The 56101-nt window shown below is 74.3% G+C and carries 51 protein-coding genes (2 of these 51 only partly in view); 30 read left to right on the top strand and 21 right to left on the bottom strand.

Annotated features, from left to right (window positions below; translation table 11 throughout):
- The 8 genes from RM446_RS01220 to RM446_RS01255 form a co-directional block, all read left to right on the top strand.
- Nucleotides 1-1211 carry the 3' portion of an AbfB domain-containing protein gene (locus tag RM446_RS01220; protein ID WP_311543155.1) on the top strand. The gene continues 1138 nt to the left of window position 1, outside the view, so 1211 of the gene's 2349 nt are visible here — the last part of the coding sequence; its start codon lies off the left edge, out of view; the stop codon is at nt 1209-1211.
- Between the two features lie 261 nt (nt 1212-1472).
- The gene (locus tag RM446_RS01225) at nt 1473-2582 is read left to right on the top strand and encodes an ABC transporter substrate-binding protein (RefSeq protein ID WP_311543156.1); all 1110 of its coding nucleotides are present in this window, start codon (nt 1473-1475) and stop codon (nt 2580-2582) included.
- A gap of 66 nt (nt 2583-2648) precedes the next feature.
- A complete protein-coding gene (locus RM446_RS01230; RefSeq protein ID WP_311543157.1) occupies nt 2649-4358 on the top strand; it encodes a sugar ABC transporter ATP-binding protein in 1710 nt (569 codons plus the stop codon).
- Nucleotides 4355-5317, top strand: a complete 963-nt coding sequence (locus tag RM446_RS01235; protein ID WP_311543158.1) for an ABC transporter permease — start codon at nt 4355-4357, stop codon at nt 5315-5317. Before RM446_RS01230 ends, RM446_RS01235 begins: the two co-directional genes overlap by 4 nt.
- On the top strand, nt 5314-6360 hold the full coding sequence (locus tag RM446_RS01240; protein ID WP_311543159.1) for an ABC transporter permease: 1047 nt from the start codon (nt 5314-5316) through the stop codon (nt 6358-6360). The genes RM446_RS01235 and RM446_RS01240 overlap by 4 nt, the downstream gene beginning before the upstream one ends.
- A 235-nt stretch (nt 6361-6595) precedes the next feature.
- Nucleotides 6596-7264 (top strand): C39 family peptidase, encoded by a 669-nt coding sequence (locus RM446_RS01245; protein WP_311543160.1) that lies wholly within the window; start codon nt 6596-6598, stop codon nt 7262-7264.
- Between the two features lie 571 nt (nt 7265-7835).
- Nucleotides 7836-8420 carry a hypothetical protein gene (locus RM446_RS01250; protein WP_311543161.1) on the top strand — a complete coding sequence of 195 codons (585 nt, stop codon included), beginning with the start codon at nt 7836-7838 and terminating at the stop codon, nt 8418-8420.
- 50 nt (nt 8421-8470) lie between these two features.
- Complete coding sequence (locus RM446_RS01255) at nt 8471-9310, top strand: hypothetical protein (protein WP_311543162.1); 840 nt, start codon at nt 8471-8473, stop codon at nt 9308-9310.
- Nucleotides 9311-9402: 92 nt separating this feature from the next.
- Here RM446_RS01255 and RM446_RS01260 read toward each other — a convergent pair whose 3' ends face one another.
- Nucleotides 9403-10257, bottom strand: a complete 855-nt coding sequence (locus RM446_RS01260) for an NAD(P)H-dependent oxidoreductase (protein WP_311543163.1) — start codon at nt 10255-10257, stop codon at nt 9403-9405.
- Nucleotides 10258-10908: 651 nt separating this feature from the next.
- Between RM446_RS01260 and RM446_RS01265 the strand changes: the two genes are divergently transcribed.
- From RM446_RS01265 to RM446_RS01285, 5 genes are all read left to right on the top strand, one after another.
- Nucleotides 10909-13026 (top strand): NHL repeat-containing protein, encoded by a 2118-nt coding sequence (locus RM446_RS01265; protein ID WP_311543164.1) that lies wholly within the window; start codon nt 10909-10911, stop codon nt 13024-13026.
- Between the two features lie 296 nt (nt 13027-13322).
- Nucleotides 13323-14291 carry an AAA family ATPase gene (locus RM446_RS01270; protein WP_398694273.1) on the top strand — a complete coding sequence of 323 codons (969 nt, stop codon included), beginning with the start codon at nt 13323-13325 and terminating at the stop codon, nt 14289-14291.
- A 43-nt stretch (nt 14292-14334) separates the two neighbouring features.
- Nucleotides 14335-15480: a DUF58 domain-containing protein gene (locus RM446_RS01275; RefSeq protein WP_311543166.1), complete on the top strand. Its 1146-nt coding sequence runs from the start codon at nt 14335-14337 to the stop codon at nt 15478-15480.
- On the top strand, nt 15468-17717 hold the full coding sequence (locus RM446_RS01280) for a DUF3488 and transglutaminase-like domain-containing protein (RefSeq protein WP_311543167.1): 2250 nt from the start codon (nt 15468-15470) through the stop codon (nt 17715-17717). The genes RM446_RS01275 and RM446_RS01280 overlap by 13 nt, the downstream gene beginning before the upstream one ends.
- Before the next feature lie 78 nt (nt 17718-17795).
- On the top strand, nt 17796-19994 hold the full coding sequence (locus RM446_RS01285; RefSeq protein WP_311543168.1) for a protein kinase domain-containing protein: 2199 nt from the start codon (nt 17796-17798) through the stop codon (nt 19992-19994).
- 61 nt (nt 19995-20055) lie between these two features.
- Here the strand turns inward: RM446_RS01285 and RM446_RS01290 are convergent, their stop codons facing one another.
- Complete coding sequence (locus RM446_RS01290; RefSeq protein WP_311543169.1) at nt 20056-20595, bottom strand: hypothetical protein; 540 nt, start codon at nt 20593-20595, stop codon at nt 20056-20058.
- A gap of 293 nt (nt 20596-20888) precedes the next feature.
- On the opposite strand from RM446_RS01290, the gene RM446_RS01295 reads away from it, so the two are divergent.
- Together RM446_RS01295 and RM446_RS01300 are read left to right on the top strand one after the other, a co-directional pair.
- Nucleotides 20889-21413, top strand: coding sequence for an acyl-CoA thioesterase (locus RM446_RS01295; RefSeq protein ID WP_311543170.1), 525 nt, complete (start codon nt 20889-20891; stop codon nt 21411-21413).
- Between the two features lie 116 nt (nt 21414-21529).
- Nucleotides 21530-22675, top strand: a complete 1146-nt coding sequence (locus tag RM446_RS01300) for a zinc-binding dehydrogenase (RefSeq protein WP_311543171.1) — start codon at nt 21530-21532, stop codon at nt 22673-22675.
- Between the two features lie 246 nt (nt 22676-22921).
- Here the strand turns inward: RM446_RS01300 and RM446_RS01305 are convergent, their stop codons facing one another.
- On the bottom strand, nt 22922-23977 hold the full coding sequence (locus RM446_RS01305) for a hypothetical protein (RefSeq protein ID WP_311543172.1): 1056 nt from the start codon (nt 23975-23977) through the stop codon (nt 22922-22924).
- 463 nt (nt 23978-24440) lie between these two features.
- On the opposite strand from RM446_RS01305, the gene RM446_RS01310 reads away from it, so the two are divergent.
- On the top strand, nt 24441-25058 hold the full coding sequence (locus tag RM446_RS01310; protein WP_311543173.1) for a TetR/AcrR family transcriptional regulator: 618 nt from the start codon (nt 24441-24443) through the stop codon (nt 25056-25058).
- Here the strand turns inward: RM446_RS01310 and RM446_RS01315 are convergent.
- The 7 genes from RM446_RS01315 to RM446_RS01345 all read right to left on the bottom strand — a co-directional run bounded on the left by RM446_RS01315 (nt 25055) and on the right by RM446_RS01345 (nt 32766).
- Entirely contained in the window at nt 25055-25708 is a 654-nt protein-coding gene (locus RM446_RS01315; RefSeq protein WP_311543174.1) for a hypothetical protein, read from the bottom strand. The two genes, RM446_RS01310 and RM446_RS01315, sit on opposite strands and share 4 nt — an antisense overlap.
- Before the next feature lie 59 nt (nt 25709-25767).
- The gene (locus tag RM446_RS01320) at nt 25768-26532 is read right to left on the bottom strand and encodes an SDR family NAD(P)-dependent oxidoreductase (protein ID WP_311543175.1); all 765 of its coding nucleotides are present in this window, start codon (nt 26530-26532) and stop codon (nt 25768-25770) included.
- A 190-nt stretch (nt 26533-26722) separates the two neighbouring features.
- A complete protein-coding gene (locus tag RM446_RS01325; protein ID WP_311543176.1) occupies nt 26723-28201 on the bottom strand; it encodes a mannitol dehydrogenase family protein in 1479 nt (492 codons plus the stop codon).
- 87 nt (nt 28202-28288) lie between these two features.
- Entirely contained in the window at nt 28289-29674 is a 1386-nt protein-coding gene (locus RM446_RS01330; RefSeq protein ID WP_311543177.1) for an MFS transporter, read from the bottom strand.
- Between the two features lie 123 nt (nt 29675-29797).
- Nucleotides 29798-30952, bottom strand: a complete 1155-nt coding sequence (locus RM446_RS01335) for an Ldh family oxidoreductase (protein ID WP_311543178.1) — start codon at nt 30950-30952, stop codon at nt 29798-29800.
- A 257-nt stretch (nt 30953-31209) separates the two neighbouring features.
- Entirely contained in the window at nt 31210-31962 is a 753-nt protein-coding gene (locus RM446_RS01340) for an IclR family transcriptional regulator (protein WP_311543179.1), read from the bottom strand.
- Nucleotides 31963-32040: 78 nt separating this feature from the next.
- The gene (locus RM446_RS01345; protein ID WP_311543180.1) at nt 32041-32766 is read right to left on the bottom strand and encodes a response regulator transcription factor; all 726 of its coding nucleotides are present in this window, start codon (nt 32764-32766) and stop codon (nt 32041-32043) included.
- Between the two features lie 251 nt (nt 32767-33017).
- Between RM446_RS01345 and RM446_RS01350 the strand changes: the two genes are divergently transcribed.
- Genes RM446_RS01350 through RM446_RS01360 form a run of 3 tightly spaced genes read left to right on the top strand, consistent with a single transcriptional unit; the run spans nt 33018 to nt 35232 of the window.
- On the top strand, nt 33018-34025 hold the full coding sequence (locus RM446_RS01350; protein WP_311543181.1) for a ring-cleaving dioxygenase: 1008 nt from the start codon (nt 33018-33020) through the stop codon (nt 34023-34025).
- Complete coding sequence (locus RM446_RS01355) at nt 34022-34717, top strand: alpha/beta hydrolase (RefSeq protein WP_311543182.1); 696 nt, start codon at nt 34022-34024, stop codon at nt 34715-34717. Before RM446_RS01350 ends, RM446_RS01355 begins: the two co-directional genes overlap by 4 nt.
- 26 nt (nt 34718-34743) lie before the next feature.
- The gene (locus tag RM446_RS01360) at nt 34744-35232 is read left to right on the top strand and encodes a MarR family winged helix-turn-helix transcriptional regulator (protein WP_311543183.1); all 489 of its coding nucleotides are present in this window, start codon (nt 34744-34746) and stop codon (nt 35230-35232) included.
- 95 nt (nt 35233-35327) lie between these two features.
- On the opposite strand, the gene RM446_RS01365 is transcribed toward RM446_RS01360, so the two are convergent.
- The 4 genes from RM446_RS01365 to RM446_RS01380 all read right to left on the bottom strand — a co-directional run bounded on the left by RM446_RS01365 (nt 35328) and on the right by RM446_RS01380 (nt 38154).
- The gene (locus tag RM446_RS01365) at nt 35328-35924 is read right to left on the bottom strand and encodes a TIGR03086 family metal-binding protein (protein WP_311543184.1); all 597 of its coding nucleotides are present in this window, start codon (nt 35922-35924) and stop codon (nt 35328-35330) included.
- On the bottom strand, nt 35836-36774 hold the full coding sequence (locus RM446_RS01370; protein WP_311543185.1) for a helix-turn-helix domain-containing protein: 939 nt from the start codon (nt 36772-36774) through the stop codon (nt 35836-35838). Before RM446_RS01370 ends, RM446_RS01365 begins: the two co-directional genes overlap by 89 nt.
- 356 nt (nt 36775-37130) lie before the next feature.
- Nucleotides 37131-37568, bottom strand: coding sequence for a VOC family protein (locus tag RM446_RS01375; RefSeq protein ID WP_311543186.1), 438 nt, complete (start codon nt 37566-37568; stop codon nt 37131-37133).
- 1 nt (nt 37569) lies between these two features.
- The gene (locus tag RM446_RS01380) at nt 37570-38154 is read right to left on the bottom strand and encodes a DinB family protein (RefSeq protein ID WP_311543187.1); all 585 of its coding nucleotides are present in this window, start codon (nt 38152-38154) and stop codon (nt 37570-37572) included.
- A 61-nt stretch (nt 38155-38215) separates the two neighbouring features.
- Here RM446_RS01380 and RM446_RS01385 point away from each other — a divergent pair, with 61 nt between their 5' ends.
- The 3 genes from RM446_RS01385 to RM446_RS01395 all read left to right on the top strand — a co-directional run bounded on the left by RM446_RS01385 (nt 38216) and on the right by RM446_RS01395 (nt 41552).
- A complete protein-coding gene (locus RM446_RS01385) occupies nt 38216-39178 on the top strand; it encodes a helix-turn-helix transcriptional regulator (RefSeq protein WP_311543188.1) in 963 nt (320 codons plus the stop codon).
- A 93-nt stretch (nt 39179-39271) separates the two neighbouring features.
- Nucleotides 39272-40201 carry a metallophosphoesterase family protein gene (locus RM446_RS01390; protein WP_311543189.1) on the top strand — a complete coding sequence of 310 codons (930 nt, stop codon included), beginning with the start codon at nt 39272-39274 and terminating at the stop codon, nt 40199-40201.
- Nucleotides 40202-40442: 241 nt separating this feature from the next.
- Nucleotides 40443-41552 carry an Rv2578c family radical SAM protein gene (locus tag RM446_RS01395; RefSeq protein ID WP_311543190.1) on the top strand — a complete coding sequence of 370 codons (1110 nt, stop codon included), beginning with the start codon at nt 40443-40445 and terminating at the stop codon, nt 41550-41552.
- A 94-nt stretch (nt 41553-41646) separates the two neighbouring features.
- On the opposite strand, the gene RM446_RS01400 is transcribed toward RM446_RS01395, so the two are convergent.
- A complete protein-coding gene (locus RM446_RS01400; protein WP_311543191.1) occupies nt 41647-42546 on the bottom strand; it encodes an endo alpha-1,4 polygalactosaminidase in 900 nt (299 codons plus the stop codon).
- A gap of 228 nt (nt 42547-42774) precedes the next feature.
- On the opposite strand from RM446_RS01400, the gene RM446_RS01405 reads away from it, so the two are divergent.
- Nucleotides 42775-43350 (top strand): DUF4232 domain-containing protein, encoded by a 576-nt coding sequence (locus RM446_RS01405; RefSeq protein ID WP_311543192.1) that lies wholly within the window; start codon nt 42775-42777, stop codon nt 43348-43350.
- A 271-nt stretch (nt 43351-43621) separates the two neighbouring features.
- A complete protein-coding gene (locus tag RM446_RS01410) occupies nt 43622-44794 on the top strand; it encodes an elongation factor Tu (RefSeq protein ID WP_311543193.1) in 1173 nt (390 codons plus the stop codon).
- A gap of 79 nt (nt 44795-44873) precedes the next feature.
- Here RM446_RS01410 and RM446_RS01415 read toward each other — a convergent pair whose 3' ends face one another.
- Entirely contained in the window at nt 44874-45374 is a 501-nt protein-coding gene (locus RM446_RS01415; RefSeq protein WP_311543194.1) for a DUF2000 domain-containing protein, read from the bottom strand.
- Nucleotides 45375-45538: 164 nt separating this feature from the next.
- On the opposite strand from RM446_RS01415, the gene RM446_RS01420 reads away from it, so the two are divergent.
- From RM446_RS01420 to RM446_RS01430, 3 genes are all read left to right on the top strand, one after another.
- Nucleotides 45539-46018 (top strand): Lrp/AsnC family transcriptional regulator, encoded by a 480-nt coding sequence (locus tag RM446_RS01420; RefSeq protein ID WP_311543195.1) that lies wholly within the window; start codon nt 45539-45541, stop codon nt 46016-46018.
- A gap of 140 nt (nt 46019-46158) precedes the next feature.
- The gene (sigJ, locus tag RM446_RS01425) at nt 46159-47139 is read left to right on the top strand and encodes an RNA polymerase sigma factor SigJ (protein ID WP_311543196.1); all 981 of its coding nucleotides are present in this window, start codon (nt 46159-46161) and stop codon (nt 47137-47139) included.
- A gap of 215 nt (nt 47140-47354) precedes the next feature.
- The gene (locus RM446_RS01430) at nt 47355-48692 is read left to right on the top strand and encodes an NAD(P)/FAD-dependent oxidoreductase (RefSeq protein ID WP_311543197.1); all 1338 of its coding nucleotides are present in this window, start codon (nt 47355-47357) and stop codon (nt 48690-48692) included.
- 178 nt (nt 48693-48870) lie between these two features.
- Here the strand turns inward: RM446_RS01430 and RM446_RS01435 are convergent, their stop codons facing one another.
- Nucleotides 48871-49242, bottom strand: a complete 372-nt coding sequence (locus tag RM446_RS01435) for a hypothetical protein (protein ID WP_311543198.1) — start codon at nt 49240-49242, stop codon at nt 48871-48873.
- Between the two features lie 308 nt (nt 49243-49550).
- Between RM446_RS01435 and RM446_RS01440 the strand changes: the two genes are divergently transcribed.
- Nucleotides 49551-50015 (top strand): SRPBCC family protein, encoded by a 465-nt coding sequence (locus RM446_RS01440; protein ID WP_311543199.1) that lies wholly within the window; start codon nt 49551-49553, stop codon nt 50013-50015.
- A gap of 109 nt (nt 50016-50124) precedes the next feature.
- On the opposite strand, the gene RM446_RS01445 is transcribed toward RM446_RS01440, so the two are convergent.
- On the bottom strand, nt 50125-50868 hold the full coding sequence (locus tag RM446_RS01445; RefSeq protein WP_311543200.1) for a YqeB family protein: 744 nt from the start codon (nt 50866-50868) through the stop codon (nt 50125-50127).
- Between the two features lie 110 nt (nt 50869-50978).
- On the bottom strand, nt 50979-51209 hold the full coding sequence (locus tag RM446_RS01450; protein WP_311543201.1) for a hypothetical protein: 231 nt from the start codon (nt 51207-51209) through the stop codon (nt 50979-50981).
- A gap of 178 nt (nt 51210-51387) precedes the next feature.
- On the opposite strand from RM446_RS01450, the gene RM446_RS01455 reads away from it, so the two are divergent.
- Nucleotides 51388-52749, top strand: coding sequence for a sensor histidine kinase (locus RM446_RS01455; protein ID WP_311543202.1), 1362 nt, complete (start codon nt 51388-51390; stop codon nt 52747-52749).
- Between the two features lie 48 nt (nt 52750-52797).
- Here RM446_RS01455 and RM446_RS01460 read toward each other — a convergent pair whose 3' ends face one another.
- Entirely contained in the window at nt 52798-53403 is a 606-nt protein-coding gene (locus RM446_RS01460; RefSeq protein WP_311543203.1) for a histidine phosphatase family protein, read from the bottom strand.
- Between the two features lie 94 nt (nt 53404-53497).
- Nucleotides 53498-55183: a glucose-6-phosphate isomerase gene (gene pgi, locus RM446_RS01465; protein ID WP_311543204.1), complete on the bottom strand. Its 1686-nt coding sequence runs from the start codon at nt 55181-55183 to the stop codon at nt 53498-53500.
- 341 nt (nt 55184-55524) lie between these two features.
- Between pgi and RM446_RS01470 the strand changes: the two genes are divergently transcribed.
- Nucleotides 55525-56101 carry the 5' end (the start) of a dihydrolipoyl dehydrogenase family protein gene (locus RM446_RS01470; protein WP_311543205.1) on the top strand. Its footprint extends 776 nt past the window's final position, so 577 of the gene's 1353 nt are visible here — the first part of the coding sequence; the start codon lies at nt 55525-55527; its stop codon lies off the right edge, out of view.

The following is a 56101-nucleotide window of genomic DNA, read 5'->3' on the forward strand; positions in this document are numbered from 1 at the left end:
ACGAGGCCCTGAAGTTCGACATCGAGGCGGCCAAGGACCTCGGGTTCAACACCATCCGCAAGCACGTCAAGGTCGAGCCCGACCGCTGGTACTACTGGGCCGACCGGCTGGGCATGCTGGTCTGGCAGGACATGCCCTCCATGGCCCACGGCCCCGATGCCGCGGCCCAGGACCGCTACGAGCACGAACTGCGGGAGATGGTCGACCAGCACCGCAGCTTCCCCTCGATCACCCAGTGGATCCCCTTCAACGAGGGCTGGGGGCAGTACGACGGTGCCCGCATCGCCGACGAGGTCAAGCAGATGGACCCGTCGCGGCTGGTCACCGGCGCCTCCGGCTGGTACGACACCGGAAACGGCGACGTCGTCGACTCCCACATCTACGTCGGTCCCGGCGATCCCTCGCCGGCCACCGCGTCCCGCGCCTCGGTGCTGGGCGAGTACGGCGGCCTGGGCCTGCGGACCGAGGGCCACGAGTGGAGCCCCGGCGACGGGTTCGGCTACGAGATGGTCTCCGACAGCGAGTCGCTGACCTCGCGCTACGTCGGCCTGACAGCGGGACTCCAGCGGCTGGAGCGCACCAACGGCATCTCCGCGGCGATCTACACCGAGATCACCGACGTGGAGAACGAGCTCAACGGCCTGTGGACCTACGACCGGCAGCGGATCAAGGTCGACGAGGAGCGGATACGCGCCGCGCACGAGGACCTCATCGCCGGCCGCCCGGTCATCGAGCCGGCCGAGCTGCCGACCGGTGAGCACTCGCTGCGCGTCACCACACCCGGCTACGACAACCGCTACATCCGCCACCAGGACGCGCTCGCGTTCACCGAGGTGGTCGAGGAGTCCAGCTCCGATCTGCTCAAGCGGGACGCGACCTGGCGGATCGTGCCCGGCCTGGCCGACGACGCGTGCTATTCCTTCGAGTCCGCGAACTACCCGGACGAGTACCTGCGCCACCGCGCCTCGCGGGTGCGCCGCGAGGCGTCCGACGGCTCCGAGCTCTTCCGCCAGGACGCCACCTGGTGCGCCGAACCGGGGCTCTCCGGCTCGGGAGTCTCGCTGCGCTCCTACAACTTCCCCGACCAGTACCTGCGCCACTACGACTCCGAGCTCTGGCTCGCCGGTGTCGGCGGCCCCGAGCCCTACGAGACGGCGCAGCTCTTCGACGAGGACGCCACCTGGGCCATCGAGGAGCCCTGGGCGAGCTGACCCGGCACCGCGCGACGGCGCGGTCGAAGGCGGGCCGGGCCTGCCGTTCGACCGCGCCGCCGCCGGCCTCTGCGATCCGCACGGCCCTGCGACCGCTGCAGGCCCGCTAGAGGCACCGGCACCCTCCCGCTGCCGATCCCGACCCCGCCGACCGGCTCGCACCGGGCCCGTCTTCGATCCCATCCATCCGCGACCGCTCGGCGAACGCGCGCACGACGCGACCGACCGGCCCGCACATCCCTTCACTGGTGGAGGCTGGAAATGGCAACCGACCCCTCCGACCGCGCCGGGCGCTCCCCGCGCCGCACGGCTACGGTCTTCGCCGCGGTCAGCTGCACAGCGCTGACGCTGCTGGCCGCGTCCTGCGCCCGCGGCGAGGACGAGGCCGCGGGCGAGCAGGACGGCGGCGACACGGCCGCCCAGGCCCAGGTGCTCGACGAGGCCGCGGGCAGCGACGAGACCTGCTCCGCCGAGCAGGCCGGCATCGAGGAGTTCGACCTGAAGGACGCGAAGGTCGGGTTCTCCCAGTCCGAGGCGGAGTCGAACCCGTTCCGCATCACCGAGACCGCCTCCATCGAGAAGGAGGCCGGGAAGCGCGGCGTCGAACTGATCACCGCCAACGCCCAGTCCGACTTCGCCCAGCAGATCAGCGACGTGCAGGACCTCATGTCGCAGGGAGCCGAGGCACTGATCATCGCCCCGCTCAACTCCGACGGCTGGGAGCCGGTGCTGGCCGAGGCCGAGCGCAAGCAGGTGCCCATCGTCACCATCGACCGCCAGATCAACGGCGACGCCTGCGACGACTACGTCACCTTCATCGGGTCGGACTTCGTGGAGCAGGGCCGGCGCGCGGCCGACCAGATGATCGAGGCGCTGGGCGGCAAGGGCGAGGTGGCCGTCCTGCTGGGGGCCGCCGGCAACAACGTCACCACCGAGCGCACCAAGGGCTTCAAGGAGCGAGTCGAGGAGAACGCGCCGGACATCGAGATCGTCTTCGAGCAGACCGGCGAGTTCACGCGCGAGGGCGGCCAGTCGGTCACCGAGCAGCTCATCCAATCCAACCCCGACATCGACGGGATCTACGCCGAGAACGACGAGATGGGCATCGGCGCGGTGACGGCCCTGCGCGGCGCCGGAAAGCAGCCCGGCGACGTCGAGATCGTCACCGTCGACGGCACCGAGGAGGCCGTGCAGCTCATCATCGACGGCTGGATCCACGGCGTCGTCGAGTCCAACCCGCGCTTCGGCCCGCTGGCCTTCGACGCCCACGAGTCCTTCGGCAAGGGCGAGGAGGTCCCGGTCGAGCTGATCATCTCCGACCGGGAGTACGACGCCGACAACGCCGAGGAAGAGCTGCCCAATGCGTATTAGTCCCGGTCCGGGGGCTGCGGCGCCGCAGGCCCCGGCGGCGGAGCACAGGAGGAGGAGACGGTGGCGATGACCGCTACCGCAGAGCAGGGCGGGGCCGGCGCCGCCGGTCCCGCCCTGCGGACCCGCGGACTCACCAAGCGGTTCCCCGGGGTGCTGGCCCTCGACGACGTCGACTTCGACCTCTCCCACGGCGAGGTGCACGCCCTGGTCGGCGAGAACGGGGCGGGCAAGTCCACCCTGATCAAGGTCCTCTCCGGGGTCTTCGCCCCCGACGGCGGGGAGGTGCGCTACCTCGGGGAGGCGGCCCGGTTCGACACGCCGCTGCGCGCGCAGCAGGCCGGGATCTCCACCATCTACCAGGAGGTGAACCTGATCCCGCTGCTCAGCGTGGCGCGCAACCTGTTCCTGGGGCGCGAGCCGCGGCGCTTCGGGCTGATCGACTTCGCGCGCATGCACCGCGAGGCGGCCGGCATCCTGCGCGACTACGGGGTCGAGGTGGACGTGACCGGGCCCCTGCAGGGCCTGTCCATGGGCGCGCGCCAGATGGTCGCGCTCGCCCGCGCGGTGGTCGCCGACGCCCGCGTGGTGATCATGGACGAGCCGACCTCCTCGCTGGAGCCGCGCGAGGTCGAGACTCTGTTCACGGTGATCGGCGGGCTGCGCGAGCGCGGCATCACCGTGGTCTACGTCAGCCACCGGCTGGACGAGCTGTACCGGATCTGCGACCGCGTCACCGTGCTTCGCGACGGCCGGGTGGTCCACACCGGCGCGCTCGCGGGCCTGGAGCGGCTGCGCCTCATCTCGCTCATGCTCGGGCGGGAGGCCGAGCAGGTCGAACGGCAGGGCGCCACCACCTTCGGCGGTCCGCACGAGCGGCGCGCGGAGGAACCGGTCCTGGTCGCCGAGGAACTGGACGACCGGCAGCGGCTGCACGGCGTCTCACTGTCGATCCGCCCCGGCGAGGTGCTGGGGCTGGGCGGACTCCTGGGCTCGGGCCGCACCGAGACCGCCCGAGCGATCGCCGGGGCGGCGGCGCTGCGGTCGGGGCGGATCACCGTGGCGGGCGTCCCGCTGCGCCGCCGGTCGACGGGCGCGGCGATCGCCGCCGGTATCAGCATGCTGCCCGAGGACCGCAAGAGCGAGGGAATCATCCCCGACCTATCGGTACGGGAGAACATCGCACTGGCGGCCATGCCCCGGCTGTCCCGGTTCGGACTGGTCTCCGAGCGGCGGATCGACCGGGTGGTGGACGTGTTCGTCGAGCGGCTCCGCATCAAGTCCGCCGGCACCCGGCAGAAGGTCGCCGAGCTGTCCGGCGGCAACCAGCAGAAGGTTCTGCTGGCGCGCTGGCTCGCGCTCAACCCCCGGGTGCTGCTGCTCGACGAGCCGACGCGCGGCATCGACGTCGGCGCGAAGGCGGAGGTCCAGCGCCTCGTCGACGAGCTCGCGGCCGAAGGGCTCGGCGTCCTGCTGATCTCCTCGGACTTGGAGGAGCTGATCGAGGGCGCCGACCGGGTGGTGGTGCTCAAGGACGGGTCCGTCGTGGGCGAGCTGAGCGGCGACGATGTCCGGGAGGGCGCGCTGATGCGGGCCATCGCCGACGCAGACGCCGACGCGGCCGCGGACCCCGGCTGCACGACCCCCGGCGGGCCCGCGGCCGAAGGCGCCGGGCGGCCCGGCGGTCCACAGGAGCACGACGGCGGCGCCGGCCCGGCGGACCCGAGGGCCGGCGCGTCGGCGGGTGAGGGAACACCGGGAAGGAGGGGCGCCCGGTGACCGCGATCGGCATGCCCGCTGTCCGCATCGACCGGACGCGGGTCGTCCCGTGGCTGCAGGAGTACGGCGTCTACATCGGCGTGGCGGCGCTGCTGGTGTTCAACGTCGCCTTCACCCCGCACTTCCTGTCGCTGGAGAACTTCCGCACCCAGGCGGTGCAGGTCACCCCGGTGCTCATCCTCTCCTTGGGGATGGCACTGGTGATCGCCACCGGCGGAATCGACCTGTCGGTGGGTTCGGTGATGGCGCTGGCGGCGGCGATGATCTCGCTGTACCTGGGCTACGGCCCCGTGGTCGCCGTGCTGGTGGCCCTGGTCGCGGGCGCCGCGGCGGGCGCGGTCAACGGAGCGCTGGTGGCCTTCGCAGGAGTGCAGGCCATCGTCGCCACGCTGGCGATGATGATCGGCGGCCGCGGACTTTCGCTGGTGCTGCTGCCCCAGCTCGACGGCATCCGCAACCCCGGGATCCGCGAACTGGGCGCGGGCGACGTGTTCGGCGTGCCCTACCTGGTGTGGATCTCGGCGGCGCTCGTGGCGGTCGTCGTCTTCGTGGTGCGGCGCACCCTCTTCGGCCGCCGGATCGTGGCCATCGGCGGCAACCGCCGGGCGGGCGAGCTGTCCGGGCTGCCGGTGCGGCGCACGCTGCTGGCCGTGTACACGGTGTGCGGGCTGTTCGCTGCCGTGGCGGGCGTGCTGGCCACGGCGCGGCTGCAGGCCAGCGACCCCAACTCCATCGGTCAGCTGATCGAGCTGTCGGCGATCACGGCCGTGGTCGTGGGCGGCACCCCGTTGCAGGGCGGACGCGTGCGCATCGCCGGCACGGTGGCGGGCGCGGTGCTGATGCAGCTGCTCGTCTCGACCCTGATCAAGCACGACCTGCCGCCGTCGTGGACGCAGATCGCGCAGACCGCGGTGATCATCGCGGCGGTCTACGTGGCGAGGGAGCGTGGGAGGAGATGACCGCGGTGAAGAGCACGGCCGCGATCGGAACGGGCCTTGCGGGCGGCCCCGGAGGAAGCGGCGGAGGGCCGGCCTTCGGCTCCGGGCGGGGCGGCGGCTCGGCGGCCGAGTTCGTCCAGCGGCACGGCGCGCTGGTGGTCCTGGCGGCGGTGCTGGCCGCCGCGGCGCTGACGATCGACGGCTTCTTCAGCCTGGGCAACCTCAACCACATCGCCGTCGGCGCGGCGTTCCCCGCCATCATCGCGCTGGGCATGACGTTCGTGATCGTCACCGGCGGCATCGACCTGTCGGTGGGCACCGTCTTCGCCCTGGCCGGGGTGCTGGCCGCGTGGGCGTCGCAGTACGGAAGCCTGGCGGCGCTCGCCCTGCCGCTGGCCGCCTGCGCGCTGATCGGCGCGCTCAACGGCGTGCTCATCGCCAAGGCGCGGCTGGCGCCCTTCATCGTCACCCTGGCGACGATGCTGGGCGCCTGGGGATTGATGCTGGCCGTCTCCGACGAGGGCACCGAGACCTACGTGGTGCCCGACGGGCTGGCCGTCACCCCGATGGTGCAGGACCGCTTCCTCGGCGTCGGCTACCCGGTGCTGCTGGTGGTCGTGCTGTTCGCCATCGGCGGGGTGGCGCTGCGCCGCACCGGGTGGGGCCAGAGCGTCTACGCCGTCGGCGGCAACGAGGACGCGGCCGCGCTGATGGGCGTGCCGGTGGCGCGCACCAAGATCACCGCTTACACGCTGTCCGGCCTGCTCGCCGGACTGGCCGGGGCGCTGAACGCGGTGTGGCTGGGTTCGGGCGTGACCATCTTCGGTATCGGCATCGAACTCGACGCCATCTCGGCCGTGGTCATCGGCGGCACCCTGCTGGCCGGCGGGTACGGCTTCGTGTCGGGCTCGCTGGTGGGCGTGCTGCTGCTGAACGTCATCCAGAACATCATCAACGGGATCGGCGGGCTGAGCTCGGCCTTCCAGCAGGTGGTCAGCGGGTCGTTCTTGATCGTGGTGGTGCTGGCGCAGAACTACCTGAGCAGGCGGCGGGAGCGGGTCTGAGCGCCCGGCCGTCCGCGCCGGCGGGCCGGGCGGCGGCGGTCGCCGACGACCGCCGCCGCCCGGCGGCTTCGCACAGCCTTCGCCGGGGTGTTCGACGCGCCCGAGCGGCCGCCGGTTCCCGGCTTACCCCGCGCTCGACCTCCGGCTGAGCGGGCGATATGGTCCTTCGGTTCTGTTTTGCCGCAGGCGCGCCACCGGTCTCCCTCGGCCGCCGCGCGCCCGTCTGGAGGTACACATGCACGGTTTCCGTCTGGCCGTCGGCGCCCTGGGGGCCGCCGGCGTCCTCATGGCCGGGGCGGTCCCCGCCGCCGCCGACCCCGCTACAACCGCCTCCCCCGGTTCCACGGTCGTCGGCGGGTCCCAGGCACCCGCTCCCACCGCGTCGACCCTGGCCGAGCCCCCCGTCCGCTACGAGGTCAAGCACAAGGCCTGGGAGCAGAAGGAGCCCTCCTGGTGCGCTCCGGCCAGTGTGCAGCTCAGCCTGCGCACCTTCGGCGTGTACGTCACCCAGGACACGCTCGCCGACAAGATGGACACCGACTCGGTGGGCACGTCCGGCGCCGACATGGAGCGCGTCTACGACTCCTACCTCGAGGACGAGGGCTATGAGATGTCCTGGTCCACCGCCCAGGACCCCGACGCGCTCATGGACGCGGTGTCCTACGACGTCGGCGTGCTGCACAAGGCCATCCCGCTCGGCGTGTGGGGCGCGGAGGCGTCCTGGATCGGCGCCGACGAGAACTTCGGCCACGTGGTCTCGGTGCGCGGCTACGACCAGGAGGAGGACACGTTCACCATCTGGGACCCGTGGCTCGGCAGCTACGGCGGCCACCACACGGTCTCGGCCGACGACCTGGCCGACGCCGCCCAGAAGAACGGCCTGGCCTACGTCCACGAGCTCTGACCCCCGACTCCGCTGACGCGGGTCCGAACGCCTCCGGCCCCCACGCCACCCTGCCCCGCGACATGGTGGATCCCGGAGGCGCGTGCCGCGGCCCGGGCGCGCCCGGCGCTGTACCGTGACCGCTGTGTGCACAGCCGCGCCCCGTCCCGCGCCGTCCCGGCGGCCCGGGACGGGGCGCTTCGCCGTTCCGGGCCGCGGCGGCTTCTTGGGAGCTGAATCGGCCGGACCCGGGCCGGTTCGGCGCGTTCATCGCGTCCGCGCGTTCGGCGCGTTCGGCGCGTTCGGCGCGTTCGGCGCGTTCGCGAAGGCCCGCACCGCATTACGGTCCGGCCTTGGCGCGTCGTCACTTTGTCCGAACGGCGGTTGCACGACCGCATCGGCACTTGCCGCGGCGCGACATCGCCGTGGCGGCCACCGCATCGTCCCAGGCCGGAGCGCTGGCAGGTGGACCGGCCGGTTGACCGCCCCAAGGGCCGCGGTTTACCCGGCCATTGCGGGGTAGCCCTCGGTCGAAGCCCAACCCGGCCCGCGACGGGCGGGGCAACGGACGACATCGAGGAGGCCGATCGGCATGGACACCGCCCTGGTGATCACCATCGTCGTGGTCCTCGTACTGATCGCGGCTGCGGCGGTCTTCGCCGTTCCCTGGCAGCGCAGCAGGCGGCTGCGCTCACGATTCGGCCCCGAGTACGAGCGCGCCGTTCGGGAGCACGGCGACCGCCGCGCCGCGGAGCGCGAACTGGCCGAGCGCGAGCGGCGCCACTCCGAGCTGCGCCTCCAGCCCCTCTCCGACGACGCACGCCGCAGGTTCGAGACGGAGTGGGACAGTGTGCAGGAGCGGTTCGTCGACTCTCCGGAGTCCGCCGTCCGCGACGCGCACGAGCTGCTCGACCGGCTGATGATCGAGCGCGGATATCCCGCAGGCGACGACGACCGGCGCATCGCCGACCTTTCGGTGGAGCACGCCGGCACCGTCGGCCGCTACCGCGAGGCGCGCGCCGCGAGCGAGCGCAGCACCGGCGGCGACGCGTCTACCGAGGACCTGAGGTCGGCGATGGTGCACTTCCGCGCCCTGTTCCACGAGCTCCTCGACGGCGGCTCCGCCGCGTCCGCCGCTTCCGACGCCGCCGACCCCGGTGACCCCGCCGCCCGCTGACCGCCAGCCGCGCCGGGCACGCACGCGCCCGGCCGAAGGGAGTTCCGGACATGGACAATCCGCTCAAGCGCAAGAACGAGGCCGCGGCGGACCCCGGCGCCGAACGCGGCCGACGGGAACCGGGGTCATCCGGCACCGCCGCTACCGGGGCCGGGACCGGATCGGACGCCGGCCCCGAAGGCGACCGCGGGCAGGCCCGGGCGGCGGGCGACAGCGCTGCGCGGTCCGGCGGCGACACCAGGACCGGCGCCCCGGCGGGCGCGCAGCCGTCCTCGGCCAAGGGCGAGGGCGGCGGGTCGGCGTCCGCGGGACATCCGCCGAAGAGCCCCGCCACGGCCTTCGTGGGTGTGCGGGCCGGCTCGGCCGCCAGGCGGCGGCAGGGGGCAGCGCCGTCCCCGACCGCCGAGACCGCCGGATCGGGCGGGGACCCCGGGAGGCCGCCCGCGGCACCCGCGGAAGGTGCGACACCCGCCGCGCCGAAGCCCGCGGAGCCCGGCGCGTCCGGGGCCCCGGCACCCGCCGGGTCGGCCGCATCGGACGCCGTGCCCTCCCAGTCGGCCCGCCCTTCCGCTGGCGGGCGGCCGTCCCGGGACGGCTCCGGCACCGGCGAGCGGGGCGCCGAGCTGTTCTCCGCCGAGGAGGCCGACCGCCTCCAGCAGCGGTGGCGCGACGCGCAGAGCGATTTCGTCGACGACCCGCGCACGGCCGTGGGCGCCGCCGATGAACTCGTCGGCGAGGTGCTGCGGACGCTGCAGGAGCGGCTGTCGGCGCACAAGCGGGTGCTGGAAGGGCGCTGGGCCGAAGGCGCCGAGCCCGACACCGAGGACCTGCGCACCACCATGCGGAGCTACCGCGCCTTCTTCCGGCAGGTGCTGCGCGCCGAGGACTGAAGCGCGCTCCCGCTGCCGCCGCGTGCGGCGGGACGGGGACGGGAGGGCTCGCCCGCGGCGCCGCGGGGGTCGCGGCGTGCCGATGGGAGGCCTCACACGGCGGGGCGGCCCGGCACGCGCGGGCCCGTGCCGTCCTTGGCCTCGGCGGCGGGCGACCGTCCGCCGGCGCCGGGCTCGGCCCGGTGCGCGCCCAGGCCGGTGCGGCCGGGTGCCGCCTCCGGGCTGAGCACGAGGTCGTCGCCGTAGTCGGCGCTGTTCTCGTGCCGGTAGGCGATGGGTTCGGCGGTGTCCAGCTCGGCGAGGCGCTTGCGCAGCCGGGTCGCGTCGGCCGCGAACGCCTCGCCATCGGCCCGGTCGGCGCCGTAGACCACGAACGGCGGCAGCGCCGCGGCGCCGGTGTACCAGAACGTGCCGTGCAGCAGCGGGAACAGCACCTCGTCGACCTGCCCGTGTACGCCGCGGCCTCCGAACCCGGACTCGCGCGCGCCCACGGAGGTGACGATCAGCGCGCGCTTGCCGACCAGCCCGCCGTCGCCGTAGCGCCGGGTGCGTCCCCGGTCGTCCTTCAGCCCGAAGGCGAAGCCCTGCACGAGCACGCGGTCGAACCAGCCCTTGAGGATCGCGGGCGGGCCGAACCACCACAGCGGGAAGTGGAAGACCAGGACGTCTGCCCACTCGATCTTCTCCTGCTCGCCGCGCACGTCCGTCCCGAGCCGCTGCTCCCGGTAGGCGCGCTGCTGGGAGTCCCCGACGAACAGCCGGTCGCAGCCCGCACCCCCGACACCGCGGAAGTCGGCGGCGTCGACGACGGGCTTGAAGTCCATGGCGTAGAGATCGGAGACGCGGTGCTCGTAGCCGAGCGCCTCCAACTCGTCCAGCCCCTCGTCCATCAGGGAACCGTTGAGGGAGCGCCGTTCGGGGTGGGCGAACACCCAGAGGATCTTCATGGTCCGATACTGCCCTATGGGCGGCGCCCGGTAGCAAGGTTCCTGCCGGCGCGCGATCTCGCTGCGGCGGACCGGGACCCGGAGAATTCGGGTGCCGGGGCCGACGAATTCCCGGTCGCGAACCGTCGGACCGGGGCGAGCGGATCGGCATTGGTTCGCCGGTGCGGCGGTAGGCCGTCCGCGGAATGCGATCCCCCGAACGGGGGATTCACCCGATTTCCGTGCGGGATCTCCGGACGGCCGGAACCGCGCCCCGCCGAGGGCGGGGAGGCGCGCACACGCGCGGCTTGCGGGCGCGCTGCCGTCGAGCGCGCCCGGCGCGCCGCCGCGGCACGGCGGCACCCCGCGCAGCGGTCGCAACTCGGAAATCCACAATCGCGGGATCGTCTTTTTTCGCGGTGGGGATCCGAGTAAAGTTCGTGGAGCGGCAGGTCCGAGAATTCGCATTCCCGAACGAGGCGACGCAGCTCCGTAGCTGAGAGTAGTGGCGGGCGGCACGAGTACAACCGCATCGACCGGATGCCCTCGCTGCTCACGGCACGGCCGACCGGTGCCCCTCCCCGGTGCGGCGCACACTTCGGGCAGCAACGAACGCCGCCGCAGGGCATGGCCCGCGTTCTTCACCCCCGGAGGAATGGACAGGAGACCCCCTTGCGCCACCAGCACGGCTCCCTGCGCACACGCTTCGGCCGACCTGCGGCCGGTGCTGCCGTCGCGGGCCTGGCCACCGCGCTCGTCGGCAGCGCGGTATTCGGGGTCGGCGCCTTCAGCCGCCTGGACGACCTCTCCGACGGCTCCACCTGGCTGTGGAGCGCGGTCACCGGCGAGGTCATCCGCGTCAACGCCAACAACGGCCGGGTCGATCTGGTCCACTCGGTCGAGGGCGCCGAGGACCATCCGGTGCGACTGGCGCAGAACAACCGGCACCTGGTGCTGCACGACCTCGAAGCCGGCTCGCTGACCTCGGTGAACCTGGCGCGTATGGAGTTCACCGGCGAGTCCGGGATCGGCGCGGCCGAGGACAACCGCTTCGTTCTGGGCCGCGGCGCCGCGGTCATCATCGCCGAGGAGCGCGGCGAGGTCCGCCGCGTCGACCCCGAGACCCTGCGGCCCGCGGGCGAACCGCTGCGCCTGGGCGGCCGGCTCGTCGGCGGGCAGTTCGACGCCGAGGGCGTGCTGTGGGTGGCCTCCCCCTCGCAGGGCACCGTCGTAGGCATCGACACGCGCTCCGATCAGCCCGAGGTCGTCGAGAGCGTGCCGGTGGGCGATCCCGGCGACGACCTCGCGATCACCGTGCTCGACTCCGGTGCGCTGGCGGTCAACACCGACGCCGGCGAGCTCAGCGTGGTGACCGGCGGATCCGCCGAGACCGTGGAGTCGCCGGTGGGCGTGGACGGCGCCGAGGTCCCCGCCCGCACCGCGGGGGCACTCGCCGCGGTCACGGTGCCCGACACCTCGTCCGTGGTCGCGGTCGAAGGGCTGCCCGACGACCCGCGGGTGCGGACGTTCGCCGTGCACGGCACCCGGCCCGACGCCGCATTGCCCTTCGCCGGCGACGTCTACGTCCCCTACTCCGAGGAGGGCCTGGTCCGGCGGTTCTCCAGCGACGGGCGGCAGCGCACCACCCTCCGCGTACCGGACGCCGGCGCGAGCCCGCTGGAGCTGGAGGTCCGCGACGACCACCTCTTCATCAACGCGCCCGAGTCGGAGTCGGCCCTCGTCGTCGACCCCGACGGCGGCGTGCGCAAGGTGAGCAAGTACGACCCTGACCCCCGGGGCGACGGACCGGGCGGCGCCGGGAGCCAGGGCGAGCGCCCGGGCGGTGACAGCGCCGATCCCTACGTCGAGGGCCCCGACGACGGCGGCTATGCGCCCGAGCAGCCCGACCTGCCCGACGCCAGTACGCCCGAGGACCTGCCCGCGCCTCCCGGCCGACCCGAAGGAGGCCGCGGCGAGGAGGCCCGTCCCGAGGAGCACGAGGACGGCTACGAGGAGCCGCCCCGGCCCCGGGACGTGCCGGACCTGCCCGGCGACGTGCCGGGCGGCGAAGGCGGCTTGCCGGGTGTCGGCGACGGCCCGCCCGCCCCGCCCCAGCACGGCGACGGCGGTGAGGGGCCCGGCGACGACGGGGACGACGGGGACGACGGGGACGAGGAGTCCGACGGCGACTCGAACGACGGCGGCCTGCCCGACCTTCCCGACTTGCCCGGCCCCCTCGATCCCGTCCCCGGCGCCCCCGGTTCCGAGGACGACGAGGACGACGAGGACGGCGAGGACGGCGAGGACAGCGAGGACAGCGAGGACGGCGAGGACCACGAAGGCGACGAGGACCAAGGCGGAGAGGACGAGGGCGGAGAGGACGACTCCGCCGAAGGAGACGACGAGGCCCCCGAGGAGGGCGAGGACGGCGGCGGGAATCCCGGCGGCGACCCTGAAGGCGGAGAGAACGGCGGAGGCGGCCCCGGAACCGACGATCCCGGAGACGGCGACGATGTTCCCGACCCGGGCCCCGGCGACACCCCGCCCCCTGAAACCCCCGACCCCGGGGGCGACCCGGACCCCGGAACCGACGGGCCGCCCGAAGGCGGAGAGCCGGGCGGAAGTCCCGACGATCCCCCGGACGAGGGCACCGGCGGAGCGGACGACGGCACCGGTCAGCCGGAAGTGCCGCCTGAGGACGGGACGGACGGAACGGCTCCCGGCGGGACTCCGGGTCAGGACGACACCTCCGGAACCTCGCCGGAATCCGATGCCGAGCCCGTTTCCTGACGCGTGTGCCGCGTGCGCCTGCGTTCCGGGCCTCCGGCCGACGGCGCACGGCGCGGCTCGCCGTGCGCGCCGAAGACGCGCCTCCGCCGACGCGCGAACGGCGCACCGGGGCCGACGACGCCCCTCGGTCCGCCGGTCCCCCCTCTGCCCGCCGGTGCCGCCGTGTCCGGCCCCGGACGACCGCGGCGCTGCCCGACCCGACCGCACGATGCGGAGACTCCACTGTGACGACCTCGGCCCCGCGCACCGCGCCCGACAGCGCCCCCAGGCCGGGCGCCGACTCCCCCGCCCCGACGCTGACCGAGTCGGAGGCCGCCGAGCACGCGGCGGCCTTCCGGGGGCTGGCCTGCGAGGTGGGCTCGGCCGTCCTCGGAAAGGCCGACACGGTCCGCCTCGCTCTCGTCGCCATGCTCAGCGAAGGCCACGTGCTGCTGGAGGACGTGCCCGGCGTCGGCAAGACCACGCTGGCGCGCGCCATCGCCGCCGCGACCGACGGCGAGTGGCACCGTATCCAGTTCACACCCGACCTGCTGCCCTCCGACGTCACCGGCGTCCCGGTGTTCAACCAGGACACCCGCGAGTTCCAGTTCCACCCCGGCCCCGTCTTCGCCAACGTCGTCGTCGCCGACGAGATCAACCGCGCCTCACCCAAGGCGCAGTCGGCGCTCCTGGAGGTCATGGAGGAGCGCCAGGTGACCGTCGACGGCCGCCGCTACCCCGTGCCGCGCCCGTTCCTCGTGGTCGCCACGCAGAACCCGGTCGAGATGGACGGCACCTACCGGCTGCCCGAGGCCCAGCTCGACCGGTTCCTGATCCGGCTGTCCCTGGGATATCCCGACACCGACTCCGAGCTCGCCATCATGCGCGGCGACCGGCTCAAGGGCACTGACGAGCTGACGGCGGTCGTCGGCGGCGACCAGCTCGCGCGCATGGCCGCGGCCGCCAAGCGGGTGCACATCCACGACGCCGTCTACCGCTACGCGCTGGAGCTGGCCCACTCCAGCCGCGCGCACGACGAGATCCACGTCGGCGTCTCCCCGCGCGCCACCGCTGCGCTGATGCGCGCACTGCGCATGTACGTGCTCGCCGAAGGCCGCCACTACGCCACGCCTGAAGACGTCAAGTCGCTGGCCGTACCCGTGTGGGCCCACCGGCTGGTACCGGCCGCCGGCTCGGCGATCAGCGGCCGCAGCCCGGCCGACGTCCTCGGCGACATCGTCGACCGCACGTCCCCTCCCCACGCCGTGCGTCTGGCCGATGGCTGAGGCGGGCGGCGGCGACGCGCGGGAACGGCCGGGGAGCGGAGCCGTGCTGCCCACCGCCCGCGGCTGGCTGGTGCTGGCGGGCGGCGCCGCCCTGCTCGTCACGGGCGCGGGGTTCGGCTACCGCGAGCTGCTGGTGCTGGGCACAGTGCCCTTCGCCGTCGTCCTGGTGTCGGTGGTTCTGGTGGGCAGGCTGCGTCCGATGCGGGTGCGGCGTTCGGTGGCCACACCGCGGATCTCGCCCGGCGACGAGGCCGAGGTCGTCCTCAGCACCGGCGAGGACGGCCGCGGCCGGGGCGCGCACCTGCTCGCCGACCGGGTGGCCGGGCCGACCGGAGAGCGGTCGGTCGAGCTGCCTGCGGCCCGGCCCGGTGACGCCGCTCCGGTGGGCTACCGGCTCCGTGCCGAGCGGCGCGGCGTGCTCGACCTGGGACCGCTGGAGTCGCGTCGGCGCGACCCGCTGGGCCTGGCGGCGGCCCGGCGCGTCTCCGGCGGGACCGACCGGATCTGGGTGCATCCCCGGTGGGAGCCGCTGGGGGCGATGCCCGTGGGGCGCAGCGACGACCCGCAGGGCGTGTTCGACGGCGGGCGCGCGGGCAGCGTCAGCTTCCACACCTTGCGCGACTATGTGCCGGGCGACGACGTGCGGCACATCCACTGGCGCAGCACGGCGCGGCAGGGCAAGCTCATGGTGCGCGAGCACCTGGACACCTCGCACACGCGCATCAGCGTCGTGGCCGACGACCGCGGCGGCGCCGCCGGCGACGAGCTCGCGGCACTGGACGAGGTGGCGGGCGCGGCGGCCGCGTTTGCGGCGGCGGCGGTCGACGGGCGGTGGGCCTGCGAGCTGCGGCTGGTCGGCGGCAAGTCCGTGGAGAGCACCGGCCGGCTGGCTCCGATGCTCGACCTGCTCGCCGAGGCGCACCCCGATCCCGGCGCCGACCTGGCCCGTGAGCTGTGGCGGCTGCGCAACCGCCCCTTCGGCGACACCGCGGTGCTGGTCAGCGCGGCGATCACAGGTGCCGAGGCGCGGATGTTCGCGCGGCTGGGCGAGGTGTACCCGCGGCTGGTGCTGATCGTGCTGCGCCGGTACGGCCGACCGCTCGGCGCCGTCCCCGGCGTGACCGTGGTCGACGCCGACGACGCCCGCGACCTGGCCGCGCGCTGGAACGGTGAGCGGTGGTCGGCGTGAACCGGGCGGCCGCGGCGGCGCGCGGTGCGGTGGTCCTGTCGGCGCTGGTCGCCGCGGGTGCCGCGCCGGGGCTCGCGATGGCGCCGGGCTATGTCGAGCCCGCGCCGGTCGCCGCTCTGCTCGCCGGTTGGTCGGCGGCGTCTGTGCTGGTCACGGCACTGCTGAAGAGTCGGCTGGGTCCCGTCGCCGCCTTGGCTTCCGGGCTGCCGCTCGCCTTCGGCGGCGTGGCGGTGCTGGTGGCCGCGGTACCCGGGTCCCGCGGCGGCCTGTGGTGGGGGACCGTGGACGCCGTCGCCCACTCCGGCGCCCGCATTCTGACGACCTCGCTGCCGACGCCCGTGGCCGCCGACACGCTGGCCCTGCCCGCGCTGGGCGTGTGGCTGGCGGGCGCCGCCTCGGTGCTGGCGGTGCGGGCCGGGTCCCCGCTGACGGCGCTGCTGTGCCCGCTCGCGGCGCTCGCGGGCGCCGCGGTGCTCAACGGTCCCGACATCAGTCCGGCCTACTACCCCGCGGCGCTGTTCGCGCTGGCGGCGGTGGCGCTGCTGGCGGCCGCGGCCGACTCCCGGCCGGCGCCGGGCGGCGGGTCCGCCGAGGGCGCCGGCGCCGCGGTGGCCCCGATCGCCGCCCGCACCCGATCCGGGCGCATCGCGGGCGTCCTTCCGCGGGTGCTGAGCATCAGTGCGGTGCTGGCACTGGTGGCCGGGCTGACCGCCTACGCCGGACCGCTGGCCCTCTACGGAACGCCGATCCGCCCGGCCGACCCCCGCGCCGCGGTCGTGCCGCCCGAGGAGGACACCGCGGCGGTGAGCCCGCTGAGCTATCTCGCCGGCTGGTCGGCCGAGCCCGGTCAGCGGCTGCTGCGCGTCACCTCGGAGCAGCCGACGGAGCTGCGGTGGGTCACGCTGTCCGACTTCGACGGCGTCACCTGGCTGCCCGCCGGCCGCTACCGCGCCTCCTCGCAGGTCCTGCCCGAGCCCGAGCACGAGGTCCCGCCGGGTCGGCCGCGGCGGGTGACCGTCGACGTCGAGGAGCTGCCCGGGCACTGGCTTCCGGCGGCCGGCCTTCCACGCCGGGTGGAGGGGACACCGGTCTCCTTCGAACCCGCGTCGGCCACGGTGCGCACCCGCAGCGGCGCGGCCGCGGGCCTGCACTACCGGGTGGTGGGCAGCGCGCCGGAATACCGCGAGCCCGAACTGAAGCAGGCCGGCGAGCCCGACCGGGAGGAGTTCGCGGAGTACCTGGAACTGCCCGAGGGGACTCCCCCGGAGATCGAGCGGATCGCCGAGGCCTACGGCGACGGCACGCCCTACGAGCGCGCGAACTGGCTGGCCGGCCACCTGCGCGGCAACTACGGATTCGCGCCCGAGGCACCCGGGGGGCACGGCTACGCCAACCTCGCCGAGCTGCTGGTTCCGCCGCACGAGCAGGGCGGGGGCGGCACCTCCGGGCAGTTCGCGAGCGCGTTCGCGCTGCTGGCGCGGGCGTCCGGGCTGCCGAGCCGGGTCGTCGTCGGCTTCGGCAAGGGAACCGCGATCGACGGCGGCGAAGGCCGGCTGATCCGCTCCGGCGACGCAGTCGCCTGGGGCGAGGTCTACCTGAGGGGCGTGGGCTGGGCACCGTTCGACGTCACCCCGGGCGAGCCCAAGCGCAACGGCGCCGACACCGGCTCCGAGGCCGACGCGGGCGGCGGCTCCGGCGGTCAGGCGGGCGCGGGCTCCGCGCAGCAGGACGGCGGGTTCTTCCGGATCACCGCCTCTCCGCTGGACGTCGCCTACGCCTGGGAGTTCGCCGGGCGCAGCGGCGCGGGCGCGGTGACGGCCGCGGTGCTCGGGGCTCTGCTCGCCGGAGTCCTGCGCGGACTGCGGCGCGGCGTCCGGCTCGGCGCGCGCGACCCCCGGCGCAGGCTCGCGGGCGCGTGGTGGGAGCTGCGCGACGGCCTGCGCCTGGCCGGGGCGGCTCCGCGGCCGGCCGACACGGTCACCGACGTGCTGGTGCGCTCCGACGCCCTGCTTCCGCCACCCGGAGGCGGCAGGCGCGAGTGGACGCTGGGGCAGGCGCTGAACGCGATGGCGTTCGTGCCGCCCCAGGAGCGCGCCGAGGGGGTGGGCGCGGCCGCGGCGGCCGCGGCGTCCTCGGAGGTGCGCGCCTACACCGCCGCGCTGCGCCGCCGCTCGGGCCGGGGCCGCCGCCTGCTGTGGTGGGTCGATCCGCGGCCGCTGTTCTGGAGGCGCCGATGAGGTCGGCCCGGCATCGGAGTGCGGCGCCGCCGCCCCGCATCCGCAGACGGTCGCTCGGGGAGAGACAGGAGGTGCGCCGTGGGTGAAGCGCTGAGCCGCGCGGGCGACGCGGTGCCGAACGTGCCCGGGGTGTTCGCGCCGGAGCCGCTGTACTGCGGCGACGACTCCGTGCTGTACCGCGCGAGGCGCGACCCCGGCGGCACCCCGGTCGTCGTCAAGTTCCCCCGCGCCCGCGGGCCCCGCGCGGAGCGCGACGAGATCGAGCTGTGGCGGATGCACTCGTCGAACCGGGGCGTCCACTCGCTGCTGCAGCACGGCACGGCCGACGACGGCCGCCCGTACGCGGTCATGGAGGACTGCCCCGACGGCGACTACCGCCGCATCCTGGCCGAGCAGGGACCGGTCGCGGTCGACGAGGCCGTAGCGGCGGGTACCGCCGTGGCCGAAGCGCTCGCCGCCATGCACGCGCGCGGGCTGCTGCATCACGCGGTGGCGCCGGAGAACGTCCTGCGGGCGCGGTTCGGCCCGGCGCTGATCGACTTCGGTTCGGCGCTGCCCCGGGACCACCCCTTCCCACCGGTGCACCACCGCGACGGGGCGGTGGAGCACGTCCCACCGGAGCAGTCGGCCGGCGCGTTTCCAGAACCGGCGTCGGACGTGTACCGGCTCGCCTCCACGGTATGGACGCTGCTGGCGGGGCGACCGCCGTGCGCCGGAGGTACGGGGGACGATCCGGGAGAGACGGAGGGGGCTGCTCCGGCGGACTCCTCCCGGGCGGGGGCACCCGCGTGCTGGCCCCCGCGTGTGCCGCGCGACGACGTGCCGGAGCGGATCCAGGACGCGCTGCGCCGCGCGCTGGCTCCCGACCCGGCGGAGCGGGTCGGCGATGCGGCCGCCTTCGCGTCCCTGCTGCGCGGCGGGGACACGGCGGAGCACGCGGAGCCGACGCCTCCGCCGCTGCGCACCCCCCGGCGCCCGGGTCCGCGGCCGGACCGGCCGCCGCCGGGCGCGGCCCCCGAAGCCGAAAGCCCCGGGCGGCGCCTCCAGCGAACCGAAGCCGACACCGGACTCGGGACACAGCCGCCCCCGAAGCGCCCCGCAGAACCCGAGCGGGCGACCGCCGAAGGCTCCTTCGACGGGGGCGCGCACCGGCGCGAAGGTCCGCGCGGCAGCGGCCTTCCCTCCCCGGAGCCGCTGCCGCCTCCCGCCCCGGCGGCGGAGGCCGCACCGCCGCCCGTTCCGGATCCGAGTCCGGGCCCGGCGCCGGATCCGGCGCCGGCCCCCGTTCCCCTTCGCACTCCGCGCGAGCGTCCGGCCCGCACGGACGCCGAGCCCATCCGATCCACAGCGGCGGGCGCCCCGGACCCCGGAGCGTCCGGCGCCGAAGCCGCGGCGCGGCACTCCGGCTCCGGCGCCGGGAGCACCGGTCGGCACGCCGCCGCCGAGCCCTCCCGCGACGCCGCCGACGCGGCCGTCGCCGGGTTGGACGCCGTTCCCGAGCCCCCCTACGCGCTCGATCCCGCGGTCACACCCGCGGCGCCGTGGGCGGCGCCGCCCCATGCCCTCGACGCCGGGACGGCCGCCGCCTCCGGTGGGCCGTACGCGGGCGTCCCGCCGTGGCGGCCGCACCCGCCGATCGGCCCCCCGGACGCCCCTCCCGCCGGCGTCCCGCCGCTCGATGCGCTCCACCCGCCGTTTCCCGGTGCCCGTCCGCGACGGCGCGCAGGACGGGTCGCGTTGTACGCACTGGCGGCGTCGGCGCTGCTCGTGGTCGTCGGCGCGGTGGCGTGGACGTCGGCACCGCTGCTGCGGGCCGCGCCCGCGTCCTCGGGGCAGCCGCCGGCGGCCGCAGGCGCTTCCCGGGAGCCGTCCGCCCCACCGGGGGGCGACGGTCCTCCGCCCGCCGACGGCGCGGCGGCGGGCGACGCCGCCGAAGACGCCGCGCAGGACGCCACCGACGGCGCGGGGCAGAGCGGCGGGGCGACCGGCCCGGCCGCCGTCGCCCCGACCGGCGTGGAGATCCGCGACGGCACGATCAGCGTCACCTTGTCCTGGACCGACAGCACCGGCGGGGCGGCGACGCACCACGTCGTCGGCGGCCCGGTCGGCGCGGGCGAGGACGCCGGCATGGCGAGCGTGTCGGCGGGCGAGACCAGCGTCGAGATCACCGGCCTCAACCCGGATGTCGAGTACTGCTTCCGCGTGGTGGCCGTCCAGTCCATCGACCTCTCAGCGGCCTCGCAGGAGGTCTGCACCGACCGCGCCTCCCGCGGATGATCACCGTTGATCTTGTAGCCATCGTGAAGGAAAACGATTTCCCTATACGATAGCTACAAGATCAACGGGGGTTCGAGGACTGTGGAGCGGGGGGCGCGGCGGCGGCTCGGTCGCAGGCGGCGGTGATCCCGGCGAGCGCCTGCTGCGCCTTCTTCGGCAGCCGCACGCGGTCGGCCTCGCCGGCGTCCGCGTGGCGCAGCCCCGCGACGAAGGGCACGCGGACGAGGGCGCCCGCGCGCCGGCCCGCGCGGCTCAGCAGATCGGCCGCCACGCGGGGTTCGGAGCCCGATCCGTCGGCGACCACGGCCAGGGCGGCGATCACCGTCCCGCTCGCCGCCACGTGGCCGGCGACGTCTGCAGCGCGGGCGGCGGCCGCAACGCTGTCGCGGGCGACGAGGACCAGCGGGCGGCCGAACGTGTCGATCTCGCTGCGCTCCACGGAGAAGGCCCCCAGCTCCCACGGGGTCCGCAGCAGGACGCGCAGCGTGGTGGTCCCGGCTCCCCCGTGGCAGCCCAGCAGGACCGGCTCGCGGGCCCAGTCCGGCAGCCCCGCGGCGCCGTCGCTCCCTGTCGCGCCCCGGTCGTTCGGTCCGTGTGCCATGCCGTCACCGTCCATCGTCGCAAGCGGCGCGCCGGATGCCCGGCCGCCGGAGTGGCGTCCGGCCCGCGGCCGACACACCGCCTTCTATCCCAACGCCGCCCGCCGCGCAAGAGCGGGGGCCAAGCACGACGCCCGGCGGCTCTCCGCGCCCTCGCCGGGCGCCTTCCGGGTGGTGCCGAGGAAGGCGGGCGGGCGGCGGGAGCCCGCGTCCCCGGGTGAACGTCCCCCGCGGGCACGCGATACGGTACATACCGATCGGTATGTCATGTCGCGATGCGGGACGGGGGTGACCGGTGGACACTGCCGACGACGCCGCCGGTGCGGGGACCGGTGCCGGCGGCGGGGCCGAGCCCGAGTACGCGCACTGGACACAGATCCCGACGCGCTGGGCCGACAACGACGCCTACGGCCACATGAACAACACGGTCCACTACGAGTTCATGGACACCGCCATCAACACCTGGCTCATCGAACAGGGCGGGCTGGACTACCGAGGCGGCGAGGTCATCGGTCTGTGCGTGGAGTCGCAGTGCTCCTACAGCGCCGAGATCGGCTTTCCCGAGGTGCTGGCCGTGGGGTTGGCTGTCGTCCGCCTGGGCACCTCCTCGGTCCACTACCGGGTCGGGCTCTTTCGCGGCGACCGGCGCTCCAAGGTGGCCGAAGGGCGCTTCGTGCACGTCTTCGTCGACCGGCGGACGCGCCGGCCGGTCCCCGTCGAGGGCCGGCTGCGCGCCGCACTGAAGGAGCTGGAGCGCCCCGGCGGCCCCGAGAGAGCAGAACGAGCCGAGAGTCCCGCCGTGCCCGGGGGACCGGCGTAGCCGGGGAAACCGCTGACGGGCGGGGAGGCACGTGCGCCGAGGGCACGCCCGCGGCGAGTGGAACACGAGGACCGGCGGCAGCCGGTCGGCGATGACCCGGTGAAGTGGAGGAGCCCGTGAACGCATCCGCCCCCGCGGCCGTGCGCGCCGCCGTCTTGGAGGAGACCGGCGCCGACGCCCCCTACGCCCGCTCGCGCCCGCTGCGGGTGCGCGAGCTCGAACTCGCCCCGCCAGGTCCCGGCGAGCTGCTGGTGCGCATCCGCGCCGCCGGGCTCTGCCACTCCGACCTGTCGGTGGTCAACGGCGACCGCCCGCGCCCGGTGCCCATGGTGCTGGGCCACGAGGCCGCGGGCGAGGTGGTGGCGCTCGGTCCCGGCGCCGGAGACCGGTTCGCCGCCGGCGACCATACGGTGCTCTACTTCGTCGCCCCCTGCGGCGGCTGCCCCCGCTGCCTGGAGGGCCGCCCGGCGCTGTGCGTCCGCGGCGCCGCCGCGAACAACGCCGGCGACCTCGTGGGCGGCGGCCGGCGCTGGCGCGACTCCGACGGCGGTCGGCCCGCCCACCATCTGGGAGTCTCGGCCTTCGCCGAGTACACGGTGGTCTCCGCCGACTCCGCGGTGCGCGTCGACGCCGACCTGCCGTTCGAGGTCGCCGCGCTGTTCGGGTGCGCTGTGCTCACAGGTGTCGGCGCCGCCCTGAAGGCGGCCGACGTTCGGCCGGGCGAGCGGGTGGCGGTGTTCGGCCTGGGCGGCGTGGGCCTGTCGGCGCTGCTGGGCACGAACGTGGCGGGCGCCGCGCAGGTCATCGGGATCGACCCCGTCGCGGCCAAGCGCGAGCTGGCCGCCCGCCTGGGCGCCACCGAGCAGCTTCCGGGCGGGCCGGACGCGGTGGAGGCCGTGCGGGAGCTGACGGGCGGCGGCGCCGACAAGGTCGTGGACACCACGGGCAACGCCGACGTGCTGGCGCAGGCCTACCTCGCCGCGCGGCCCGGCGGCACGACGGTGACCGTCGGACTGCCGCATCCCGACCGGCACGTGTCGATCCCGGCGGTGACGCTGGCCGCCCAGGAGCGCACGCTGCGCGGCAGCTATCTCGGGTCGGGGGTGCCCGCCCGCGACATCCCCGCCTACATCGCGCTGTACCGCCGCGGGATGCTGCCGGTCACCGAGCTGCTGTCGGGCCGCCTGCGCCTGGACGACGTCAACGAGGGCTTCGACCGCCTCGCCTCGGGCGAGGCCGTGCGGCAGGTGGTCGAGCTGTAGGACGTCGCCGGGGAGGCGGCCGGCCGCAGGGCGGGGCGGCGGATCCGGAGCCCGCGGTCCGCCCGACGCGGCTGAGCGCCGCCGGGCCGGCCCCGCGCTGGTACGCGGCGGCCGGACCCGGCGGGCGTGCCGGGGCGCTGCGACGGACGGGGTCGCGCGCACCGGCCGGCCGCGCGCCGCACCGACCGCTCGCCTCGGACGGCGGCGAAGGGCGGGCTGCGCGCGTGGCGGGCGGGCCCGTGCCGGCTAGAACCCGGCGCCGGCGAAGGCATCGAACTCTGCCGGCGGAGCGACGTCGACGTGGTCGCAGCCCCGGTCGCGGGTCAGCGGCCACTGGGTCAGCCAGTAGACCTCTCGGCCGGTGTCGGCGATCGCTCGGTCGATGCGGTCGGCGGCCGCGGCGTCGTTGTAGTAGGTCTCGCCGACGACCCAGCCCTGGTCGTAGCCCATCTCGGCCATCTGCCGGTGCGCGGCGGTGAACTGCTCGTACTCGTCGGCGCTGTCGTCGCCGTAGAAGTGGAAGTCGAACAGGTGGGGCGGGTCGCCGCCGTACATGTCGGGGATGGCGGCGATCCGCTCGGGGCGGCTGCCGATGATGGAGAACCCGACGGTGTCGCCCTTGCCGTAGGCCGCGGTGTAGTCGTCCCACAGCCGCTGGGTGTAGGCGAGGGTCTGCGGCTGGTTGGGCGCGGGGGTCAGCTCGTTGCCGAGGTTGAGACGGTAGTGGATCCCCGAGTTCCGCACGATGGGCCGGATCTTCTGGATGAGCTGCCAGTTCTCCTGGTACAGGTCTTCGTGCCACGAGTCCCAGCCGTTGGGGCTGTTGCCGCCGAGGACGTGCATGGCCACCTCGACCTCGGCGAAGCCGATGTCGTCGGCGGTGGCCAGCAGGTCGGCCAGGTTCTGCTTGTACTGCTCCTTGATGTCACCGCCGGAGGAGTCCATCACCGTCCCGGTCTCGGGCCCGTTGCGGTGGAAGATCCCGAGGATGAGCCGCCGCTGGCCGTTGGCGTGCATCTCGGTGAGCTGGTCGGTGATGAGGTCGCGCTTGGTGTGGAAGTTCTTCAACACCCCGTAGGGCTCGCGATTGCAGCCGTCCAGCCGGTAGAAGTTGTAGTTGGATCCGCCCGGGCTGTTGGCGCCGGCCGCGGCGGCGGCCGTCGCCGCCTCCGGGGCCGCTCCGGTGCTGTCGACGACTGCGGCGGCGGATGCGGCGACCGCCAGCGCGGCCGCCGCCGCGGCTCCGGCCATGCCCGCTCGGCGCAGGCGGCGGCGCGCCGGCCTCACATGCCCGCCGGTCATAGGATCCTCCGATCATCGGTCTCGACACCTGGGACCGGACGAGTCTTGCGCACGGCCATGTGGCCCGGCAATCGCGCCCGACGACCGTTGTCGGAGCGAACCACCAGGTCAGATCGCATATATGAGCGTGAAGGCCGCGAGTTCCGGTAACCGGCCGGAACCGGCCAGCCGCACGGGCGCGCTCTCCGGCGCGCACCGGGCGCCGCCGGATCTCCGGCGCGCACTGCGGGGCACCGCCCGTGCGCGCGGCCGCGGCTACCGCCGCATGAGGACGGCGTGCCTCCGCTCGCGGAGCGCTTCGGCCACTCGACCGGGCGCCTTGTGGGGGGCGCCCGCGTCGTACACCTCCCGCCGCGCGCTGCGCGGGCCCGATCGTCGGCACGCCTTCGCTACCGTGGATTCGCACGCAGCCAGGGCCGGGGCGTCGCCGATGCACGCAGCCCCGCGGACCGGAAGGGCGCACATGGCACGCAGGACGGGCACACGCGCGGGCGGGCGCGAGGGCGCCTGGCAGTGGAGCCGCACCGCTCACACCCGCCGCGTCCTCCTGGAGGCCGCCCGGGAGGTCTTCTCGGCGAAGGGCTTCGCCGACGCCGGGGTGGCCGACGTGGTCGAGCGCGCCGGCTCCAGCGTTGGCAGCCTTTACCACCACTTCGGCGGCAAGACCGAGCTGTTCCTCGCACTCTGGGAGGACCAGCAGGCCGCCGATGAGGAACAGGCGGCCACCGCCGTCGCCCGAGCGCGCGCGGGCGGCGAGGACGACCCGCTCGAACTGTTCATCGCGGGTGCACGCGCCTTCCTGGAAGGGTCCTGGCAGCGCCGGGACGTGGGCCTGCTCCTCCTCGCCGGCGACGGTCCGCCCGGCTTCGACATGCTGCGCCGCGGCCGCAACCGCGAGTGGGCGCGCCAGAACTCGGCGCTGCTGCAGGCCGGCGACTCCGCGCTGGAGCGGCTCACCGTCGGCGTCTTCACGGCGGTCATCGGCGAGGCGCGCCGCGAGATCGTCGTCGCCGACTCCCGCGACGAGGCCGACCGGCTCATCGACGCCGCCATCGACCTGATCCGCCGCCTCGACCGCTAGCCCCCAACCTCCGCCGATCTTGTAGCTATCGTGAGATAAAACGATCTCCAGTGACGATGGCTACAAGATCGACGGCGCTGAGCCGGTGGTTGCCGCCGCGCACCGAGCACCGTGCCGCCCAGCGGGCTGAGCTCCATGGCCGCGCTGCGCAGCTCCTCGTCGGCCGAGCGCAGCCAGCCGCGCACCTGCCCGGGTTCGGTGGGACCCGAGCGGGCCACGCCGCGAGCCCGTTCGACGATCTCCTCCATGGCGGCGGTGCGGACGGGCCCGGACGGCATCGTCCGGCGGGTCGACCGGTACTCGGCGGCGATGGCGCCAGCGGACTCCATCAGGGCACGCGCCTCGTCGCGCAGCCTCTCACCTGCAGCGGTATCCCCGCGCTGGTCGGACTCCTCGGCCAGCGCGTACTTCTCCGCCGCAGCGGCGCGCAGCCGCAGGTTCGCACCGCCGAACTCCAGACTGTCGATCCGGTCGCCGAAGTACGCGAGCACCAGGAGCACACCGCCGAACACGATCAGCGCGGCCGAGCCGGTCCCGTTCTCGGTCGTGAACACCGCGACTGCACCGAGTGCGAACGAGGTCGACCCGAGCGCGGCCATCAGCGCGCGGATCACTCGGGACATGGCGCCGGTGGAGGTCGAAGGAGGCAACGCGCGTCTCCTGGGCGTGGGGGACGGGGGTTCTCCATCGTCCCACCCCGGGGCCGCGATCAGTAAAGCACGTGCTTGCCGCCGTCGATCACCACGGTTTCGCCCGTGACGGCGTCCATCTCCAGCATGGCCAGCAGGGCGCGCGCCACCTGCTCGGGCTGGGTGGTGGCGCGGAGGGGGACGACCTCGCGCTCCTCGCGGCTGAACTCCGCGAAGCCCTCCGCGCCGCGCAGGTCCGTCTGCCAGCGGGTGGCGACGGTGCCCGGAGCGACCGCGTTCACGCGCACATCGGGGGCCAGCGCCGCAGCAAGGGACCGGGTGAGCTGCTCCAGCGCCGCCTTGCTCACGCCGTAGGCGATCGACGAGCCTCCCGCGCGGAAGGCCGAGATGGACGAGGTGCTGACGATCCCGCCGCCGGCCTCCCGCAGCGGGCGCTCCAAGGCGCGGGCGCAGCGGAAGGCGCCGACCACGTTGACGTCGAGGATCTCGTGCCAGATGTCGTCGGTCAGTCCGGCGAGGTCGTTCGCGGGCACGGCACGGGTGGTGCCGGCGTTGTTGACCAGGGCGTCCACGCGGCCGAAGCGCTCCACAGCGCGCGCGGCCATCGCCTCCACCACAGCGGTGTCGGCGACGTCGGCCCGCACGGGCAGGGCCGGCACGTCGCAGGCCTCCACCTCGCCGGCGGTGTCCTCGGCCGCCTGAGCCGAACGCGCGTAGGTCAAGACCACACCTGCGGCGCCGCGCCGGGCCGCCTCCAGGCACACCGACCGCCCGATCCCGGTCCCGCCGCCGGTGACGACGACGACCGCGCCCTCGATCCGCATTCGCTCCTCCTAGCTGCTCGGTGCCTTGGTGGGTCGGGGGCGATACCGCGGAGCTCGCCGTTGCGGCGCTCGATGCCGCACCGCTCGGTCCCTCGCTGATCCCTCCGCGCCGCCGGCCCGCTCCCCCGTCCTCACCCCTGCTCGCTCGCCATACCGCCTGCGTCCCGCGGGCGTCCCGCCTGGGTTCCGCCTATCCTGCGGCCTCCTGGACCGCCGTGTGGACGCCCCGCACCTCCAGTGCGCGCAGGGCCTCCGCGACCCGGTCGCCGACATCGGGCCGCGAACCCGACTCCTCCGACAACCCGTGCAGGCGGTCGCGCAGCAGGTCGACGGCCTCGGTGGCGTAGCGGGCGGGCGCGAGCTCCGCGGCGAGCTCCTCCGACACCGGGTCCAGCTGCGGGCGGGCGCCTGCGGGCACACGCAGCAGATGCACCCACGCGGCGATCGCCAGGCACGCCAGATGCGGGTCCTCGCCCCGGCGCACGTGCTCGGCGGCCGGCGCGACGAGGCGCTGCGGCAGCTTGCCGATGCCCTGCTGGGCGATCTGGGCGAGCCGATGGCTCAGGTTGGGATTGCCCAGGCGCGTCAGAAGCGCGTCGAACTCCGGCGGGCTGCCCCCGGCAGCCACGGCGCTGGGAGCCTGCTCGTCGCGGTAGAGCGCGCGCAGGTAGCGGCGCAGGTCCAGCCGGTTCACCGCCTCGGCGACCGTTTCGGCGCCCAGCAGCAGCCCCAGGCACGCCGTCGCGGTCAAGGTGGCGTTGATACAGCGCAGCTTGACCGCCTCGGGCGGCCCGACGTCGCCGACGAACTGGGCGCCGACGCGCTCCCAGGCCGGGCGCGGACCGGCGAAGCGGTCCTCGATCACCCACGAGCGGTACTGCTCGCCGACCACCGCGGCGGCGTCGGCGACGCCCAGTTCATCGGCGACCCGGTCCAGGTCGGCCTGCGCAGTGGCCGGCACGACCTGGTCGACCACCGTGGAGCAGAAGGCGACCCGCTCGTGAACCCACTCCAGCAAGGGGGCGGCCTCGCTCTCGGGCAGCAGCTCGCAGAAGGACTCGACCAGCCCGCCCAGCAGCCTTCCGTTGCGCGGCAGGTTGTCGCAGGGCAGCACGGTCAGCGGCTCGGCCCCCGCGCGGCTGCGCGCCTGCAGGCCGCGTACGAGCTGTCCCACGGCTGTGCGCGGCGCGCGCCCGAGCGCGTCGGCTGCGGTCTCGGGGTCGTCGGGTGCCAGGCGGCCGGTGGCGGGGTCGTGCCGGTAGCCGCCCTCGGTGACGGTCAGGGTCACGACGCGGGTGCCCGGCGCCGCGATTGCCGCCGCGAGCCGCTCGGGCTCCTCCCGCGCGGCCACGGTGTCGGTGATCGCGCCGACGGCGCGGATGCGGTCGACGCCGTCGGCCGCCCGCTCGGTGACGGTGTAGAGGTGGTCCTGTGCGCGCAGTGCCTCCACCGTCGACCGCCCGCGCGAGGCGGCGGCGCAGATCCCCCAGTCACCGGGCTCGGCCGCCATGGCGAGCTGGGTGAACACGGCCTGGTGCGCCCGGTGGAAGGCGCCGGGCCCCAGGTGCACGATCCCGGTCGCGATCCCGGGGGATGGCAGTTCGGCCGTGAGCGCGGCGGGCAGCCGCCCGCGGGCGGCGCGGCTCAGCCGCGGCGTCGCCGTCGTCATGGTCACCTCCGTGTCGACGTCTTGTCCGTGGGGAGCCTGCCGGACGGGGCGCCCGACCGCTCCCCGGCGCCCCGCTACCCGTACCCGCTACTCGGCCGACGGCTGCCGGTCGCCGCGCCAGGAAGCCGAGACGATGCTGCTCTGGTCGGTCTCGAAGGCGGCGATGTCGACCTCCCGGGTCTCGCGGGAGAAGACGAACGCGACCAGCGACACCGCCGCCGCCCCGATCATCAGCAGCGCCACCAGCCACGGGTCGCCGCCCGAATAGGCGAGCAGTGCGGTCGCCGCCACCGGCGAGAACCCGGCGATGGCCGCGCCGATCTCGCGGGAGGCGGCGAAGCCGGTGTAGCGCACTCCGGCGCCGAACAGCTCGGCGTAGAACGCCGGCTGGACCGCGATCATAGGTGCCACGCCCACGGTGGTGGCGATGATCAGGGCCAGCCAGATCACCACGGGCTCGCCGGTGTTGAGCATCAGGAAGAACGGGTTGGCGAACGCGGCGGTGAACAGGACGCTGAAGATGTTCAGCGGCCGCCGCCCGATGCGGTCCGACAGCGCGCCGAAGACCGGCTGCAGCAGGATGACGGCGACTCCGAAGGCGATGACCCCGGTCAGCGCCACCCAGCGCGGCTGGTCCAGCTGGGTCGTGAGGTAGGAGACGCTGAAGGTCGCGAAGATGTAGATGACCGCGGTGTCGCAGATGTGCGCGCCGATGCCGACCAGGAAGCTGCCGGGGTACTTGCGCAGCGCCTGCACGATCGGGACCTTGACGGTGGTGCGCTTCTGCACCGCACGCAGGAAGACCGGCGACTCGGCCACCCGCAGCCGGAGGTACAGCGAGACACCGATCAGCAGGAAGCTGAGCAGGAACGGCAGCCGCCAGCCCCACGACATCAGCGCGTCGTCCGGCAGAAAGCCAACGATCAGGAAGACCACGGTGCCCATTACCAGGCCGATCTGCACACCGGTCTGGGCGAACGAGCCGAAGAACCCGCGCCGCCCGGGGGGCGCGTGCTCGGACAGCAGCGTGGAGGCGCCCCCGAACTCCGCGCCCGCGCCCAGACCCTGGCAGATGCGCAGCACGGTCAGCAGCACCGGCGCCCACAGCCCGATCTGGGGGTAGGTGGGCAGCAGCCCGATGAGGCCGGTGGACAGGCCCATCACCAGAGTGGTGATGACCAGGGTCGTGCGCCGGCCGAGGACGTCGCCGATGTGGCCGAAGACGAATCCGCCCAGCGGCCTGAAGACGAACCCGACGCCGAAGCTGGCGAAGGCGACGAGCGTGCCGACAGCCGGGTCCGCGTCGGTGAAGAACAGCACGTTGAAGACGAGGGCGGCGGCTGTGCCGTAGATGAAGAAGTCGTACCACTCCAGCGCCGTGCCCACGAGCGACGCGAGGACGACGCGCCGCATGTGCTCGGGAGACGTCGCGGGGATGGTGTCCGGGGTCGTCGCCCCGTCCTTGTCGGTCATGGCGGTTGCTCCGTCTCTCCCCCGTGTTCGGTCGTGGCCGGGGTCGGCGTTCGCCGACCGGGGGCGCCCCGCGGGGCGCGGCGGGGCCGACCGGGTGCGGCCGGTCGGCCGGTCGGCCGGTGTTCAGCGTGTGGACCGCGCGGCAGAGTCGGCGGCGGGGTCGGCGGCGCGGCCCCCGCCCGCACCCGGGTCGTCGGTCTGCTGTTCCGCGGAGCGGTCGGCCACCAGGGCGGTCAACCCCTCCCACACCGAGGACGGCACAGGGATGCCGTTCTCGGCCCGCTCGGCACGGGCTCGCCGCTCGACGTCCCCGGGCACGAGCACTTCGTCGGCGCCTTCCGCCGCGGGTGTGCTGCGCAGTTCGGCGCAGAAGTCCTCGACCTGGGTGCGGAAGGCGTCGGCGGTCATGAACCGCGCCGGGTCGATGCCGATGAGCACCGTTCCGTTGTCGCCGCTGTAGCCGGGCAGGCAGGAGATCCCGCCGCCGGAGAGCAGGCCGCCGACCACCTCGATCATCACGCTGAGGCCGTAGCCCTTGTGCCCGGCGAAGGGCAGCAGGGCACCGCCCCGATAGAAGTCGGCGGGCTGAGTGGAGACACGCCCGGCGGAGTCCATCAGCACGCCGTCGGGCGCGTGCTCGCCGCGGGCGCGCGCCATCGCCAGCTTGCCCTCAGCGACGGCGGAGGTGGCCCAGTCCATCACCACCGGGGCGTCTCCCGCGGGGTCGTCGGCCGGGCCGCAGGGCAGAGCCCAGGCCAGCGGGTTGGTGCCGAGCCTGCGCTCGCGCCCGCCGAACGGCGCGACCGTCGGATCGACGTTGCACAGCGCGATGCCGATGTAGCCGGACTCGGCCACGGACTCCACGTACTCGCCGAGCCGGCCGATGTGGTTGCAGTCCCGGACCGCGGCGATTCCGATTCCCTGGCCCGCGACGACGTCGTTCAGCGCCCGGACTGCGGTGGCCGCGGCGACCTGCCCGAACGCGCGGTGGCCTCGGACGGTCAGCACGGCGCCGTCGGCGGGCTCGACCTCGGGCACGGCGTCGGGCTCGATCCGCCCCCGGTCCACAGCACGGGCGTAGATGGGCAGTCTCCGGACTCCGTGGGAGTCGTGGCCGACCAGGTTGGAGTCGACGAGGGACGCCGCCACCGCGAGCGCGACGCCGCGCGGTGCGCCCATGTTCCGCAGCGCGGCTTCGGCGAGCTCGGTCAGCTCACCTGGGGACACGAGGCGCGTCGTCCCTTCGTCGGCGTCGGCCGACCCGGCATTTGCGTCCATCCAGTCGGCCCCGATCGGCCGCTCTCCCCCGCTGTGCACAGCCTTCCCGTCCCTTCGAAAGGTTCGGCTTCCTTCGTTCCATTGAATGAAACGGCGTTCCACTGCGTTTCACGCATATTCGCACACGTGTGACGAACTGTGAAGGGGGTCACACGGCATGACATCGGCGACCGCGGCTGGAGAGCCTCGGCGGCGGGGCGCCGGGGCGGCGGGGCGGCGGGGCGGGGCGCCGGGAGCGGCGGGCTAAGGGGCGGGGCCTAAGGGGTGCCGAGGAGGGCGGAGATCTCGCGGGCCGCTGCGGCGACCTGGTCGCCGCGCCAGGCGGCGGTGCCCTCGGCGGGCATGTGCACCAGCGCCGCAACGCTCACGCCGCCCACCACCTCACCCGTGTAGTCGGTGATCGCTGCGCCGACCGCGCGCACGCCGGTCTCGTTCTCTTCGCGGTCCTCGGCGTAACCTCGGGCGCGCACCGCCGCCAGCTCGGCAACGAGGCTGTCCTCGTCGCAGATGGTGTCGGGAGTGCGGCTGGGCATGCCGGCGCGCTGCAGCAGCGCGTGCACGCGGTCGTCGGGCATGCGCGCCAGCATCGCCTTGCCGACGGAGGTGCTGTGCAGCCACAGCTGCATGCCCACCCGCGAAGCCAGGTGGTAGGGCTTGGTGCCCTCCAGCTTGGCGGCGTAGACGGCTTCGTCCCCGGTCAGCAGCGCGAGGTGCACCGTCCACCCGGTGCTCTGCTGGAGGCGCGAGAGCACGGGGTAGGCGTGGTGGGGCAGGTCGAGCCGGCGCATGTAGCGCCCGGCCAGCGAGAGCACACGCGGTCCGCCGGTGTAGTGGCCCTGGCCGTCCGTGCGCACGAAGTCGCGCGCCACCATCCGTTGCAGGATCCGGTGCACCGTCGGCTTGGGCAGCTCGGTGGCCGCCGCGATGTCGGCCAGCCGCGACGTGTGCGCCAGCGCCTCCAGCACGTCCAGCGTCCGGTCCGTCACCGTGTCTTTCTCACGCCCCTGCATACCCCGATTATCCGCACACCCGGAAACCCGACCGACCTCGCCGCCCCGCCCGCGAGGCGGCGGGGTGGAGAGCGGGCATCAGCGGGTCCCGTCGCTCCCGGGCTCCCCGTCGTCGTGGCCGGGGATCAGGCCGGCGTCGTGGACCAGCAGTGCGACCTGCACGCGGTTGTTCAAGTCGAGCTTGGACAGGATGCGGGAGACGTGGGTCTTGACCGTGGGCACGCTCAGGTGCAGGGACGCGCCGATGTCGGCGTTGGAGCGGCCCTGCGCGACGGCCACGGCGACCTCGTGCTCGCGCTCGTTGAGTGAGCGGAGCCGCTCACGCGCCCGCTCCCGCCGCCGACCGCGCCCGTCGCCGCCGGTGGCGCGCGTGATCAGCCGGCGGATCACCGAAGGCGACAGCACCGGCTGCCCCTGGGACACCCGGCGCACCGCCTCGACGATCTCGGCGGGCGGCGTGTCCTTGAGCACGAACCCGGCCGCGCCCGCTCCCAGCGCACGCAGCACGTGCTCGTCGGCGTCGAAGGTGGTGAGGACGACCACCTCGGGCGCGGCGGGCCGGGCGCGCAGCGCCTCGGTGGCCGCGAGCCCGTCCACCGCGGGCATCCGGATGTCCATCAGCACGACGTCGGGCCGCAGGCCGGCGACCAGCTCGGCGACGGCGGTACCGTCGCCCGCCTCCCCGACGACCTCCAGGTCGGGCGCGCCGCCGAGCATCATCCGCAGCCCCGCGCGCAGCAGCGGGTCGTCGTCGACGATCAGCACGCGGACCTTCGCGGCGTCCGAGTCAGCGGGGGCCGTCATGCCGCCAGCCTAGGGCGGCGGCGCGGGACGCCGAGCGAGAACCCGCACCACTTCTCCGTGTCCGCTCGACCGGCCCCCTCCGCGTCCACCGACCCGCCTCCCGGCCTCGCCGCCCCGCTCAACCCGACTCCTACCCCCTGCGCTGCACCTTCTCCGCGTCCTCTGGACCCGCCGCCGGAATATGGTTTAAAATTCAACTGTTTTCAGGGATGCGATCAACGGGGCAACTGAATCTGAGGGGGACGCCGACCATGGACGTGCGACCGGCGGGACTGCACCACGTCACCGCGATTGCCAGCGATCCGCAAGCCAACGCCGACTTCTATCTGAACGCGCTGGGCATGCGGCTGGTCAAGAAGACCGTCAACTTCGACGCGCCCGACACCTACCACCTGTACTACGGCGACCGCGCCGGCAACCCCGGCACGATCCTGACCTTCTTCCCCTGGCCCGACGCGCCGAAGGGGCGCCTGGGCGCGGGCCAGGCCACCACCACGTCCTTCTCTGTTCCCGAAGGCTCCCTGGGCTGGTGGCAGCGCCACCTCGCCGCGCTCGACATCGAGGCCGGCCGGCCCGCCGAGCGGCTCGGCGAGGACGTGCTGAGCCTCCGCGACCCCGATGGCCTCGTCATCGAGCTGGTCGCCGCTGCCGACTTCCACGACACCGACCCCTGGGACGGCGCGGGGATCCCGGTCGAACACGCCGTCCGCGGCATCCGCGGCGTCACCCTGACCGAGCACGACCTCGACGCCACGGCCGGCATGCTCCACGGCAAGCTCGGCTTCGAGCTCGCCGCAGAGCTGGGCGGCCGCTACCGCTTCCACACCAGCGCGGCCGGCCAGGGCGTGGGCACCGTCGTGGACGTCCTGGCAGACCGCGGCGCCCGCAGCGGCCTGGTGGCCGCCGGAACCGTGCACCACGTCGCCTACCGCGCCCCGGACCAGCCCACCCAGGTCCACTGGCAGCAGAGCCTGGCCGACGACGGCGTGGGCGTGACCGAGATCCGCGACCGCTCCTACTTCACCTCGGTCTACTTCCGCGAGCCCGGCGGTGTCCTACTGGAGATCGCCACCGACGGCCCCGGCTTCGACTACGACGAGCCCCTGCTGCAGCTGGGCCGAAGGCTGAAGCTGCCTCCGTGGCTGGAACCGCAGCGCGACGAGATCGAGCGGCACCTGCCGGAGCTGGTCGTCGGCGAGCACGAGGACTCCGACCGGCCGGCCGCGAGCGCCGCGCGCGACGACGAGGCGGCCCGATGAGCGCGGCCGCCGGCTTCCACCACGTCTACGTGCCCGCCGAGGCGCCCGGGCGGCCGACCCTGCTCCTGCTGCACGGCACCGGTGCCGACGAGCACGACCTCCTCGGCCTCGGGCGGGCGCTGGCGCCGGGGGCGGCCCTGCTGTCGCCCCGCGGCAAGGTCAGCGAGAACGGCCTCAACCGCTGGTTCCGGCGCCTGCGCGAGGGCGTCTACGACACCGAGGACGTCATCGCGCGCTCCGGCGAGCTGGTCGGTTTCGTGGAGTCCGCCGTCGCGGAGTACGGACTCGACCCGCGCGGCGTCGTCGCGGCGGGCTTCTCCAACGGAGCGAACATCGCCGCGGCCACCCTGCTGCTGCACCCCGGCGCGCTGGCAGGCGCCGCCCTGTTCGCCGCCGCGGCGCCGCTGCAGGACCGCGAACCCCCCATGGCCGACCTGTCGGGGACGCCCGTGTTCCTGGGCGCGGGCCGCATCGACCCGATGACGACCATCGAGGAGGCGCGGCTGCTCACCCGCCAGCTGCGCGAACGCGGCGCCGACGTCACCCTGCAGGAGCACGGCGGAGGCCACGAGCTGCCGATCCCCGTGCTCGACGCCGCACGCCGGTGGCTGGCCGGGAGCGGTCTCGGCGGGTCGGCGCCGGCCGCGCCAGACGGGCCTGCCGCGGAGGGAACCGGTCGCGGGACCGGGTGACGGCCGGCGTGAGTACGATGGCGCCCATGACCGCAAGGGAGGAGGGCGTGCGCTGGCTCGACGCCGAGGAGCAGTCCGTCTGGCGCTCGCTGCTCCGGGCGCAGTCCCGCATCGAGGAGGAGCTGGACCGCGATCTGCAGGCGCGCAGCGGGGTCGGCCTCGTCGAGTTCGGGATCCTCGTCGCCCTGTCGGAGGCTCCCGGCATGCGGATGCGGATGCGGGTACTGGCCGACAGCGTCATCGTGTCCAAGAGCCGCCTGTCCCACCAGATCACACGGCTGGAGCGCGCCGGCTACGTGCGCCGCGAGCCCTGCGAGGAGGACCGCCGCGGCTTCTGGGCGATCCTCACCGACCAGGGGCTGGAGGTGCTGCGCGCTGCCGCCGGAGGGCACGTGACGCGGGTGCGCGAGCGCGTGTTCGACCGCCTCACGCGCGAGCAGGTGCGCCAGCTCGGCGCCGTCATGCGGCTCCTGGAGCCCGGAGACGGCGCCGGAGGCGGACCGAACCCCCGTTGATCTTGTAGCTATCGTGAAGGAAAGCGATTTCCAGTGACGATGGCTACAAGATCGACGGGGTGTGCCGGTGGCGGAGGCGCGGCCGACCGCCCCGCTCAGGGGCGGCGGCCGAGGTAGGCCAGCATCCGGTCCTGCTCGGACGCGGACTCGGGCACGCTGACCTCGGGACCGCAGACTCCCTCCATGCGGAGGGTGTCGCCCAGTCGGCGCGCGCCTTCGAAAACGCGGGTCACCTCGGCGGCGGGCAGGGTCTCGTCCTGCCCGGTGGCACGGGCGAGGTCCCAGGCGTGCACGACCAGGTCGAAGCCCAGGAAGTCGTCGACCGTCCGTGCGAGGCTGATGCGGCCGAAGTAGCCGTCGAACTCCTTGGCCGCCTGCTCGGGGTCGTCGAGCACCTCCTGCAGGGCCGAGCGCGCTTCGTGCCAGGCGGCGACCGGGTCGTCCTCGACGCTGGTCCGCAGTTCGATCGCCACCCCCACGTAGGAGGGCATGTTCGTGTGGTTGTCGATCATGTGGCGCAGCAGGTCGCGTGCCGTCCATCCGGGGCACGGCGTCGGGGAGGCCCAACGGCCTTCGGGGACGCCTTCGACCCGCCGGGAGAACTCAGCGGACAGCTCCCGGTAGCGCTCGGCGATCTGCACGGTGTCGGGCTTGGGCGTATCGGCGTTCGTCGCCGTGTTCGCGTTGTCCATGGCGACGATTCTGCAGGGTGGCGGTGGCCGCGGTCGTGTACGGATCGGACACCGCGGCAGGAACCATCCCGGCCCCCAGCGCGGCGGCGGGCGGTGCGCCCTCCTGCGCACCGGACCGGCGCGGCGGGCGCCCGACGAGTTCGTGCGGCGAGGCTCCTCCAAGGTCGCGGCACTCCCGGTACAGGTGCGACTGGTCGGTGAATCCGGCGTTGTGCGCGAGACCGGCGAGGTCGGTGGGGGCCGCGGGATGGCGGGCCAGGTACAGGAAGCGCTGGAGGCGCAGAATGCGGCGCAGGACCGAGGGCCCGTAGCCGAACGCCGCCGTGCAGCGCCGGTGGAGCTGGCGTTGGCTCAGCCCCGTCTCGGCGGCGAGCTCGGCGACCGGTGTGGCGGGGTCGGCGGTGAGCATGCCGGCGACCGCCGTCGCCACGGGATCTGCGGGAGGTGTGTCCCGCTGACTGGCGCGGACCAAGTCCTCCAGGACGGCGACGCGCTCGCGGTCCCCGCCGGCCTCGTCGAGCTGTTCGAGCAGCCTGCGCTGCCGGGCCGGACCGAGGACGTCCTCGATCGGGATCCGGCGCTCGCGGGCGTCGGCGGTGTCCATCCCCAGCACGGCGCCGGCGCGGCCCGGGCGGAAGCGGATGCCCACCGCGGCGGTTCTGGGCGGCAGGGAGAACGTCCATCCGGCGGTCTCGGGACCGCACACGACGAGGCGGCCCCCGTCGATCCACAGGACGTCCACGCACCCGTCGGGCACCAGGCGGTGGCGGCCCTCGATACGCGCGGTCCAGCTCAGCACGAGGTCGTCCGCCAGATCCGCCGCTACGGGCTCGGGCGTGTACCAGGTCATGGCTTCCCTCCGATCCGGCGGCGGAAGCGGGCGTCCCGCACGTGCGGGACGGCCGTGCCGCCGGTGCCAGCGGGGGCGCAGCCGGCCGTCCGGACGTCCGGCGGGCCGCGGTGCGGCCCCGCCGGCGAACGGGGACCACGGGCCCCCGACGCCACTCTAGTGCTGTGACCGGCGGCGTTCACCGGGCCGACCGCCGGATCGGGTCTTCGGCGGCGCTGGCGGCTCCCGGACTGAACGGCGCCGGGGCGCGGATCCGAATCGCGGCGGCGTCCGGCCTCCCGACGCGGCCGCCGCCGTGCCCCGCGGCGGAGCCCGGTACCGGCCGCGCCGGTCCCGCCGGCTCCCCGCGCCTGCGGTCAGTCGAGGCAGAACTCGTTGCCCTCGGGATCGGCCATCACGATGTGGCCGGCCCCGAGCGGCGGGGCGGGCTCATGGCGCCTGATCCGTGCCGCGCCGCGCGAGGTGAGCCGCTCCGCCTCGGCCTCCAGGGCCGCCATCCGCGCGTCGCCGTCGAGCCCGGGCGCCGCTCGCACGTCGAGGTGCACCCGGTTCTTGACCTTTTTGCCCTCCGGCACACGCTGGAAGAACAGACGCGGCCCCGAGCCCTCGGGGTCGACCACCGCCGAGGCGTCGTTGCGCCGCTCCGGCGGCACCCCCATCGCCTCCAGGGCCTGCTCCCACGTCGCGAAGCCCGCGGGCGGGTCCTGCACCTTGTATCCCAGGGCCTCGCCCCAGAACGCCGCCAATCCTGCGGGGTCGGCGCAGTCGATCGTGATCTGGATGTCGCGGGCCATGTCAGCTCGCCCCCTGCCTGATCTCCGGGCGGGTGTGCGCATACAGGTCCCGAAGCAGGCACACCTCCGCCAGATGGTGGATCGTTTCGCGGTTGATATGGGCGACCAGCTCCGCCATGGAGTGCTCGGCGTAGGCCCCTTCCGCCTCTCCGCACGGGCGGGCGAGGCCGCCTTCGCCCAGGGACTCGACTCCGGCCTGCCACGCGGCGTACTCCGCGTCGAGCTGGGCGAGCGCCTCAGAAGCCGTCTCGGCGTACTCGAACGACCAGTAGTCGACGGGCGCGCGGCCGAAGTGGGAGGCGTTGCGCATCGCCAGCACGCCGACGATCACATGGCCGAGCCGCCAGGCGATCGTCGTGAACGGCGCCGGGTCGGGCTCGGGATACGCGAAGTCGATGGTCACGGCGCCGGACCCGCCCTGCACCGGTGCGGTGGCGGTCCCCCGCGGGCGCACGCTCCAGCAGCCATCCACCGGCTCCCGGAAGTACTCGTCGTCGGTGAGCCCGTCGAGGCGGCCGCGGAGCTGGTTGGTCCAGTGCCAGTCGAGCTGCTCTCTCAGCAGCCTGTTCCATGAGTGATCGGTCATGGCTCCAGCCTCCTCCCAATAACGGACAGATTCGTTCCGTAATCCGTGCGACGATGCGCCTATGACCGTCGAGGCGACCACCGAGCGTGTGCTGCGGCTGCTGGCGCTCCTTCAGCGGCGGCCGTCCTGGACCGCCGCCGAGCTCGCGGCCGAACTGGGGGTGACCGACCGGTCGGTGCGCCGCGACGTGGAGCGCCTGCGCGCACTGGGCTATCCCGTGCACGCGGCGCCGGGCGTCGGCGGCGGCTACCAACTCGGGGCGGGCACCCGGCTGCCGCCGCTGCTCTTCGACGACGAGGAGGCCACCGCGACGGCGGTCTCCCTGCGGCTGGCGTCGGGCGGCACGGTAGCCGGGGCGAGCGAGGCGGCGCTGCGAGCGCTCGCGAAGCTCGACCAGGTGATGCCGCCCCGGCTGCGCGCCGAGGTACGGGCGGTGCACGGCGCCACCGAGACCCTTGTCGGCCCCGGGGTGGAGGTCGACGCGGAGGTGCTGGTGACGCTGGCGCGGGCCTGCCGCGACGCCGTGCGGGTGCGGTTCGGCTACGCCGGCCGCGACGGTCGGCAGAGCGAGCGCACGGTCGAGCCGGTGCGGATGGTCACCACCGGTCGCCGCTGGTACCTGATGGCCTGGGACTCCGACCGCGACGACTGGCGCACCTTCCGGCTGGACCGGATGCACGAGGTGGCGGCGACCACGTGGCGCTTCCGGGCGCGGGACCACCCGGACCCGGTCGCCTACGTGCAGCGGTCGGTCACCGGGGCGCCGTACCGGTATCTCGCCCGGGTGCGGCTCCGCGCCCGCGCCGACCAGGTGCGGGCGCTGGTGCCGCCCCAGGTCGCGCGCATCGACGACGACGGAGAGGAGGGGTGGTGCGTACTCGTCGGCGGAGCGGACGAGCCGGAGGCGATCGCCATGCACGTGGCGAGGCTGGGCTTCGAGGCGGAGGTGCTGGACCCCCCTGAGCTGCGCGAGGCCGCCGCGGTGCTCGCCCGGCGCCTCGCGGCGATGGCGGAGTCGGGCTGAGCGCCCCCGCCGGTTCGCGTGCGGACCGGCCGCAGAGTGGCGTGAGCGAGGGTCGGGTGCACGGGTTCGCGGAGAATGTCCGAGACTGTTCGAATGACGGCAGACGAGCCGAACCGAGCCTGGGAGGGCCGAGGGCCGATGCCCGGACCGAACGCCGCAGACGGGCCCGCAGGCGCCGCCGCGCCCGCGGGTGAGCCGCACCTGCTCGCCATCAGCGACCTGCACGTGTCCCACAGCGGCAACCGCGGGGTGCTGGAGGGCCTGCACCCAGCCACCGACGGCGACTGGCTGATCGTGGCCGGGGATGTCGCCGAGACCCCCGCCGCCGTCGAGGAGGCGCTGCGCATGCTGCGCGGGCGGTTCGCCGAGGTGGTGTGGGTACCCGGAAACCACGAGCTGTGGACCACGCCGCGCGACCCGCTGCAGCTGCGCGGCGTCGAGCGCTATGAACAGCTTGTGGACATCTGCCGGGGCCTGGGCGTGCACACCCCCGAGGACCCGTTCCCCGTGTGGCGCGGCGCGGGCGGTCCGGTCACGGTGGTTCCGCTGTTCACCCTCTACGACTACACGTTCCATCCGCCCGGCACCTCCACCAAGGAGGACGGGCTGGCCTACGCCCGCAGCACCGGCGTGGTCTGCACCGACGAGTTCATGCTCCACCCCGACCCCTACCCCTCCCTGGACGAGTGGTGCCGGGCCCGGCTGGAGTACAGCGAGCGCCGCCTGGCTTCGGTCGACGGTCCGACCGTGCTGGTCAACCACTACCCGCTCGTGCGCGAACCCACCGATGTCCTCCACTATCCCGAGTTCGCCCAATGGTGCGGCAGCGTCCACACGGCCGGATGGCACGTGAAGTACGACGCCGCCGCGGTCGTCTACGGCCACCTGCACATCCCCCGGACCACCTACCACGACGGGGTGCGGTTCCAGGAGGTCTCGGTCGGCTACCCGCGCGAGTGGCGGCGCCGCCCCATCCCCGACAACCGCCTCTACCAGGTGTTCCCCGCACCGACGGTGGCCTAGCGGCCGGGACCCGGCGCGCGGCCGTGCCCGGGCCGCTCCGGGACATCCCGGGGGCCGGAACCGCCCGCCGATCCCCCAGAACAGAGCGGAAGGCACATCCGACATGGCCGACCGGTTCGCATGGGTTCGAGGTGCGCCTCAGGCACCGGACGGTGGTCCTCGAGGCGGGCGCGGGTCTCCAGGTCACCGGGCTGCGGACAGCCACTGGACACGCATTCGAACCTGTGTTCGTATTGGGGGTATGCGATGGGAATCCTTGCGTGACCAGCACGACGAACCCGCGCTGTTCGAGCGCACGGACGTCGCCCCCGCCCCCTCCGCTTGGGCCCGCGGCACCGGGCGGGCCGGGCTGGCCGATCCCGGGCCGGAGCCGGTCCTCGGCGGCGACGGCGGCGACGCCGTGGCCGTCGAGATCCGCGCCCGTTCGGTCATCAACCGCGTCCCCGGCGAGGCCGCGGTCCCCTTCCGCTGGACCGTCAACCCCTACCGGGGCTGCAGCCATGCCTGCGTCTACTGCTTCGCCCGGCGGACCCACGAGTACCTGGACCTCGACTCCGGGCACGACTTCGACTCCAAGATCATGGTCAAGGTCAACGCCGGCGAGCTGCTGCGGCGTGAGCTGGCCGACCCGCGGTGGGCGGGCGAGCCGATCGCGATGGGCACCAACACCGATCCCTACCAGCGGGCCGAGGGGCGCTACCGGCTGATGCCGCAGATCATCGCTGCGCTGCGCGACTTCGCGAACCCGTTCTCCGTCCTCACCAAGGGGCGGCTCATCCTGCGCGACCTCGACCTGCTCGAACAGGCGGCCCGAGTCACCGATGTGGGCCTGGCGGTTTCGGTCGGCTCCCTCGACGAGGCCGTGTGGCGCTCCGCCGAGCCCGGCACTCCGCGCCCCGCCTCCCGGCTGGACGTCGTCCGCCGGTGCGCCGACCGCGGGTTGGACTGCTCCGTGCTGATGGCGCCGATCCTGCCAGGCCTGACCGACTCGGCCGAGCAGATCGAGGCGACGGTCGCCGCCATCGCCGAGTCCGGCGCCGCGAATGTGACCCCGATCCTGCTCCACCTGCGCCCCGGCGCGCGCGAGTGGTACATGCAGTGGCTCGCTCGCGAGCATCCGCAGCTGGTACCGCGCTACCGCGAGCTCTACCGCCGCGGCGCCTACGCTCCCAAGCCGTACCGCGACCTGGTCGGCGGGCGCGTGCGCGAGGCCGCGCGCCGCCACGGCCTGCTGCGCCCCGGCAGCGACGACACGCCGCGGCACCGCCCAGCACCGGCCGCCGGCTCCGCCCCGGCGGTGTCCGACGGCGGCTCCGCCCGCGGCGGCGAGCAGCTGACGCTGCTCCAGTGACGCCCGCGGCCCCGAGGTGTGCGAGGCCCAGCATCGCCGTTGATCTTGTAGCCATCGTAAAGGAAAGCGATTTCCATTTGCGATGGCTACAAGATCAACGGATTGCAGGCCCCGCCGAACCGTCGCAGGTGGCGTAGACGTACTCCGCGGAGTCCGGCGTCGCCACGTCCAGGTCCCGCAGCACCGCCGAGACTCCGAGGCCGCCAAAGGAGCAGGCGGCGGGCATGTCCTGGTCGCGGTACTCCACGTCCAGCACCCGGTCCGGATACGCGCCGGCGTAGACGCCGCACTCGTTCCAGCGGCCGCACTCCTCGGTTACCGCGAAGTCGAAGCCGGCCACCGGACCGCCGTCCGCGTCCTTGATCAGCTCCGCCGCGTTCTTCTGCCCGGCGGCTAAGCCCTCGGCGTGGGCGCGGGCCGCCAGCAGTTCGGCGAACGCGACTGCGTCCGCGCGGCCGAGCAGGCCCTGCGAACGCGTCCACGAGTCCAGGTTGTCCAGCTCCACGGCATCGAACCCGTCCTCGGCGCAGCCCTCGATCCACCCGCCGACGACCTCCGCGGCCGCTTCGCGCTTGTCCGCCGTCGAGACGTCGATCAGCGCCTCGTCCCAATCGGCGTCGACGACCGGCTCGCCGTCGGCGTCGCGCAGCAGCAGCTCGGGGTGGTCCTCGCGCCACCGGTCGAGCTCCGCGGGCTGCACCTGGAAGCCGTTGACGTAGCAGACGTTGTAGGCGCCGCCGGCGGGCTCGTCGAGGCGGTCCCGGACGACCGCCTCCACGCCTTCCGGCAGAGGGTAGGCCCCGCCGATCTGATAGTCGAAGGCCGCGTGCGCGGGCGGCGGCTCGGGAGACGCGGCCTGCCCACCGGAGGAGCCGGCGGACTCCTCCGCGGCGGCCGGCCGGACGCTCGCGTCACCGGGGCCGCTCGGCGCGCAGGCGGCGACGGCGAGGAGGGCGGCCATCGGGAGGGGGCGCACTGCGCTCCGCAGAGTCATGGCAGCAAACCTACCGCCGTTCGGCCGCCTTCCGGCGCCTGCGCACGGCTCGCCGACGGTGGAGCACGCGAACCGCGGCGCACCCCTCAGCCATCGGTTTACCTGCACCGACGTCCAGATCAGGCCGTGATATCCCCCGGCGTTTCCCGAACCGACGCCCCCGAGAGACCGATCACAATCGGTGACAACGCAACGACCCGGGCTGCAACGTCCGTGAAAAGGGGAGCCATGTCCGCACGCACGTCCACCACCGCCGCCGCCCGCGGCGTCCGCACCGCCGTCGTCACCGGGGTGGCGCTGCCCGCCCTGCTGGCGGCTGCGCCGCTCGCTGCGGCCGACACCGCCGGTGCCGGGGGCACCGGCGCGGTACCCGGCTGCGAGTCCCACCACGTCAAGCTGATTGAGAACGGCCGCAGCGCCGCGGCCGGCACCACGGCCTTCCATTTCGCGTTGGACCGCGTCTCCGACGGTGACGGCGCCTGCCTGATGCCCGGCTCCGTGGAGGTGCGCTGGGTGGACGGCGACGGTGAGCAGATCGGCTCCTGGGCGCGCCAGCGCAGCGAGCCCGGCGAGGCGTTCGTAATCGACGAGGCGGATGTCGCCGAGTTCACCATGTTCCACGCCAACACCGGCAACTACCCGCCGGACGACTGCGAGCCCACGGAGGCCGCCGGCATCGAGTACGCGGTCGGCCCCAACGGAGAACTCGCCTACGCAGGGCTGGGCCCGGGCCTGTCCGTCTGCGCCGACCCCGGGATCCGGGGCACGAGTCTCTCGCCGGTGACGCCCAGCCCCTACAACTGAGGACCCCGGTCCGCCGGTCCGCGCGTCCACCCGGAAAACCGGTTGCCGCCGCGCGGGCCGCGGCGGATCATGGCGGGCATGTTCCGGTACGCCTCCTCGCTGACGCCCGCGGTCGCGGGCGCCGCGGAGCGTGCCCGAAACGCCGTCTCGCTGCGCGTCCTGTTCGACGGCGCCGAGCGCTGACCCCTTCCCGGTCGTCCATGCGGCCCGGCGGGAAGGGGTGGGCACGGCGCAGGCCGCTTCCGCAGCGAGCTTCGAGGGAACCGGAACCATGGCCAAGAAGGCCTTCGTGCGGACCAAGCCGCACATCAACATCGGCACGATGGGGCATGTCGACCACGGCAAGACCACGCTGACCGCCGCGATCACCAAGGTGCTGAGCGAGTCGGCGGGTGCCGACTACGTACCCTTCGACCGGATCGACCGGGCGCGCGAGGAGGCCGCGCGCGGCATCACGATCAGCATCGCCCACGTCGAGTACGAGACCGCAACCCGGCACTACGCGCACGTCGACATGCCCGGCCACGCCGACTACGTGAAGAACATGCTCACCGGCGCGGCCCAGCTCGACGGGGCGATCCTGGTGATCTCCGCGCACGAGGGGGTCATGCCGCAGACCCGCGAACACGTGCTTCTCGCACGGCGCGTCGGTGTCGGGCACGTCGTCGTCGCGCTGAACAAGGCCGACGGCGCCGACCCCGAACTGGCCGACCTGGTCGAGATGGAGGTGCGTGAACTGCTGGCCGAGCACGGCTACCCGGACTCACCCGTCGTGCGGGTCTCCGGCCTGCGCGCCCTGCAGGACGACCCGGTGTGGACGGCCTCCGTGGCCGAGTTGCTCCGCGCCGTCGACGAGCACGTGCCGGTGCCCGAGCGCTATACCGACGCTCCGTTCCTGCTGCCGGTGGAGGGCGGGCTGACGGTGACCGGCCGCGGCACCGTAGCCACCGGTTCGATCGAACAGGGCAGGGTGGCCGTCGGCGACACCGTCGAGGCGGTCGGCGCGGGTCCGGGCTTCACGGCCGTGGTCACCGGGGTCGAGACCTTCGGCAAGACGATGGAGTACGGCGAGGCCGGCGACAATGCCGCGCTGCTGCTGCGCGGAGTGCGCCGCGAGCAGGTGCGGCGCGGGCAGCTGCTCGCGGCCGTGGGCACCCAGTCGGCCCACAGCCGCTTCGCCGCCCGGATCTCCCTGCTCACAGCGGAGGAGGGCGGGCGCCGCACCAGCGTCGGCGACGGGTACCGGCCCCAGCTCTACATCCGCACGGCCGATGCGCCGGGACGGCTCTCGCTTAGCCGCGCGGACCGCGCCTCTCCCGGTGAGACCGTAGACGTGCAGGTCGAGTTGGGCACCCGCCTGGCCATGCACCCGGGCCTGGGGTTTGCGATGCGCGAGGGCGGCAGGACCGTCGCCGCCGGGACCGTGACGAAACCGCTGGACTGAATCCGGCGGCGCAATGCGAGGGGGAGGGGCCCGGCCCCTCCCTCTTCGCGTACCGCCGGGTGCCGGGGAGCACCGGCCCTCACTTGAACAGCGGAAGGCGGCCGACGATCTTGTCGACCTTGTTGCGCGGGCCGACCAGCGCCACGCCGTGGTAGCGGATGTCGTCGGCGCCGGCCTCGGCGAGCGCTTCCAGATACCCGCTGTACACGCGGCAGACCTGGGCCAGCGAGGGCATGTCCACGACGAGCAGCCCGGACTTGCTCAGAGCCTTCGCGCGGATGCCGCCCACCTCGGCGGCGTCGCCGCCCAGGACGGTGCAGCCGGTCCAGGGCAGCCCGCGGTGGGCGCCGCCCGAGGCGTCGAAGCCGCCGGGACCGATCATTCGCGGAAGTTCGCGGCCCACGGCGGCGGCCAGGCAGCTCGCGGTGTTGGCGACGAGTCCGGGTTCCAGGTCGCGGTCCACAACCATCACCCACTTCACTGGCAGGCCGCGGGTGGGCGTGTCGATGTCGATGTCGTCGGGTTCGAGTCGGAAGGGGGGCGTCTCCGCCGGTTCCGGGCGGGTGAGCTGGTCGGACATACGGTTCCTCGGCCTGGTCGCGGGCGTGCGGCGACGCATCCGAACACGTGTTGCGCGCGCGGGAGCGTCCGGCGTTCGATGTACGCGTACTCTGAACGAAGCTAGCCAGACGTGCGACATGTGCAAAGCGTTGCCGAACTTCGTTCGGCGAAGGAGCGGAAACGGTGGAGCTGGACGAACTCGACAGGGCCATTCTGCGCGAAGTGCAGAAGGACGCGCGGCGCACCAACCGCGACCTCGCCGCGGCGGTCGGCGTCGCGCCGTCGACCTCGCTGGAGCGCGTGCGGTCGATGCGGGAGCGCGGCGTGCTGCGGGGATACCGGGCGGAGGTGGACCTGGAGGCCATCGGGCGCGGCGTGCAGGCGATGATCGCGGTGCGCATCCGCCCGCCCTCGCGGCGCAACATCGAGTCCTTCCGCGAATGGGCGGCCCGGTTGCCCGAGACCGTCGGGCTGTTCGTCACCTCGGGCAGCAAGGACTTCCTGGTCCACGTCGCGGTCGCCGACACCGACGGCCTCTACGCGTTCGTCATCGACCGCCTGACCGAGCGGCCGGAGGTCGCCGACGTCGAGACCAGCGTCGTCTACGAGCACATGCGCACACCGGCGGTCGAGCCGGTGCGGCCCCGCGGCACGAGGCGCTGACCGGTCGGCGCCCGCCGGACGGCCGGAAGCGGCCGCCCGCACCGCCCGATTTTTCGCGCGGCCCTGAGCGCGGACCGGTGGACCGCCCCGATCGGGCGGGGCGCAGACCGTGATCGGAGACGGCGGCCTAGCATCGTGGCGTGGCCCCATCGCGACCCGAGCCCGACCCGCTGCCCGCCGCGCCCGCCCCGGCGGCCCCCATGTCCGACGCGGCCAAGGCGGAACTCTTCACCGAGCAGCGCCCCCGGCTGCTCGGGCTCGCCTACCGGCTGCTCGGGTCGGCGGCCGAGGCCGAGGACGCGGTGCAGGACGCTTACCTGCGCTGGAACAGGGCCGACCCCTCGGTTGTGCGGGTACCGGCGGCCTGGCTGACCAAGGTGGTCGCCAACCTCTGCCTGAACCGGCTCACATCGGCACGGGCGACGCGCGAGCGCTACGTCGGGCCTTGGCTCCCCGAACCCGTGCTGACCGACACCGGTGCGCTCGGCCCGATGGAGACGGCGGAGCAGCGGGACTCCGTGTCGCTGGGGGTGCTGGTCATGCTCGAACGGCTGACCCCGCCCGAGCGCGCCGTCTTCGTGCTGCGCGAGGCGTTCGGCCACACGCACCGCGAGATCGCCGGACTGCTCGATGTGGACGAGCGCCGTTCGCGGCAGCTGCTGCGGCGCGCCCGAGAACACGTCGGCACGCCGCGGCGCCGCTTCGCACCCGACTCCGCCCAACAGCGGCGGCTCCTCGAACGGTTCTTCGCCGCCGCCGCGGAGGGCGACGTTCCGGCGCTGGAGAAGATGCTCGCGGACGACGTCGTCGCCTGGACGGACGGCGGGGGCAGGGTCCGCGCGGCGCGCAAGCCCGTCTTCGGCCGCTCGAAGGTCGCGCGCTTCATGACCGGGGTGGCAACGCTGCCCGAGACGACGGCGATGGATGCCGAGCTGAGGCCGGTCAACGGCGAACTCGGCGCCGTGCTGCGGGTCGGCGGCGAGCTGGTCGGAACCACCTGGCTGGAGGTCGGCCAGGACGGGCGGATCACGGCGGTACGGGCCGTGCTGCATCCCGAGAAGCTGGCGTTTCTCGCCGGGCAGGTGGCCGCGGAGCAGCGGGGCGACCGGCCCGATCGCTGAGCCGGCGCCGAAGCGGGCGGGTCGCAGTATCCCGAGCGAGGCGTTCTGCCGGGTTGCGGACGGACCTCGGCGCCGCGCCGGGCCGGCGCGGCCCGGCGCGGCGAGAGGCGGGCATGTGATGCGTCTCACGACCGCCGCACGCCTCCGACTGTCACGGATTGCGCGCGGCACCGGTTCAGCTTCCGCAGAGCAACCGCAGGGAAGGAAGGAACGCCATGACACCCCACCGCATCGTCGTCCTGGGCGCGGGCTTCGCAGGTCTGGCCGCCGCCAAGCGCGCCGCCCGGCGCCTGCGCGGCACCGCGGCGCGCGTCACGCTGGTCAACGCCGCCGAACACTTCGTGGAGCGGACCCGCCTCCACCAGGTCGCCGCGGGACAGCGGCTGCCGGAGATCCGCATCGCCGACCTGCTGCACGGAAGCGGCGTCGAAGCGGTCTTCGGGCGCGTCACCGCGATCGACCCGGATGCGTGCACCGTGCACGTGGAAGGGCACGAGGGCCCGGACCCGGCCGCCCCGTCGGGCGAACCGCCGATGCCCGGGCGGGAGCCGCTGACGCGGCTGCACTACGACACGCTCGTCTATGCGCTGGGAAGCTCGTGGGACACCCGCGGCGTGCCGGGCGTGGCCGAGCACGCGTTCGCGGTCGCCGACGCCGAGCAGGCCGCCCGGCTGCGCGACCACCTCGGCGCGCGTCTGGGAGCACGCCCCGGCGGCAGGGGCGACCGCCTTCACGCGCAAGCCGCCCTCCCCCGCTCCGCGGCGGCGCCCGTGCTCGCCGGAGCGGACCCGGCCGCCTCGCGGACGGTCGACACCGCGCCCGCGCCCGCGGCCGCGTCCCGGACGCGACACCGCATCGTCGTGGCCGGCGGCGGTCTGACCGGCCTGGAAGCGGCGGCCGAGCTGGCCGAGGCCCATCCGGCCGCGCGCGTCGAACTCGTCTCCGCCGAGGCGGTCGCCGACTGGCTGGCGCCGCGCGCGCTGCGGCACCTGCGCGGATCCCTGCGGCGGCTGGGGGTGACGGTACGCGAGCACACCGAGATCACCGCAGTCCAGGACGGTCGCGCCCTCGTAGGAGAGTCCGACCCCATCGCCTTCGACACGCTGGTGTGGACGGCGGGGTTCCGCGTCCACCCGCTGGCCGCCGAGGCGGGTCTGGCCGTCGACAGCACCGGGCGCATGCTCGTCGACCCCTCACTGCGCTCCGTCTCGCATCCGGAGGTGATCGCCGCGGGAGACGCCGCGGCGGCGCAGACCCGGGGCGGCGTCTCGCGAATGACCTGCCAGACGGGCCTGCCGATGGGTCTGCACGCCGGCGGTGTGGCCGCCGACGCCGCCCGCCGGCGCGCGCCCCGGCCTGTCCGGCTGTGCTACGTGGCACTCAACATCAGCCTGGGGCGCCGCGACGCCGTGACCCAGTTCCTGCGCGCGGACGACACTCCGGTGCGTGCGACACTCGTCGGCCGGTCCTCGGCCGCGCTCAAGGAGGGGATCACCCGCGGTGTGGTCGCCGTGCTCCGCCATCCCGGCCCCTATCTGCCCGGCCGCGCATAGCGGCACGGGCGGGCGGCCGCTCGGGTAGCCGCAGCGGATGCGCCGCCGCGGGAGCCCCTCCCGGCGGCGCCCATACGGCCCGGGTGCCCCGGGAACGCCCGCCTCGACTCCAACGGGCGGGGCAGACGAGGCGGGCCGCCTCCTGGGAGCGGCGGCCGCGACCGCGGTGAACGGCGGATCAGGACAGGGAGTCGATCGTCTCCTTGGTCCTGGCGTGCTTGACGGAGAAGACGACGAACGGGACCGCGGATGCGAACATCAGCGCCAGCAGGACCACGGCGTAAACGCCCGCCCAGGCGCCCAGGTCGGTGACGGCGCTGCCGACGATGATGAGGAAGAGTACGGCGCCCATCCCCATGCCGACGTAGCGGACGATGGACAGCGCGCGCTCCAGAACGGCGAGCCGGATCCTCGCGGCTTCCAGCTCGGAGAGTTCGCCCGCGCGCTCCTTGGCGGCGAGCAGGACGGCGTTGCTGCCGATGACCCAGCACCGCAGCAGGCTGATTCCGAACACCATGATGCTCGTTGCGACGATGACCAGGGCGAACATCGGGTCCTCCGTTCGGGGGGCGAGACGCGGCCCCGGGGCCCGCCGGGACGTGCACCGATCGCGTGTCGGCCCCGACCTTACCGTGGCTTTCGATCCCACTCGGGGTCCGCCCTCACGGGCGGCGCGAGGCCCGCTGTGAGCTGGGTCGCCCCTCGGAGTCCGGCGCTCCGCCGGGCCGGGCGCGGCGGATGCCGGAGGGGGATCACCCCGCCTCGGTTCCCGGCGGGCGATGAGTCCGCGCGGTTCCTCCAGTCGGAAGGGGTGTCGCATCGAACGCGGCGCAGCCGCACGGACCTGAGGAGCACGCTATGACCCACAACCCCGGAACCGAGACCGCGGACGGCAGCAGCTACACCGTCACCCGGGAGTTCGACGCCCCCGTCGGCGCGGTGTGGGACGCGTGGACCGAACCCGAGGCGTTCGCGAAGGTGTTCAACGCCGTCCCCGAGTCCGTCGTCCTGGACGTGCGCCCCGGCGGCAGGTTCCACGCAGACATCAAGACACCCACCGGCGAACTGCACCCCGTCAGCGGCAGCTACGTCGAGGTCGTCAGGCACAGCCGCCTCGTTGAGGACATGGGCGCGGCCCAGGAGGCCGCCCTGGAACCCCAGCGGATGGCGATGGACTTCACCGACCTGGGCGGCGGCCGCACCGCGCTGACCGTCCACCAGACGTGCGATAGCCCGCAGACGGCCAAGATCTCCCGCCAGGGCACCGAGTTCCTGCTGGAAAGCTGCGCCACCTACCTGGCGTCCGCCCACCCGTCGGCCTGACCCGCCCCGGGCGGGAGCACCGGAGCGGTTCGCGCCGACGGACCCGCCGGGCCGCACAGGCAGGGCAGCGGGCGGCACCGGGCCGCCTCGAACGGGATCCCCGCCGCGTTCAGCCGCCGTCGGCGGCGGATCCCGCGTCGCCCCGCGGGCGGACCGCGCGCCAGTACTGGGCCTTGCGCTCCTCGCGCACCACCAGGCCCAGCTTGCCCAGCTCCGCTCGCAGCTCCTCGGCGTCCCTGGCCGCATCGGAACCGTCCTTGCGCAGGGCCCGGGCCCGCGCCGCGAGCAGGCCGTGGGCGCTCGCCGAGAGGTCCGGCACTCCTTCGACCCACCGGCGGTAGTCCGCGGCATGGGGGTCGCCGTCCTCGTGCCAGGGATAGCCGTGCTGCCGGAACGCGGCGGCGAGTCGGCGCGCGTCCAGGTCGGTGCGCTGCCCGGCCAGCTCCTCGGTCCGCGGCCCCAGCGCCACCAGCCGCTTGCCGTCCTTGAACACGGCGCTGACCTGGGGACGCCGGAACGCGACCCGGCGGTCGACGGACTCGACGACGGCCTCGTCGCCGTCGACGGTCACCGTGCCCGACTCGCTCTCGCCGATGAGCGCCAGCGCGAGCCCTCCGACCAGTCCCACCGCGGCTCCGCCGATACGGGTCGGCAGATCCGGCAGCGTGCTGATCAGCTGCACCGGCCCCTCGAACGGGGTCCACGGCCAGGTCGCCAGCCAATCGGCCAGAACCTCGAGCAGTGCGCCGAGTACAGCGCCCAGCAGCGGCAGCCCGCCCCACATCAGGACGCGCGCGCTCTTGGCGGGCGCGACGACGGTGGCTCCGCCGGGCGAGGGGGCGTCCCGTTCCATCGCAGCTCTCTCCTCAGCCATAGCTGTCCGAACCTCCGATTCCGTTCGGCGGCCGGGCGGCCGGGCGGCCGGGCGGCCGCGCTCCCGCTCGCAGGCCTGCGTCGCCGGCCTCATCGGCCGCGTAGCCGTCCAGCGGCGACGAGCACGGCGATCCCCGCCACCAGCAGCGACAGGTTGACGAACACCGTGTAATCAGCGAGCAGCGGCAGCCGGCCGGCGACCGACAGCCGCCCGGCCGCGCGCCACGCGCCGGCGCCCAGTTCCCCGGCGAGCCCAACGGCCGCCTGGAAGCACAGGACGAGGCCGATGGCGCCGGTGACAAGCGGCCCGATCCGTGCCATGCTCCGACGCTATGCCGAGCGGTTGCACCGGCGCGTCGGCCGCCGGTATCGGGGGCCGCGACCGAAGTCCCGTATGGGCGGCGCCGCGTCAGCCGAAAGCATCGTCCGCCGCGACGCGGGTAGGCGAACGGGCCGCCTGCGTGGCACGCTCCCCGGCCGCCGAGTAGGTTCGACAGCCATGGAGGGCGCACCGAGCGCCAGCGGGCCCGAACAGCGCGCCGGGCCCCGCCGCAGGCGCGGGCCGCGCGAGTGGGCGGTCGACACCGGATTGTTCCTGGCGGCCGTGGTCTACGGGCTCGCCTGGACGATCGCGCTCTCGGAGGATCCCGACGTCACCGAGACCGCTGTGCTGCGCGAGCAGGTCGTCTGCGCGTTCGCGTGCGCCGCGGTGTGGCTGCGCCGGCGCTGGCCGGTGGGCCTGGTGCTCGGGCTGATCCCGCTGTCGGCCTATGCCGCGCTCGCCGACGGCGCCCAATTCGTCGCCCTTTTCACCGTCGCGGTCCACCGCTCCGCGCGCACGGCCGCCCTGTGCGGCACAGCGACCGTGGCGGGGCAGATCGCCTACTTCCTGCTGTTCGTCAACGTCGTCCCCGCCGACCGCCTGCCGGAAGACGGCGAGCTGCAGTGGATCACCGTCTTCACGTCGGTCCTGGTCGTGGCGGTGCTGGGCTGGGGCGCAGTGGTCCGCCACCGGCGCCAGTTGGTGCTGTCCCTGCGCGAGCGGGCGGCGCGGGCCGAGACCGAGGCGCGGCTGCGCACCGAGCAGGCGCAGCTGCACGCACGCGAGCAGATCGCGCGCGAGATGCACGACGTGCTCGGCCACCGGCTGTCGCTGCTGAGCGTGCACGCGGGCGCGCTGGAGTACCGACCCGACGCGCCTGCGGCGGAGATCGCCGGCGCAGCGTCGGTGATCAGGGAGAGCGCGCACCGCGCGCTTCAGGACCTGCGCGAGGTCATCGGCGTGCTGCGGGCCCCCGTGGGCGAGCTGCCACAGCCGACGCTTGCCGACGTGAGCGGCCTGGTCTCGGAGTCGGCTGCGGCCGGAATGCGCGTGGCGCTGGACGACGAGGTGACGGGGCGCGTCCCCGGCACCGTCGGCCGCACCGCCTACCGCATCGTGCAGGAGGGGCTGACCAACGCCCGCCGCCACGCCCCGGGCGCGCGTGTGCGCGTCAGCCTGCGGGGCGGTCCCGGGAAAGGGTTGTCGGTGGAGGTGGCCAACACCGCGCCGGGCGCGGGGCGCGCCGGCGGGAGCGGGGGCACCGGTGGCAGCGGCAGCGGGGAGGACGGCGCTGCCGCACCAGGGCCGACGGACCGTCCCGGTGACGGGCGTGAGAGGGGCGAGGGATCGGCCCGACCGGGGCCCGGCGACCCCGCCGGGCCGCACGCCGGCGGGCAGGGCCTGCTCGGACTCGCCGAACGCGTCTCCCTCGTCGGCGGAAGGATCAGCCACGGGCCCGACGACGCGGGCGGCTTCCGCCTGCACGCCCGCCTTCCCTGGAACGAGGACGGCGGCGCACCCGATTCGGAGGCACGCTGACAGAGCGGCGGCAACGGTCTCTGAAGCGGGCCCCGGCTCCGCGCCGCGTCACCCTGGCCGCGGCACCGCGTTCCAGTCGGTCAGCACCGGGCGCCCGTGCTCCTCTCCAAGGCGGGCCGTCGCAGCGGTCTCCAGCCTGAACAGTGCGCCGCGGTCCGCGGGTAGACCGAGGCGGCGGGCGGTCAGAACGCGCAGGAAGTGTCCGTGCGCGACCAGCGCGGCGTCCGCGGCTCCGGGGTCGTCCAGAACGGGCCGGAGCCGCTCCAGCACCCGGTCGGCCCGGTCGCCGACGTGCTCCACGGACTCCCCCGGGTGCTCGGCGTCGCCGGCCACCACGCCGTCGTGCCAGATGTACCAGCCCGGCCGCTCCCGCTGGATCTCCTCGGTGGTGCGGCCTTCGTAGCCGCCGTAGTCCCACTCCATCAGGTCGGCGTCGGTCACGCCGTCCTCCAGGCCCGCCAGCTCCGCCGTGCGGCTCGCTCGCTGCAGTGGGCTGACCAGGACCCGCGACAGCCGGTACGAGGCGAGCAGCGGGCGCAGGGCGCGCGCCTGCTCCTCGCCCTCGCCGGTCAGCGGAACGTCGGTGCGCCCGGTGTGCCGGCGCGAGACGCTCCACTCGGTCCGGCCGTGCCGGATCAGCAGCAATCCACCCATGCCGTCCCCTTCCCCGTCGGCCTGTTCCGTGCGTGCTCCGCCCGCATCCCCGATGCGCGCCCGGCCCGCGGCGCAACGGTCCCGTCAACAGCGGTCATCCGTTCAGCGACCGGTAGCGGCCCACCAGCGCCGCCGTGGACGAGTCCAGCCCCGGCACGTCGGCACCCTCCGTCAGCGCCGGCTCGATGCGCTTGGCCAGCGCCTTGCCCAGTTCGACACCCCACTGGTCGAAGGAGTTGACGTCCCAGACGGCCCCCTGCACGAAGACCTTGTGCTCGTAGAGGGCGATGAGCTGCCCCAGCACCGACGGCGTCAGCTCGGTGGCGAGGACGGTCGTGGTCGGGCGGTTGCCGGCGAAGGTGCGGTGCGGCACCAGCTCGGGCGGCACGCCCTCGGCCGCCACCTCCTCGGCCCCCTTGCCGAAGGCCAGCGCCTGCCCCTGGGCGAACATGTTGGCCATGAGCAGGTCGTGCTGGGCGATCAGCTCGGCGGACATGCCGGGCACCGGCCGGGCGAACCCGATCAGGTCGGCGGGTACCAGCTTGGTGCCCTGGTGCAGCAGCTGGAAGTAGGCGTGCTGGCCGTTGGTGCCGGGCGTGCCCCAGACCACGGGTCCGGTCGGCCAGGTCACCGGACGGCCGGCGCGGTCCACCGACTTTCCGTTGGACTCCATGTCGAGCTGCTGCAGGTAGTCGGGGAAGCGGGCGAGGTACTGGCTGTAGGGCAGGACCGCGTGCGACTGCGCGCCGTGGAAGGCTCCGTACCAGATGCCCAGCAGGCCCATCAGCATCGGCGCGTTGGCCTCGATCGGCGCCGTGCGGAAGTGGTCGTCGACGACCCGGAACCCCTCCAGCATCTCGCGGAAGCGCTCCGGGCCGATCGCCACCATGAGCGACAGCCCGATCGCCGAGTCCACCGAGTAGCGGCCGCCCACCCAGTCCCAGAACTCGAACATGTTCTCGGTGTCGATGCCGAACTCGGCGACCTTCCCGGCGTTGGTGGAGACCGCCGCGAAGTGCCGCGCGACGGCCGCGACGTCGCCGTCCATCCCGGACAGCAGCCACGCGCGCGCCGACGTCGCGTTGGTGATGGTCTCCACCGTGGTGAAGGTCTTCGAGGACACGAGGAACAGGGTGGTCGCCGGGTCCAGGCCGCGCAGCTTCTCGTGCAGGTCGGCGCCGTCGACGTTGGAGACGAAGCGGACCTCGACGCCGCGCTCGCCCGCCGCCTCGGAACCGGTGAAGGGGAGCAGCGCCTCGTAGGCCATGGCCGGCCCGAGGTCGGAGCCGCCGATGCCGATGTTGACGACCGTGCTGATGGGGTCGCCGCGGTGCCCCCGCCACACCCCGGAGCGCACCCGCTCGGCGAACCCGGCCATCCTCTCCAGCACGCGGTGCACCTCGGGCACCACGTTGCCGCCGTCCTCCCCCTCGACGCGGACGACCGCGTCGCTGGGCGCGCGCAGGGCCGTGTGCAGCACCGCCCGGTCCTCGGTGACGTTGATCCGCTCGCCGCGGAACATGGCGTCGCGCAGCCCGGCCACGTCGGAGGCCTCCGCCAGGGCGCGCAGCAGGCGCAGGGTCTCGTCGGTGACGAGGTTCTTGGAATAGTCCACGTGCAGGTCGCCCACCCGCACGGTGTACCGGCCGCCGCGTCCGGGGTCGGCGGCGAACAGGTCGCGCAGGTGCGCCTCCCCGAGCATCGCACGGTGCTCGCCCAGCGCCGCCCATTCGGGAAGGCGGTCCGGGCGCGTGCGGTCGGTCGCGGTCGTGTCGGTCATCGGTCTCGCTCCTCGCTTGTCCGTTCGGTGTCGTGCTCCGCGGGCCGTCGCCGGGCCGGGTGCCCGCCAGGGCCGCCGGGGCACACCCCTACCCCGAATCCTGCCCTCTCGCCCGACCCGCTCGGTGCGCGGGCGCGCCCGGCGGGTCGGGAGCAGACGCACTCCGGATCGCGCGTCCTGCGGGGCGAAGGCGGGTAGCAGTCCAGCGACCGCGGGGCGCACCGGGGACCTCCGGCGCGCGGCTCGCGGCGCATTCGAAGGACGTCCGCACCCCCCCGGGGCGGCGCTGCCGGGGCCGGTGCCCGGGACGGGCTGTATTCGTCGAGCAGAGGAGCACCTATATGGACGAGCAGTACGACGCCGTCGTCATCGGCATGGGCCCGGGAGGCGAAGTCGCGGCGTCGCAGCTGATCCAGGCCGGTAAGCGCGTCGCCGTGGTCGAGCGCGAGCTCATCGGCGGCGAGTGCGGGTACTGGGCCTGCATCCCGTCCAAGACGCTGCTGCGCCCACTGGAGGCCGCCGCCGGGGCGGCCCGCGCGGCGGGCCTGGAGCGGCCCGAACCGGACTGGCCGGGCATGCGCTCCTACCGCGACACCATGATCCGCCACCTGGACGACTCCAAGCAGGTCGAGGGCTACCGGTCCCAGGGCGCAGCGGTGTTCAAGGGCACAGCCCGCTTTGTCGGACGCGACCCGTGGGTCGTCGAGGTCGGCGAGCACCGGCTGAGCGCGGCCGACGTGGTCGTGGCGACGGGGACCACGCCGTCCCGCCCCCCGATCGAGGGTCTTGAGGAGGTCGAGCTCTGGACCAACCGGGAGGCCACCACCGTGGAGGACATCCCCGACCGCGCCGTGGTCGTCGGCGGCAGCGCGGTCGGCGTGGAGATGGGACAGTTCCTCGCCCGCGTGGGCTGCTCGG

It is taken from the genome of Streptomonospora wellingtoniae (assembly GCF_031845375.1).
GTDB lineage: Bacteria > Actinomycetota > Actinomycetes > Streptosporangiales > Streptosporangiaceae > Streptomonospora > Streptomonospora wellingtoniae.

What these genes read in the sequence shown, in the direction of transcription:
- RM446_RS01305 (WP_311543172.1), bottom strand. Translation starts at nt 23,977, where the DNA reads ATGACCGGCGGGCATGTGAGGCCGGCGCGCCGCCGCCTGCGCCGAGCG.
- RM446_RS01405 (WP_311543192.1), top strand. Translation starts at nt 42,775, where the DNA reads ATGTCCGCACGCACGTCCACCACCGCCGCCGCCCGCGGCGTCCGCACC.
- RM446_RS01325 (WP_311543176.1), bottom strand. Translation starts at nt 28,201, where the DNA reads ATGACGACGGCGACGCCGCGGCTGAGCCGCGCCGCCCGCGGGCGGCTG.
- RM446_RS01355 (WP_311543182.1), top strand. Translation starts at nt 34,022, where the DNA reads ATGAGCGCGGCCGCCGGCTTCCACCACGTCTACGTGCCCGCCGAGGCG.
- RM446_RS01330 (WP_311543177.1), bottom strand. Translation starts at nt 29,674, where the DNA reads ATGACCGACAAGGACGGGGCGACGACCCCGGACACCATCCCCGCGACG.
- RM446_RS01455 (WP_311543202.1), top strand. Translation starts at nt 51,388, where the DNA reads ATGGAGGGCGCACCGAGCGCCAGCGGGCCCGAACAGCGCGCCGGGCCC.
- RM446_RS01435 (WP_311543198.1), bottom strand. Translation starts at nt 49,242, where the DNA reads ATGTTCGCCCTGGTCATCGTCGCAACGAGCATCATGGTGTTCGGAATC.
- RM446_RS01385 (WP_311543188.1), top strand. Translation starts at nt 38,216, where the DNA reads ATGACCGTCGAGGCGACCACCGAGCGTGTGCTGCGGCTGCTGGCGCTC.
- RM446_RS01225 (WP_311543156.1), top strand. Translation starts at nt 1,473, where the DNA reads ATGGCAACCGACCCCTCCGACCGCGCCGGGCGCTCCCCGCGCCGCACG.
- RM446_RS01395 (WP_311543190.1), top strand. Translation starts at nt 40,443, where the DNA reads ATGCGATGGGAATCCTTGCGTGACCAGCACGACGAACCCGCGCTGTTC.
- RM446_RS01345 (WP_311543180.1), bottom strand. Translation starts at nt 32,766, where the DNA reads ATGACGGCCCCCGCTGACTCGGACGCCGCGAAGGTCCGCGTGCTGATC.
- RM446_RS01430 (WP_311543197.1), top strand. Translation starts at nt 47,355, where the DNA reads ATGACACCCCACCGCATCGTCGTCCTGGGCGCGGGCTTCGCAGGTCTG.
- RM446_RS01400 (WP_311543191.1), bottom strand. Translation starts at nt 42,546, where the DNA reads ATGACTCTGCGGAGCGCAGTGCGCCCCCTCCCGATGGCCGCCCTCCTC.
- RM446_RS01415 (WP_311543194.1), bottom strand. Translation starts at nt 45,374, where the DNA reads ATGTCCGACCAGCTCACCCGCCCGGAACCGGCGGAGACGCCCCCCTTC.
- RM446_RS01365 (WP_311543184.1), bottom strand. Translation starts at nt 35,924, where the DNA reads ATGGACAACGCGAACACGGCGACGAACGCCGATACGCCCAAGCCCGAC.
- RM446_RS01240 (WP_311543159.1), top strand. Translation starts at nt 5,314, where the DNA reads ATGACCGCGGTGAAGAGCACGGCCGCGATCGGAACGGGCCTTGCGGGC.
- RM446_RS01350 (WP_311543181.1), top strand. Translation starts at nt 33,018, where the DNA reads ATGGACGTGCGACCGGCGGGACTGCACCACGTCACCGCGATTGCCAGC.
- RM446_RS01410 (WP_311543193.1), top strand. Translation starts at nt 43,622, where the DNA reads ATGGCCAAGAAGGCCTTCGTGCGGACCAAGCCGCACATCAACATCGGC.
- RM446_RS01290 (WP_311543169.1), bottom strand. Translation starts at nt 20,595, where the DNA reads ATGGCACACGGACCGAACGACCGGGGCGCGACAGGGAGCGACGGCGCC.
- RM446_RS01245 (WP_311543160.1), top strand. Translation starts at nt 6,596, where the DNA reads ATGCACGGTTTCCGTCTGGCCGTCGGCGCCCTGGGGGCCGCCGGCGTC.
- RM446_RS01375 (WP_311543186.1), bottom strand. Translation starts at nt 37,568, where the DNA reads ATGGCCCGCGACATCCAGATCACGATCGACTGCGCCGACCCCGCAGGA.
- RM446_RS01360 (WP_311543183.1), top strand. Translation starts at nt 34,744, where the DNA reads ATGACCGCAAGGGAGGAGGGCGTGCGCTGGCTCGACGCCGAGGAGCAG.
- RM446_RS01450 (WP_311543201.1), bottom strand. Translation starts at nt 51,209, where the DNA reads ATGGCACGGATCGGGCCGCTTGTCACCGGCGCCATCGGCCTCGTCCTG.
- RM446_RS01370 (WP_311543185.1), bottom strand. Translation starts at nt 36,774, where the DNA reads ATGACCTGGTACACGCCCGAGCCCGTAGCGGCGGATCTGGCGGACGAC.
- RM446_RS01260 (WP_311543163.1), bottom strand. Translation starts at nt 10,257, where the DNA reads ATGAAGATCCTCTGGGTGTTCGCCCACCCCGAACGGCGCTCCCTCAAC.
- RM446_RS01250 (WP_311543161.1), top strand. Translation starts at nt 7,836, where the DNA reads ATGGACACCGCCCTGGTGATCACCATCGTCGTGGTCCTCGTACTGATC.
- RM446_RS01445 (WP_311543200.1), bottom strand. Translation starts at nt 50,868, where the DNA reads ATGGAACGGGACGCCCCCTCGCCCGGCGGAGCCACCGTCGTCGCGCCC.
- RM446_RS01230 (WP_311543157.1), top strand. Translation starts at nt 2,649, where the DNA reads ATGACCGCTACCGCAGAGCAGGGCGGGGCCGGCGCCGCCGGTCCCGCC.
- RM446_RS01340 (WP_311543179.1), bottom strand. Translation starts at nt 31,962, where the DNA reads ATGCAGGGGCGTGAGAAAGACACGGTGACGGACCGGACGCTGGACGTG.
- RM446_RS01460 (WP_311543203.1), bottom strand. Translation starts at nt 53,403, where the DNA reads ATGGGTGGATTGCTGCTGATCCGGCACGGCCGGACCGAGTGGAGCGTC.
- RM446_RS01335 (WP_311543178.1), bottom strand. Translation starts at nt 30,952, where the DNA reads ATGGACGCAAATGCCGGGTCGGCCGACGCCGACGAAGGGACGACGCGC.
- RM446_RS01320 (WP_311543175.1), bottom strand. Translation starts at nt 26,532, where the DNA reads ATGCGGATCGAGGGCGCGGTCGTCGTCGTCACCGGCGGCGGGACCGGG.
- RM446_RS01390 (WP_311543189.1), top strand. Translation starts at nt 39,272, where the DNA reads ATGACGGCAGACGAGCCGAACCGAGCCTGGGAGGGCCGAGGGCCGATG.
- RM446_RS01380 (WP_311543187.1), bottom strand. Translation starts at nt 38,154, where the DNA reads ATGACCGATCACTCATGGAACAGGCTGCTGAGAGAGCAGCTCGACTGG.
- RM446_RS01440 (WP_311543199.1), top strand. Translation starts at nt 49,551, where the DNA reads ATGACCCACAACCCCGGAACCGAGACCGCGGACGGCAGCAGCTACACC.
- pgi (WP_311543204.1), bottom strand. Translation starts at nt 55,183, where the DNA reads ATGACCGACACGACCGCGACCGACCGCACGCGCCCGGACCGCCTTCCC.
- RM446_RS01255 (WP_311543162.1), top strand. Translation starts at nt 8,471, where the DNA reads ATGGACAATCCGCTCAAGCGCAAGAACGAGGCCGCGGCGGACCCCGGC.
- RM446_RS01310 (WP_311543173.1), top strand. Translation starts at nt 24,441, where the DNA reads ATGGCACGCAGGACGGGCACACGCGCGGGCGGGCGCGAGGGCGCCTGG.